We start from the raw sequence: 56,201 nt of genomic DNA on the forward strand, positions 1-56,201 counted from the left end.
CGCCAGCCCAAGTGGTCTTCAGAAGAGGATGGTGATGCAAGAAGCGGCCCCACCCCCAGGCAAGGGTGGTGCCGCTGTCCAGGGCCTCACTTCACGACGATATTGATGATCCGCCCCGGCACGTAGATCTCCTTCACCGTCGCCCTGCCCTCCACGAAGCGGGCCACGTCGGGGTTGGCGCGGGCGGCGGCCAGGGCCTCTTCCTGGGTGGCGGTCTTGGAGATCTCGACCTGGCCGCGCACCTTGCCGCTGACCTGCACGCCGATGGTGACGGTGTCGCGGGTGGCGGCAGCCTCGTCCACCTCGGGCCAGGACTGGACGTGGACGCTGCCCGTCCCACCGCGCTCGGTCCAGATTTCCTCGGCGATGTGGGGCACGACCGGGGCCAGCATCCGGTTAAAGATGTCCAGCGCCTCCTCCCAGGCGGGGGTCCCGAAGACGGGCGAGCGCTTGGCCTTGACCAGCGTGTTCGTCAGCTCCATCAACGAGGCGACGATGGTGTTGAAGCTCAGGCGGTCGAAGTCGCCCGTCACCTTCTTCAGGGTGGAGTGGACAGCGTAACGCAGGTCGGCCTCGCTGACGTTCTCCTCCGGGCCAACGGCCTTCTCGTCGAAGTACAGCGCCCAGACGCGGCTCAGCCACTTGGCGGGGCCGTTGATGCCTTGCGGGTCCCAGGGGCCGCCCAGCTCCCACGGCGCGATGAACATCAGGTACGTGCGGACCGTGTCCACGCCGTATTCGCGGACCAGATCGTCGGGGTCGACGACGTTGCCGCGTGACTTGCTCATCTTCTCGCCGTCCTCGCCCAGGATCATCCCCTGGTTGCGCAGCCACCTGAACGGCTCACTTTGCGTGGTCAGGCCCATGTCGCGCATGACCTTGGTCCAGAAGCGCGAGTACAGCAGGTGCAGGATGGCGTGCTCGATGCCGCCCGTGTACAGGTCGACGGGCAGCAGGTGGGCCTTCGCGGGGTCGAAGGGGTGCGCGTCGTCACGCGGGGACAGGTAGCGGTACATGTACCAGCTCGAATCCACGAAGGTGTCCATAGTGTCCGTGTCGCGCTCGGCGGGGCCGCCGCACACCGGGCAGGTGGTGGCCGTCCACTCGCGGTCCAGCTTCAGCGGGCTCTGGCCGGTCGGGGTGAACTCGACATTTTCCGGCAGGCGGACGGGCAGTTCCTCCGCCGGAACCGGCTGCGCCCCGTGCTCGGCGCAGTAGACGATGGGAATGGGCGTGCCCCAGTACCGCTGGCGCGACACCAGCCAGTCCCGCAGGCGGTAGGTCGTGCGGGCCTGCGCGACGCCCCGCGCCTCCAGCCGCTCGGTAATCTGGCCGATGCTGGCCTTGCCTCCCGGCAGCCCGTCGAACTCGCCGGAGTTCACGATCAGGCCCTCGCCCACGTAGGCTGCTTCCGGATGCTCGCCCATGCCCTCCTCGCCTTCCGGACGGATCACCTCGCGGATGGGCAGCCCGAACTTCCGCGCGAAGGCGAAGTCGCGCTCGTCGTGGGCGGGCACGGCCATGATCGAGCCCGTGCCGTAGGTCACCAGCACGTAGTCCGCGACCCAGATGGGCAGCGGTTCGCCGCTCACGGGGTGGGTGGCGTAGCTGCCGGTGAACACCCCGGTCTTCTCGCCCTCCTGCTGGCGCTCCACGTCGGTCTTGCGGCCCGCCGCCTCGACGTAGGCCCGCACGGCGCCTGCCTGCTCGGGGGTGGTCAGGGCCTCGACCTTGCTGTGCTCGGGAGCCAGCACCAGGAAGGTCGCGCCCATCAGGGTGTCGGGGCGCGTGGTAAAGACGGTCTCCGGCCCGGCGGGGGTGGGAAAGGTGACCTCCGCGCCCACCGACTTGCCGATCCAGTTGGTCTGCATCAGCCGGACGCGCTCGGGCATGTCGGTGTCCGAGAAGTCCAGCAGTTCCTCGGCGTAGTCGGTGATCTTCAGGTACCACTGGCTCAGGTTGCGCCGCTCGACCGGGGTGCCGCAGCGCTCGCACGAGCCGTTCACGACCTGCTCGTTCGCCAGCACGGTCTGGTCCTTGGGGCACCAGTTCACCAGCCCGCCCTTCTTGTAGGCCAGGCCGCGCCGGAAGAACTCGGTGAAAAACCACTGATTCCAGCGGTAGTACTCGGGGTCGCAGGTGGCAAAGGAGCGGCTCCAGTCGATCATGGTGCCCATGCGCCGGAACTGCCCGGTCATGTGCTCGATGTTCGAATACGTCCACTGCGCGGGGTCGCGCCCGTGCTTGATCGCCGCGTTCTCGGCAGGCAGGCCGAAGGCGTCGAAGCCCATCGGAAACAGCACGTTGTAGCCGCGCATCCGCATCCAGCGGGCGCGGGCGTCGGGCGCGACGTTGGCGTACCAGTGCCCGATGTGCAGGTTCCCGGAGGGGTAGGGGAACATGGTCAGCGCGTAGTGCTTGGTCTTGGCCGGGTCCTCGTGGAAGGTGTACAGGCCGTCTGTCTCCCACCGCTCCTGCCACTTGGGTTCGGTGGCGTGGGGGTTGTAGCGCTCGGCGCGGGGTTCCTGAATGGCGGGCTTCTGGGTGGGTTCGGTGGTCATGGGCAGGCTCCTTGGGCGGCGGTAGGCCAAAAAATCGCCCCGGCTGACGCAGCCGGGGACACACGCGCAAGCTTCTGGGCTAGGCGAGGCGTCCCCGGGTGGTAAGCGCAGAGCGGATCATGACAGACAGTGTAGGGCAGTTGAGGGTCAGGGGAAAGGGCCGGTGGGCCGGGGCCGCGCGGGGAACACCCGGCCAGGAGAGCGGCGTGGCCTACGCCGAACCCTGAAAGGGCCGCCCACCCCTGGTAGCGGCCCCCTTTCCCGGCTCAGTCTCAGTGCGTCAGTACTGCCGCCCGAAGATCACCCGCTTGTCATACGCGCCCGGCTGTCCGCAGCGCACGCAGGGACCGCTTTCCTGCTCCGCGAAGAACTCGGCGTCGTCCAGGGGCACGTTGCGGGCGGTGGCCTTGGTGTCCTCCTTGATCGCCTTCTCGCACTCGGGCTGCCCGCAGTGGTGCGCCCGGACCCAGTGCCCGTCCTCAATGGCCTGCCGGAAGGTGTCGTAGTCGTCCGCCTTCACCGTGTGCGAGAGCATGAAGTCGGTCGCGCGGGTCAGCAGCCAGTCGTGGACCCCGTCCAGGCGGGCGACCATGCCCGAGACCGCTTCGGCGCGGGCCAGCGTCTCCTTCTCCTCGCTGTTGCGGTTCTTGACGACGACCATGCCCGATTCCAGGTCGCGCGGCCCCAGCTCGATCCGCACGGGCACGCCCTTGAGTTCCCAGTCGTTGTACTTGAAGCCGTTGGTCACGCCGTCGCGCCGGTCCACCTTGACCCGCAGGCCCTGGGCGCGGAGTTCGGCGGCCAACTTCTCGCCTTCCTCGACCATCGCGTCGAAATTTTCCTTGCGGCCCACCGGGATCACGACGACCTGAATGGGCGCGATGCGGGGCGGCATGATCAGCCCGAAGTCGTCCCCGTGCGTCATGATGATCGCCCCGATGATCCGGCTGGAGATCGCCCACGACGTGGTGTGCGCGTACTCCTCCTTTTGCTCGCGGGTCTGGAACTTCACGTCGAAAGCTCTACTGAAGTTCTGCCCCAGGTAGTGCGAGGTGCCCGATTGCAGCGCCTTGCCGTCGCGCATCATCCCCTCGATGGAGTAGGTGGCGACCGCTCCGGCAAATCTCTCGGAGGCCGTCTTCTCACCGCGCACGACGGGAAGTGCGAGCATGTCGCGGCAGAACTCGTGGTAGAGGTCGAGCTGCTGGCGGACCTCGGCGCGCGCTTCCGCCTCGTCGGCGTGGGCGGTGTGGCCCTCGTGCCAGAAGAACTCGGAGGTGCGGAGGAAGGCCTTGGTCCGCAGCTCGGCGCGGAACACGCTGCCCCACTGGTAGTGCAGGAAGGGGAGGTCGCGGTACGAGTTCAGCCACCCCGCCCACATGTGCCCGATGATCGTCTCCGACGTGGGGCGCATGACGTAGGGTTCGGCCAGTTCCTCGGTGCCGATCTTGCTCACCGTGAACAGCTCGGGCGCGAAGCCCTCGACGTGGTCGGCTTCCTTGGTGATAAAGCCCATCGGAATCAGGGTGGGGAAGATCAGCGACTCGTGCCCGGTCGCCTTGAAGCGGTCGTCGAGCCAACGCTGAATGTTCTCCCACAGCGCTGTGCCGTAGGGCCGCACGACCATCGCGCCCGCGACGGGGGAGTTGTCGGCCAGGTCGGCCTTCTTGACGACCTCGTTGTACCAGTCGTTGAAATCCGCGCTCTGGGGCGTCACGCCGTATTGCTGCGCCTTCTTGTCCTGCTTGCCACCGTCTTTCGTCATCGCCCGACAGCATAGTCGGCCGGGGCACGCGCTGCCGGGGGCTGGCCTGTCCGGCGGCCAGCTCAGGGCTGAATCAGCACGAGGTCGTCGAACAGGGCGACGGTGGCCCCCTGGTCCAGGGCCTCGGGCTGGGTCGCCATCACGCCGACCTGCCCCGGCCCGGTGAGGCGGCGGTCATGGACCTCCACGACCTTCTGGTCCCCGACCAGCAGCGCGAGGCGGTCGCCCACGCACTCCACGCGCAGCCGCAGGGGGCGTCCGACCTGCACCGGGACGGTCCCGGCCGGGGCCTGCGCGACGGGAACTCCGGCCCGGTCGTCGGTGAAGGGGGTGATCTGTGCCGCGCCGTCGGCCGCGACCGTGAAGGCGTAGAAGCTGGAGGTCCCCTCCGGCCCGATCACCTGGCGGCAGGTCAGGCCGCCCGCGCCGCCCGCTGGCCCCGGCCCCAGGGTGAGGGTGACCTCAGCCCGGACGTCGGCGGGGGCGGGGCGCAGCAGGTCGTCGGTGACCGACCACACGGCCCGCTGGCCCAGCGGGGTGATTCGGTACTGCCCGTCCACGTAGTGGTAGCGCAGCCGTTCGTCCACGTAGTGGTACAGCGCCCGCTCGTCCACCGGCCAGCCGCTCGCCGGGTCCGAGAAGCTCTCGCGCTGCAGCACGTCCCCCGTTCGGGGCGGGGCCGCGGCCAGGAGTGGACCGCTCACGGTCTGGGCGGCGGTCACGCGCACGTCGTCAAAGCGGGCGGTGAAGGCCTGCGGGTCCCCCTGGGTCAGCGCCACGCTGCCCAGCAGCCCCTCGGGGGGCAGGGAGAGGCCGCGCAGCTCGGCCACCTTGTTTCCGTCCACAAAGGCCGCGAGGCGGTCCCCCACGCACTCCAGGGCCAACCGCAGGGGTCCGGCGGGGCGGCTGCCCAACTGGCCCCGGCTCAGGAGCTGGGCGGCTCCGTCTCCGAACCGGACCACCCCATGCTGCCCATCGCCGCGCAGCAAGAAGGCGTGGCCCTGAAGCCTGCGGGTGTCGGGTGCCCGGCAGATCAGGCCCGCCATGGCGTGGCTGGCCCCCTGCCGGGCGAGGGTGGCCTCCATCCGGGCATTGCCGAAGGGGCCGGGCGCATACGAGACCAGATCGAGGTGGGGGCCGGAGAGGTCCAGGGTCAGGGTGCCCCCCGTCACGGTCACCTGGGCGCCGGGCGGGTGGGGCAGGGTCCAGGCCACCGCCGGGCTGGAAAAGGATTCGAGCAGCAGCGGCTCCGGGTTCCCGGAAACCCCCAGCACCAGCAGGGCGAGGAGCAGCGGCCACCCCAGGCCACGCCGCCGGAGTGCGGCCGACCTCGCGGGGCGGGCATCCCGGCGCGGCCCTGTGGAGCGGCCAGCCCCTGGGCGGGGGGCGTCGGCGGCGTGGTGGATCACCGGGGGAGTCATGGCTCACCTCCAGCGGGCGCTGGGCACGGCGGCAGTCTTGGCCCCGGCTCTTGGCCCCGGCACCCGTGGCCTGATGGTGCGCCCTCCCTGTTACCCCAGGGTTACCGCGCCCGGCAGGGTGAGGTGGCGCTGGACCGTCCTCACGGCTCCCCGGCGGCCCGCCCGCAGGTCTTCCCAGGCGGCCAGCGCGTCCGGTACCAGGGGAGAGGGCCACCTGCCCAGCGGACACCACGCCAGAGCGCTCAGTTCTTCGGGCGCGGCCAGGGTGGGTTCGCCCGCCACCACCCGCCCCGCGAACACATACGCCTGGATGTCCGGCCAGCCTCCGCCCTGAAGGAGATAGACGCCCACGACCCCCTCCAGCGCGACCTCGGCGCCCACCTCCTCCCGCGCTTCCCGCACGGCGGCCCCCAGGGGTGTCTCGCCGGGGTCCACCACGCCGCCGGGCAGGCCCCAGAACTGGCCCCCATACGCCTGCCGGACCAGCAGCACCTCGCCCCGTTCGTTGGTGAGGACGACGGCGGCGCACTGTCGTGGCGGGGAGGGGTTCACGGAAGCGAGCATACCGGGGCCGCCGAATGACGGTTCGCCCAACGTTCGGTGCCCTGGCCTGCACCGTCCTGTCATGTGCCGCACGCGGGGGGCGGCCTACGCTGACCCCATGACCCAGAACGACGCCGGAGAGATCACCCGCCGCATCGAGCAGGACCTGCGCGAGCGTCTGGAGCGCGGAGCCGAGCACCTTCAGGTCAAGGACGTGAACGGCGAGCACGTCGGCACCGTGGACCATGTGGAGGGCGACCAGCTCAAGCTGACCCGCAAAGGCAGTCCCGACGGGCAGCACCACTACGTGCCCCTCTCGCAAGTGGAGAGCATGGACGACGTGGCGGTGTATCTGAACGTGGAACGCACCGCTGTGCAGTAACCGGGGATGACCGGGGGCAATGGGGGAGCCTCCGCTGCCCTTTGTTCAGCGCCGCTGGAATCGGTTCCACCCTGACCCTATCCTGGGGGCGTGTCTGCCTCCGGTTTTCCCCCTCTGCCCCCCGCCGCCTTCCCCGACGAGCGCGACGCCGACACGTTCGCGCTGCGGCTGGAACGGTACGGGGACGATCTGCTGGCGAGCCTGCGGGTGGTGTACGGCGACGACCTGGGTGACCTCCCGGCGCGGCTGCTGGAGGTGCTGGTGCGCGGTTTCCAGGACCGCCCCGCCGACCTGCGACGGCTGGACGAGGCCCGGCTGCTGCGCCCCGACTGGCTGCAAGGGCCGGAGATGGTGGGCTACGTGGCCTACGCGGACCGCTTCGCCGGAACGCTGGCGGGGGTGGGCGAGCGGCTGGACTATCTGGAGGGCCTGGGGGTCCGCTACTTCCACCTGATGCCCCTCCTCAAGCCCCGCGAGGGCGAGAACGACGGCGGCTACGCGGTGGCCGACTACCGGGCGGTGCGGCCCGACCTGGGGACGATGGACGACCTCGCCGAGCTGGCGCGGGGGCTGCGGGGCCGGGGCATCAGCCTGGTGCTGGACCTCGTGCTCAACCATGTCGCCCGCGAGCACGAGTGGGCTGGGCGGGCGCGGGCGGGCGAGGAAAAGTACCGCGTCTACTTCCACATCCACCCCGACCGCACCCTGCCCGACCTCTACGAGCGCACGCTGCCGGAGGTCTTTCCCGACTTCGCGCCGGGCAACTTCACCTGGGACGACGAGGCGGGCGGCTGGGTCTGGACCACCTTCAACGCGTATCAGTGGGACCTGAACTGGGGCAATCCGGACGTGTGGCTGGAGTTCGTGGACCTGATCCTCTACCTCGCCAACCGGGGGGTCGAGGTCTTCCGGCTGGACGCCATCGCCTTCCTGTGGAAGCGGCTGGGGACGGCCTGTCAGAACGAGCCGGAGGTGCACCACCTGACGCGGGCGCTGCGGGCGGCGGCCCGGATCGTGGCCCCGGCGGTCGCGTTCAAGGCCGAGGCCATCGTCGCCCCCGCCGAGTTGATGGGCTACCTGGGGCGCGGCGCACACCACGGGCGCGTCTCGGACATGGCCTACCACAACAGCCTGATGGTGCAACTGTGGTCCAGCCTGGCGAGCCGCGACACCCGCCTCTTCGCCGAGGCGCTGCGGGCTTTCCCGCCCAAGCCCACGAGCACGACCTGGGGCGTCTATGTCCGCTGCCACGACGACATCGGCTGGGCGATCGCCGACGAGGATGCCGCCCGCGCGGGGTTGAGTGGCCCGGCACACCGCCACTTCCTCTCGGACTTCTACAGCGGCGAGTTCGTGGGGTCCTTCGCGCGGGGGCTGGTCTTTCAGCACAACCCGCAGACGGGCGACCGCCGCATCAGCGGGTCAGCGGCCAGCCTCGCCGGGCTGGAGGCGGCGCTGGACGCCGGGGACGCGGGCCGGGTGGACGACGCGGTGCGCCGCCTGCTGATGCTGCACGCGGTCATCCTGGGCTTTGGCGGGGTGCCGCTGCTGTACATGGGGGACGAACTCGCGCTCTTGAACGACTCCGGCTATGCCGACGTGCCCGAACACGCCGCCGACAACCGCTGGGTGCACCGCCCGCGCATGGACTGGGAGCTGGCGGGGCGCGTGGGGAGCGAGCCGGACACCCCGGCGGGCCGGGTGAATGCGGGGCTGCGGCACCTGATCGCCACCCGGCGGAGCCTGCCCCACCTGCACGCCAGCGTGGAAAGCTGGCCGATGCCCAGCCCCGACGGGCGGGTGCTGCTGCTGCGGCGCGACCATCCCCTCGGCGTGATGGTGCAGGCTTACAACTTCAGCGAGGCGGAGGTCGTGCTGCCCGCGTGGGAGCTGCGCGAGGTGCTGGGCGCGGAGGCGGTGGATGCGCTGACCGGGAGCCGCTTGCACCTGGAGCACCCCACGCTGCGGCTGGAAGGGTACCGGGCGCTGTGGCTGACGCAGGCTTGATAGGGTTGGGGACACCATGAAAACGCGGATGAAGGTTCCTCGCAGCGGCGTCGAGGCGGCCCTGAACGCCTCCCGCCGGGCGACTGAGCGTCTCGCACACCTCGCCCGTGACCCGGACGTTCGTCGGGAAGCCCAGGCGACGGCCGAAGCTCTGGGACGGCTGGTGGGAGCCATCCGCCGCGCAGGGTCCGGCAACGCGGGGCCGGGGTCGGCGGGTTGAAGGCGTTGGCCTGTCCTCGCAGGCCTCTCCGAAAACCTGTCGCTGAGAGCGGACTTCCGGCAGCGCTGACCCTCCGCGCCTTTGGCATTCGAGCGGGGCGTCAGGGTACGACAATGGAGCTTGTGTTGCTTGGCACGGCCTTGCTGGGGGGCCTGCTCTGGACCTTGGGAGCACGGTCGAGGCGAGCGAGCACCCGTATCGCCGGGCAATTTTTCTCGTTAATTTCCTTGGTGGGACTGGTCGCGCTTTACGGGATGGCCTCTTACTACGGCTCCATGTACAGGTAGCCGGTGGGGCTGGACGGTCCGGAGGCCAGGTGCGGGGTCGTCCAGCCCGAGCTAAGCCGATTGGCCTGCGGGCAGCAGATCGGCGAGGCGGAGGACGGGCCGTCGCGTAGGCTGCCCGCAGCCTTGCTGCACCCCGGAGGTTTCCATGACCGACCCACCCCCGCCGATCACGCCGGACCGTCCGCCCGCCTCCCGGTCACTGTGAGCCGTCCCTGATTCAGCGCCGACGCCTGCCCGGTGACTCGCCGACCGAGGTCACCCCTTGAACACGTACACGATTGAAACGCCCACGCTGGACACCCTGACCGACTTTTTCGCGCTGCACCCCGACCCGCTGGACGTGGCACAACGTCTTCCCATCCTGCGCGACAACCTCGCGGCGGGCCGGGTCCGGCTGGAGAACCTGCTGATCCTGCGCTCCGAGCGGGGCATAGAGGGAACGGCGCTGATCTCGGCGGCCCCGCAGGTGCCCATCTTTCCCCGCTTCCGCCCGGACGTGACCCCAGCGGCCATGACTGCCCTGGCCTGCGCCCTGCGCGACCGCGCCGAGCCGGAACGGAAGCTGCTGCTTCAGGACGACCTCGCGCCGCTGCAACACGCGGACGCCGTGCTGGTCGCGGGCTGGGTCAGGGACGCCCCCGTCCATGTGATGTACGAGACCGACCTCCAGGCCCGTTCCTATCCCCTCGTGCCCGATGCCGTCGAGGGCGGAGACGATCTGCGCCAGCGTCCTGACATCGCCGCACTGCTGGAGACCCTCGGCCACTCGGATTGGGAATGGGCCGAGGGCTGGACACTGGTCGCCCTCCCCGGCACGGATGGGCAGCCGGTCGCCCTGGGAGCCTTCGGCCCCAGCGGTCGCCCCGGCTGGGCCAACCTGAATATGATCGGCGTCCACCCCAGCGCACGCAGCCAGGGCCTTGGCACCCGTCTGCACGCGCACCTGCTCGCCCGCGCCGCCGAGTCGTTGGCCATGCATGGGGGCGGCACCGAGCAGGGCAACCACGCCATGCGCCGCATCTTCGAGAACAACGGCAGCCGCCACGTCGCCACCCAGATGTATTTCCGGCCCGGCTGACCCCTTGCCCCCGCCCCCGCCGCCCGCGTATAGTTTCCACTTGGTCAAGTGGGGCAGGGCGACCAACGGTTTCCGGACAGGAAGCGGCCCGCACCCCAGACAGAAGCCCCGCCCAGGCGGGCGCGACTGGACTAAGGAGAGCACATGCCCAAGATGAAGACCAAAAAGAGCGTGACCCGCCGGGTAAAGGTCACGGCCACCGGCAAGGTCATGGCGTTCAAGAGTGGCAAGCGCCATCAGAACACCGGCAAGAGCGGCGACGAGATTCGCGGCAAGGGCAAGGGCTTCGTGCTCGCCAAGAGCGAGTGGGCCCGCATGAAGCTGGGCCTCGTCGTTGGGAGGAAGTGAGTTAGATGCCACGCGCCAAGACTGGAACGATTCGCCGCCGCCGCCACAAGAAGGTGCTCAAGCGGGCCAAGGGCTTCTGGGGCAGCCGCTCCAAGCAGTACCGCAACGCCTTCCAGACGCTGCTCAACGCCGCGACCTACGAGTACCGCGACCGCCGCAACAAGAAGCGTGACTTCCGCCGCCTGTGGATTCAGCGCATCAACGCGGGCGCTAGGTTGCACGGCATGAACTACTCGACCTTCATCAACGGCCTGAAGCGGGCCGGGGTGGACCTCAACCGCAAGGTTCTGGCCGACATCGCCGCCCGCGAACCCGAAGCCTTCCGCGCCCTCGTGGACGCGGCCAAGGGTGCCCGGAACCAGTAACCCCCAGGGTTGATGAGAGAGCCGCCTCCCGCGTGGGGGCGGTTTTTTGTGGCCCTCCGAACAGCCTCCCACTCTTTGTTACCCTGTACCCCATGAGCGTGATCCTGGGCATCGATATCGGCGGCAGCGGCATCAAGGGTGCACCCGTGGACACGCAGACGGGGCAGCTCACGGCCGAGCGGCATCGCATTCCTACCCCCGAGGGCGCCCGCCCCGACGACGTGAAGGGGGTGGTGGCCGAACTCGTGCGGCACTTCGGGCACGAGGGGCCGGTGGGGGTCACCTTTCCCGGCATCGTGCAGCACGGCCAGACCCTGAGTGCGGCCAACGTGGACGACGCCTGGATCGGACTGGACGCCGACGCCCTGTTCACCGAGGCCACCGGGCGCGACGTGTACCTCGTCAACGATGCGGACGCCGCCGGAATCGCCGAAGCGCAGTTCGGGGCCGCGCGGGACGTGCCCGGCGTGGTGCTCGTGCTGACCTTCGGCACCGGGATCGGCAGTGCGCTGATGCAGAACGGAGTGCTGGTGCCCAACACCGAGTTGGGGCACCTGTGGCTCAAGGGGGACAAACACGCTGAAACTTGGGCCTCCGACCGTGCCCGCGAACGCGACGACCTGAACTGGAAGGGCTGGGCCAAGCGCGTGAGCACCTACCTCGGGCACCTCGAACGCCTCTTCTCGCCGGAGCTGTTCGTGATCGGGGGCGGGGTCGCCAAGAAGCCCGACAAGTGGCAGCCCCACGTCCAGACCACCCGCACGAAGGTGGTGCCCGCCGGTTTGCAGAACGACTCCGGCATCGTTGGCGCGGCGATGATGGCCGCCGCCCGTGGGCACGAGCAGCACTGACTGGAACTTCCCGGACCTCCCGCCCGTACTGTGACCTGTATGGGATTTCTGAAACGGATGATGGCGGCGGTCGGCGTCGGCGGGGCACGGGTAGATGCGCGGGTGCAGAACCCGGCGGTGCGGGTGGGCGAGAGTGTCTCCGGCGTGATCCTGGTCGAGGGAGGCAGCATCGAGCAGAAGATCGAGCGCCTGAACCTCGGCCTGGCGACCCGCTACAAGAGCGACGACACCTATGTCACGCATACCCTCTTTACCCAGCCGGTGGTGCCGGGCTTTACCCTCCAGCCCGGCGAGCGGCGGGAGTTCCCCTTTCAGCTGCCGGTCCCGGCGGGCACCCCCCTGACCCTGCGCGGCACGGCGGTGTGGCTGGTCACCGACGCGGACATCGCGGGAGCCGCCGACCCCGGTGACACCGACCAGCTTCAGATTCTTCCCAGCCGCGAGATGGAGGCCGTGATCGGCGCGGCCGAGCGCCTGGGCTTCTCGCTGGCGGGGAGCGAGGTCGAGTACCACCACGGGCGGATCGTGCAGGAGCTGAGCTTCCGGCCTCCCTACGGGCAGTACCGCATTCAGGAGCTGGAGATGATGATGCTTCCGGGCGCGGGCGGCGGGCTGGACGTGATCCTGGAGGTGGACCGCCGCGCGACCGGCCTCGCCAGCCTGTTCACCTCCGAGTTCGAGCAGCGGGGCCGCTGGCACGTGCCCGCCTCGCTGCTCGCCGGGGGGCCGGACGCGGTGGCCCGCGAGCTGGGGGCGCGGGTACAGGCGCTGGCGTAAGCGGGGAAGGGCGCGGCAGAATGCGCCCCATGTCTGCCGCCGACCCCCACCTCCCCGAGCTGCTCACCGCCGACGTGCTGTACACGGGCGTCGGGGGTGGGCACGCGCCGGGCGGAGTGGTGGTGTCCGGGGGCGTCATCGCGGCGACCGGGGACCCGGCCACCCTGCGGGCCAACTTCCCGCACGCCCGCGAGCGCCGGGCCGGGGCCGTGATCGCGCCGCCGCCGGTCAACGCGCACACCCACCTCGACATGAGCGCCTATGACTTTCAGGCGCTGCCGTATTTCCGCTGGCTGCCGGAGGTCGTGATCGCGCAGCGGCACAAGCGCGGGGTGGCGGGGGCGCTCGCGGGGGCCGCCGAACTCGCCCGGCAGGGCACGGGCGCTGTGGGCGACATCGTGTGGGCGCCCGACGTGATGGACGCGCTCCTCCCACGCGAGGACCTGACGGGCGTGCTGTACTTCGAGGTGCTGGGCACCTTTCCCGAGCGGGCCGACCTGATCTTCGCGGAGGTGCGCGAGCGGGTGGAGCGTTGGCGGCGAATGGAGCGGCCCGGCGGCCTGCGGGTGGGCCTCACGCCGCACACGCCCTTCACGGTGAGCCACCGCCTGATGCGTTTGGCGACCGAGTACGCGGCGGGGGAGGGCCTGCCCCTCCAGATTCACGTCGCGGAGCATCCCGCCGAGCCCGAACTCTTCCGCACCGGGGGTGGGCCGCTGTGGGAGCACCGCCTCCCGGCCCTCTATCCGGGCACCTTCGCGGAGGTGATCGGGCGGGAGCCGGAACTGGACCTCACCCCGGTGCGCTACCTCGACGAACTCGGCGTGTTGCGGGCGCGGCCCACCCTGATCCACATGGTGAATGTGACTCCGGAGGACATCGTGCGGGTGGCCGCCGCCGGATGCGCGGTCGTGAGCTGTCCCCGGTCCAACGCGCACCTGGGCTGCGGCACCCTGCCCTGGGGCGCCTTCGCGGCGGCGGGGGTAGAGGTGGCGCTGGGCACCGACTCGGTCGCCAGTGGCGGCAGCCTCGACGTGCGCGACGAGGTGGCCTTTGCCCGCACCCGGTATCCCACCCTGGACCCCCGCGTGATCGTCCGGGCCGCCGTCAAGGGGGGGCACCGGGTCACCGGCACGCGCCCTCCGCTGCTGCGGCGCGGGGACGCCTGGGACGAGCGCTTCGTGTGGTGACGTGCTATGCTTCTGCGGTTGCCCGTCACGCACAACGACGTGACGGAGGAGGTTCAACATGAAGAAAGACATTCACCCCAAGGCCGTCCCCACCAAGATCATCTACCAGGGCAAGGTCGTCATGGAAACCCTCAGCACCCGTCCCGAGATTCACGTGGACGTGTGGAGCGGCGTTCACCCCTTCTGGACCGGCGAGGAGCGCTTCGTCGACACCGAGGGCCGCGTGGACAAGTTCAACAAGCGCTTCGGCGACAGCTACCGCACCAACCGCAAGAAGTAGTCATCGCCGCCCCGCGCGGGGCCGAGCGGAGCGACTTGCAAAGCTGCGAAGCAGAGCAGCGAATGAACCCCCAGGCCGCCCTGGGGGTTTTGCTGTTGGCTGAGCTGCCCCGCCCGACGGGGTGGGGCGTTGTTCGTGACTGGGCTCAGCGCGTCAGGGTGAAGGGAAAGGTGGACTCGCCCACCACCCAGCGGTATTCCCCTGGGGGCAAGGCGGCAAGATCGGAGTGCGGACTGGCCGGAAGCGTTATCGTCTGACCAGGTTGGAGGAGCATCACCTCCAGAACATCGGCGCATACGGCTCCCTGCGCAGGTGGCACAGGGCTGCCGTCGGGACGCGTGACGTGGACGATGACCGCCCCACACTTCGGGTGAAAGATGACCGGGGTCCCCGTCGGATTGGTCACACGGACGGAGATATCCGGTCGGCGTCCCAGCTTTAAGGGTGTTGCCCGGATGGCCCCCAGACTGAACACACGCGGCTGCACGTCAAAGACAACCTTCGGGGGTTGCTCGTAGGCCGACTGCACCCGCTCACTCACTCCGGCAGCCTTCGCGGCTCTCTGCACAGTCGGGGGCGGGGCGTACACGACCACGCGGTTACGGCTGGTGTTGATCCGCACCGTCAGGTTCGGGGAGTGCTTCTTCAAGACCTGCGCCGCCTGAACGAGCTGCACGCCGCTGAACCGGGCAGGGTGGTACCCCCGGCTCACCCCCACGCCAGGCTGAAACCGCGTCTTCCAGAACCTGTCTCCGCGCAGGAAGCCCCGCGCTTTCTCCTCCTGATTCACGTCTGTGAGCGCCGGAACGAGATACTTTCCACCGTCTACCCACACGTAGGCCAGCCCCGCGAATCCTGGGACGGCCCGCGTAGCCCGCTCCAGTTCCGGCCACTGCGTGGGCGTCAGCTCGTCCGTCTGCGCGGACTGCGCTCCGGCACTCCCGACCAGCAGAGCGGAGGCGGCCAGGAGAAGAGCCGTGTGGCGGGTCATGGCTCACGTTATCGCCGCAACATGACCCACGCATGACCCTCTGTCCTTCCTGCCCGCTTCGGGGTGGCATACTTCCCCCCGTGCTGAAGTCCCCCTACCACGGCGGCCACCTCGAAGTCATCGTCGGACCGATGTTCAGCGGCAAGAGCGAGGAACTGATCCGGCGGGTGACGCGGGCGGTGATCGCCCGGCAGCGGGTGGCGGTGTTCAAGCCCGCGCTGGACAGCCGCTACCACGCGGCGCACGTCGCCAGCCACGCGGGCCGCAGCCTGGAGGCGGTCGCGGTGCCCGGCGCGGCGGCGATCCGCGCCCACCTGCTGGGCGAGGGCGAGCTGCTCTCCGACCCCGCGCTGACCCTGCCCGACGTGGTGGGCATCGACGAGGCGCAGTTTTTCGGGCCGGAACTCGGGCCGCTGGTGCTGGACCTCGCGGGCCGCGGGGTGCGGGTGATTCTGGCGGGGCTGGACCTCGACTTCCGGGCCGAGCCCTTCGGCTGTATGCCTGACCTGCTCGCGCGTGCCGAGAGCGTGGAGAAGCTCACCGCCATCTGCACGGTGTGCGGCGCTCCCGCGACCCGTTCGCAGCGCCTGATTGCCGGAGAGCCTGCCCGTTACGACGACCCGGTGGTGCTCGTGGGCGCCCAGGAAGCCTACGAGGCCCGCTGCCGGGTTCATCACACCGTGCGGCCGACGGGTACGCCTCCAGCCGCCCGGAGTGAGGGGGGAGTGCGGGGAGGCTGAGAATTTCCCCTCTTGGGCCAAGTTTGGCTAAAGTTCAGTCAGCCAACTGAAGGCACAGGGGCCACGGCAACCCGCACAATGGGGAAACAGGACAAGTTGCCCGTCCGCCCCCATCGTCGGCCTCTGGAGGGCATACATGACCCAACCCGGTTCCCACCCCGCCGACCCGCTGGCCTGGGACTACACGGCGAGGACGCAGCGGCGGATGTTCGGGCAACTGGCCTGGGTGGGCACGCTGGCCTGTCTGGGTACGCTGGCCTTTCAGTGGCCCACCCCCACCCCCCGTGACCTGATCGCGCTGCCGCTGCTCGCGGCGCTGCTGCTGGGCTTGCTGTTTGGGGTGCGGCGCGGGTGGCTGAGGCTGATTCCGGCCGCGCGGGCGGCGCTGCTGGGGCTCACGCTCTATTTTCTGGTGGGGCTGTGGCCCTGGCCGGGCAGCGGGGGCGGGCACCTCTCGCTGCTGAGCGAAAGCACCTACTGGTTCCCGGTGCTGTACGCCGGGGCCTTTTTGCTGTTCGCCCCGCGTGAAGCGCTGCGGTGGTCGGCGGTGACGTACCTGCTGGCCCTGGCGGTGTGCCTCTACCGCCTCTTCTGGGGACCGGAGGCCCGCAGCGTGGACCTCGCGGCGTCGATCATGCAGTTTCAGATTGTCGGCCTGATCATGATCCTGATGCAGGCGACTTTCGGGGCGCAGCGCGGACAACTGCTCGCAGCGCGGCAGGCGGCGCGGCAAGACCCCCTGACCGGCCTGGCCAACCGCCGGGCGGGGGAGGAACGGCTGGCCGAACTCGCGCACGCCGGGCGGCCCTTCACACTGGTGGTGTTCGACCTCGACCACTTCAAGGCCGTGAACGACACCCACGGGCACGCCGTAGGAGACTGGGTCTTGCAGATGACGGCCCGGCTCTCGCGCGAACTGCTGCCCCCCGGCGGTGTGGCGACCCGCTGGGGCGGCGAGGAATTCCTGCTGATCCTGCCGCCGCTGGAGCCGGGAGCGCTGCGGACCCTGCTCGACGCCCTGCGGGCACGGCTGGCCCGCGAGCACGTGGGAGGGGTCAGGGGGGTCACGGCGTCCTTCGGCGTGGCGGTCTCCGCGCCGGGTGAACCGCCGGAGCGGGTGGTGTCCCGTGCCGACGCCGCCATGTACGCGGCCAAAGCCCGTGGGCGCGACGGCGTGCAGCACGCGGAGCGCTCCGCCGTGGGCGGGTCCACGGCGGGTCAGGACCCTTGACTCCCGCCCCCGTTCCGCTACGCCGAGCCGCGCACGACCAGCCGGGGTTCGAAACGCCGGGCGCGGGCCGGTCCACGGTAGCCGCCCAGCCGCCCCAGCAGCAGCCCGGCGGCCTCGAAGCCCATCGCCTCGACGGGCTGGTGCAGGGTCGTAAGGTCCCGGCCCGCCGCCCATGGCTGGTCGTCGAAGCCGATCACCCGCACGTCCTCGCCGATTTTCAGGCCCCGCGCGTGCGCCTCGTCGAGCAGGGCGCCCGCCAGCAGGTCGGCGGAAGCAAAGACTGTGCAGGGGAGCGCCGCCGCGTCGAGCAGGGTGGCGGCCACCGTCCGGGCCGCGAGAGGATCGAAGCTGGCGGTGAACTCGCCGCACAGGGGCCGCCCCGCCGCCGTGAGGGCCTCCAGAAATCCGCTGCGGCGGTCCTCGAAGACGCGGGTGGTGAAGAGCTGGTCGAGTTCGGTCTCGACCCAGACGGCGTACAAGTCGCCCGGCAGGCCCGCCGCGTACTCCCCGGCGAGGCGACCGCCCGTCACGTTGTCCATGTAGGCGCAGTCCACCCCCTCGGCGTAGGCGTCGACCAGCACCGTGGGCTGCCCGGTGCGGACCCGCCGCTCGGCCAAGAGCGAGGTGAGGTTGTAGGTCGCCATCACCAGCCCGTCGGCCTGGTACGCCAGCGTGTGCGACCCCAGATAGCGTTCCAGCCGCGAACGGTCGAGCAGCGGAAAGATCGCCACGTCGTAGCGGGCGGCCTGAAAAGCACTCTCCAGCCCGTCGAGCAGCCGCACATAGAACTCGGTGGTCACGACGGGCAGCAGCACGCTGATGGTGTAGCTCTTGCCGCCCGCGATGCGGCGGGCGTGCGGGTTGGGCGTGTAGTCGAGGTCGGCAATGGCCCGCAGCACGCCCTCGCGGGTGGCGCCGCGCACCGACGGGTGGTTGTTCAGCACGCGCGACACGGTGCCGACCCCCACCCCGGCCCGGCGGGCCACATCCTGAATCGTGGGTTTGCGCGTCACGTCAAGGCCCACCATAGCGCAGCGTGCCGCCGCTGCCCCGCCCGCCCAGTCCCATGAACCGGAGCCAGGGGACGGGGACAAAGGGCCGACTCCCCCCACCCTAGACTGCGGCCATTGCTGGCCCCCCGCTTCCTCCCGCGCCCTTTTTCGGAGGCCCCCCACCCCCATGTCCAGACCCACCCCCCTGCTCCTCTCCCTGGCGCTCGCCGCCGTCGTGATTCCCGCCGCCGCGATTCGCAGTCAGGCGGGGCAGCCCTCGTCTCCGGTGGCCCACTCCACCCATGTGGCGCCGACTTCTTCCTCTCCCTCAACCGGGCGGCTGCCCCTGACCGTGCAGGGGGCCAGCGTGATCGCCGTGCCACCCGGCGCGACCGAGACGAGCGCGGGCATGACCCTGCGGAACCCCGGCAAGACCCCGGTGGTGCTCACATCGGCCCGCAGCTCTGCCGCCGGACACGTCATGCTGATGACCACCCGGCGCGACGCGCAGGGGCGGGTCGGCATGAGCGCCGTGAAGAGTCTGACCGTTCCGGCGGGCGGGCAACTCGCCTTGAAGCCGGGCGGTGACCACCTGATGCTGATGGACCTGAAGCGGCCGCTCAAGCCCGGCGAGCGTGTTCCGCTGGTGCTCGTCGCGCGGGACGGCCGCACCCTGACCGTCTCCGCCACCGTCCGCCTGCCCTGACCCCCTGAGGACCCTGCCCATGACTGACTCCACCCCACTGCCCGCTGCCCCCCGCCCGCGTCCCTGGTACCTCTCGGCGCTGCTGGCGGCCTTGGCGGTGGCGCTGGTGCTGGGGGGCGCGTGGGTGTACGCCCGCGTGCAGAGTCCCTTTCCCTACTACGGCACGGCCTACACGCCTCCGGTGGCGGCGGCGTCCTTCCGGGGCACCGACCAGAACGGGCAGCCCTGGACCTTCACGCCCGGTGGGTCGGGCCGGGCGACCGCCCTCTTCTTCGGCTTCACCCACTGCCCCAACATCTGCCCGCTGACCCTGGCGTACCTGGAACGGGCGCGGCAGGCGCTCCCCGCCGACCAGCGTGACGGGGTGGACGTGATCCTCGTGAGCGTGGACCCGCAGCGCGACACGCCGGGGCGCCTGAAGGCCTACGTGGAATACTTCGGGGAGGCGACCGGGGTGCGCGTCTCCGAGCCTGCGTTGGCGGAAGTCGCCCGCGCCTATGGGGTGGGCTACCAGAAGGCCGACGTGAAGGGGCCGGACGACTACCAGATCAACCACACCACGGCCACCTACCTGATCGACGCGGGCGGCAAGCTGCGCGTGCTGTGGGACTACACCCAGCTCACCGACGTGGAGCGGGTCACGCGCGACCTCACCCACGTTCTGGAGAACCCGCTGCCATGACCTTCCCTCTGATGACCCTGGCCCCCGCCGACCTCAACCCCGGCCTGGCCGACCTGCTCGCCCTGCGCTTTGACCCCCTGGTGTGGCTGCCTGTGCTGGCGGTGACGGCGCTGTATTTCTGGCGCTATACCCTTGCTCGCCGCACCCCGGAGGGCCGCGCCAACTGGCCGGCGTGGAAGCCGGTGCTCTTCGGCCTCGGCGTGGTGCTGCTGATCCTCTCCACCCAGTCGGCGGCGACGAACCTGACGCTCAACAGCATGGCCCTCTACATGGCCCGGCTGATGGTGCTGGCCGAGGTGGTGCCGCCGCTGCTGGTGCTGGGGCTGCCGCGCGGCATCCAGATTGACCCGCGCCGTCCCTTCGGGCGATTCCTGAGCGTGCTGCTGGACCCCTGGGTGGCGCTGGCGGTGTGGAGTGCGGTCATCATCTTCTGGAACGTCCCGGCGGGCTTCAACGCCTCAGTGGTGACGAACACGGCCGCCGCGCTGCTGCCTGCCCTGTACCTGCTGAGCAGCCTGATGGTCTGGAGCGTGGTGCTGCGGCCCCTGCCCACCGTGCAGCCCGCGCACATCGGCTCGCGCGGGTGGTTCGGGCTGCTCGCCGCCCTGCCCATGATGGCGGTCGCCAGCGTGTGGCTGTACTCGCGGCAGGTGCTGTACACGCCCTACGTGGGGGCGCTGTGTCTGTGGGACCTCAGTCCCCTGCAAAACCAGCAGATCAGCGGGTGGATCATGATGGTGGCTGGATTGCCCGCGATGGCCCTGGCGCTGGTGCAGCTGATGATGTGGCTGATCAAGCTGGCGGACGGCGAGCAGGGGGGAACGCCGCCTGCGGTGGGGGATTGATCGACCAGCCAGAACGAGGAAAGCCCCAGCCTGAGCCGGGGCTTCTTGCTTGGATTGGTCGCTCTCTACCTCCGCGCGGCCCGTTGCCGATCCACGAACGTCAGGAACTCGGCCTGCGAGAGCGTATTCACCACGCCCGCCGGAGTCAGTCCCGCCTTCCGTGCCATCGCCACCCCGTAGCGGGTGTCGCCCAGGCCGCCGGGCACGTGGGCGTCGGTGTTGATCGCAAAGGTCAGCCGCTCGCGCCACCGCAGCACGTCCCGCCAGTCGAGGTCGAGGCGGTAGGGGTTGGCGTTGATCTCCACGACCGTGCTGTTCGCCGCGCACGCCTCCAGCACGGCGTCCAGATCCAGCGCGTAGCCGGGTCGCCGCAGCCGCAGCCGTCCGGTGGGGTGACCCAGGATGGTCACCAGGGGGTGCGAGGCCGCCCGCACCAGCCGCTCGGTCTGCCGGGCGGGGTCCAGGGTGAAGTGGCTGTGGACGCTCGCCACCACGTAGTCCAGGGTCAGCAGGTCCTCGTCGGGGTAGTCCAGCGAGCCGTCGGCCAGGATGTCCACCTCCGCTCCCGCGAGGATGGGCAGGCCCGCGCCCTGCAGGGCACGAATCTCCGCGACGTAGGCCCGCAGCCGCTCCAGGCTCAGGCCGTTCGCGTAGCTCGCCGCCCGCGAGTGGTCCCCGGTGCCCAGGTAAGCGTGTCCCAGCGCCTGCGCCGCCGTCACCATCTCCGGCAGGGTCGCCGCCCCGTCCGACCAGACCGAGTGGGTGTGCAGCATCCCTTTGATGTCCGCCACCGTGACGAGGTCTTCGGGCGGGGGCAACGTCTCCCACACCGCGTCGTGCTCCGGCTCGCGGTACTCGGCGGGGCGCAGGGGGAGGCCCAGTTCGCGGGTCACGTCGGCCTCGGTGGGGGTGGGGAGGAGGGTGTCCCCATGCTTCAGCCCCCGTCCGCTGAGGTCCAAGCCTTTCGCTCTGGCCTCGGTCCGCAATGACTCCCGGTAGGCCGTGCTCCCGCCCAGCATCAGGTCCAGCGCCCCACGTACCTCAGCGGAGGCGTACCCCACCTCCACCGGGACGCCATCCACCCGGCCTGCGAGCAGCGGCTTTCCCTCCAGCGGGGCGAGGTCCTCCACGGCATGTTCCAGCCGTGCCCGCACATCGTCGGCTGTGCCTGTGACAGTCACCCGCGCCGTCCGCACCGTCTCCAGTCCCCGGCGCACGTCCCCGGCGGGGCGGGGGTCCAGGCCGTCCAGCCGGGCGAGCAGGCTCTCCACCACCGCTTGCCCGGTGGAGAGGTGCTGGCGGTCTTGTGCCCCCAGCGCGAACTCCACCGCCTCCAGAATGGTTCCGGCACTCTTGGCCCCAAAGCCCTTCAAGGCCGCGACCCGGCCATCGCGGGCGGCCTCGCGCAGCCCCTCCAGCGAATCGATTCCGGCGTCCCACAGCGCCCGGATTTTCTTCGGCCCCAGCCCCCGTACCCGAAATAAGCCCAGTACCCCGGCGGGCACCTGGCTCGCGGCGTCCTCCAGCGGCCCGAAGCTCCCGCCCTCGGCGTAGGCGAGCAACTCGGCGGCGATGCCCTTGCCCACCTTGGGCACCCCCGCGAAGCCGGAAGCCAGCAGGGTGGGCACATCGGTGTCCAGCGCCTCCAGGCTGCGGGCCGCGCTTCGGTACGCCTGCGCCCGGAATGGTTCCTCGCCCAGCACGTCCAGCAGGTCGGCGGTGCTTTTCAGGGCCGACACCAGCGCCTTGCGGGTGACCTCAGCCACGGGCTTGCCTCCCCTGAAAGGTGATGACGCGTCCGCCCACCTCCGCAATCTGCGCCCGCGCGTCCCCGAAGTGGGAGCCTACCTCGCCCGGCGCGTGGGCATCCGACCCCAGCACGAACCCAATGCCCCGCGCGGCGGCCTCGCGGGTCAACTCCGGCGACGGGTAGGCCTCCGCGACCGGCTTGCGCCACCCCGCCGTGTTGAAATCCAGGGCCAACCCCAGCCCCGCCACCACGTCCAGCACGCGCAGCAGCGCCGAGTCGTCGGGGGCGCGGTGCCCGAACTTCTTGGGCAGGTCGAGGTGCCCAAGCGCGTCGAAGAGGCCCGTCCGCGCTGCCCCCTCTACCAACGCGGCGTAGTGGCGGTAGAGCTGCCCCAGATCGCGGTCCTCGTACTCGGCCACGAACTCGGGGTTGTCGAAGCCCCACGCGCCGAGGTAATGCACGCTGCCGATCACGTAGTCCCAGTCGTGCGCGGCCAGAACCCGCTCCACGAAGCGTTCGGTGCCGGGGTGGAAGTCGGCCTCCAGCCCCAGCCGCACGTCCAGCCGCCCGGCAAATTCGGCCTGTACCTCCCGCACGGTGTCCACGTACTCGGCCAGTTGATCGGGCCGCATCCGCCACGGCGCGTCGTACCACGCGGGCATCGGCATGTGGTCGGTGAAACACAGCCCAGCGAGGCCCGCGTCCAGCGCCGCCTGCGCGTACTCGCGCGGGTGCCCGGTCGCGTGCCCGCACAGCGGCGTGTGCATGTGCGAGTCGTAGAGGCCAGAGGGAAGGCTCATGGGGGACAGGGTACGCGGTGCGCGGCGGCCTTACCGCACCGGACGCACCGCCAGCCGCGCCCCGACCCGGCCCCCCAGCACATGCAGCACCAGTCCCGCCAGGACCAGCCCGGCTCCCAGCAGCTTGAGCGCGGGGAAGGCTTCGCGGTAGAAGACGGCGCTCGCCAGCATCCCGAACACGGGCACCAGCAGCGAGAGGGGCGCGATTCGGGCCGCCCCGTGCCGCTGAATCAGCCAGCTCCAGACCCCGAAGCCCAGCACGGTATTGCCCAGCCCCATAAACAGGACGGCGGCCCAGAACGTGGCCCCCGAATCCGTCAGCGTGCCCACCACGTTGCCCCAGCCCTCGGTCAGCACGGCCAGCCCCGCGAGCGGCAGCGGCGCCACGAGGCTGCTCCAGATCACCAGCGCGAACACGTTGGCTCCGCCCGACGCCCGCACCAGCAGGTTGCTGACCGCCCACCCCAGCGCCGCCACCAGCGTGAGCCCCAGCCCGATCAGCGTCACGTCCCCGCCCGAGGCTGTCCCGATCACCGCCATTCCCCCGAAAGCCAGCGCCATGCCCAGCATCTGCGGCGGCGTGATCCGCTCCCCCAGAAAGCGGGCAGCGAGGAGTGCCGTGAAAAAGGCCTGCGTTTGCATCAGCAGCGACGCCACTCCCGCGCTCATGCCGAGCTGCACGGCGAGGTAGAGCAGCCCGAACTGCACCACGCCCACCGCGAGGCCGTAGCCCCACAGAATCCGCGCTGGAACCTGCGGGCGTCCCACGAACAGCACCGCCGGAAACGCGGCCACCGCGAAGCGCAGCGCGGCGACCAGCAGCGGCGGGGCGTCCGAGACCGACCACTTGATCACCACGAAATTCACCCCCCAGATGAAGGTGATCAGCAGGGCCAGGAGCAGGCTGCGGGCGGGCAGGGGAGAGGGAGCGGGGGGCATCGGCTCCGGAGTGTACGGCGCGGAAGAACCCCTCAGTCCGCTTCGCGGCCAGCTCCCCTCAAAGGGAGCCCCGAAGCGCACGAAACTGGGGAGAACGCTACCCACGAAAGCCTCCCTTTCAAGTGGACTTGCAAGGCTGCGCAGCAGAGGTGCCCCGGAGAGGCGGACCCGCAGAGCTGCGGAGCAGAGGGGTCAACCGGGACCGGCAGCCCCACGACCGAACCGACTCCGCACCGCCCTGATCTGCATCTTCTTGCATCAAAGCGTATACTTACTCGCCATGACGTTGGACGCTCCCGCCCGCCTGACCCCCGACACGTTGCCCGCCCCGGTGATGGCCGGGCGCGACTTTCTGAGCAACCTCGACATGACGCCGGGGGAGCTGCGGACGGTGCTGGACACCGCCCACTCCATGCGCCGGGGCGAGTGGCGGGGCGTGAAGCCGCTCGCGGGCCTCAGCCTTGCGCTGATCTTCGAGAAGGCATCCCTGCGCACCCGCACCACCTTCGACGTGGGCATGTACCAGCTCGGCGGGCACGCGATCACCCTCAGCAATCAGGAGATCGGCCTGGGCACCCGCGAGCGCGTGAGCGATGTGGCCCGCAACCTCGAACGGTGGGTGGACGGGGTGATGGGCCGGGTGTACCTCCAGCAGACGCTTCAGGAACTCGCCGACCACGCCGCCATTCCGGTCATCAACGGCCTCAGCGACATGCTGCACCCCGCGCAACTGCTGGCCGACTACCAGACCATCGAGCAGGAGTTCGGCACCGACCTGCGTGGGCGCCGGGTCGTGTATATCGGCGACGGCAACAACCTCGCCAACAGCCACATCCACCTCGGCATCCTGACCGGCACGGACGTCACCATCGTGACTCCAGTGGGCTACGAGCCGAACGCGGGCGTGCTGATGGACGCGGTGAAGGCGGGCGTGCAGGTCACCCTGACGAACGACCTCGCTGCTATCGAGGGCGCCGACGTGTTGTACACCGACGTATGGATCAGCATGGGTCAGGAGGCCGAGGCCGATATCCGCCGCCGCGCCTTCCGGGGTTATCAGGTCACGCCCGCCATGCTGGAGACGATCGCCCCGCACGGCATCTTCCTACACTGCCTTCCTGCCCACTACGGCGAGGAGACGGTGCCCGAAGCGACCGAACACCCCAAAAGCCGCGTCTTCGACCAGGCCGAAAACCGCCTGCACGCGCAAAAGGCGCTGCTGTATCACGTCATGGGCGAGATGAAGCCCCGCTGGTGAGAGAATCGGGCGCATGAACGACGTGGAATGGCTCGACCTCGTGAACGAACATAACGAGGTGATCGGGAGCGTGACCCGCGACGAGGCGTGGGCGCGGCGCCTCCCCGTGCGGGGCGTCAACGCCTTTCTCGTCAACCCGCGCGGCGAGCTGTGGATTCCGCGCCGCACCCTCACCAAGCGGAACTTCCCCGGCTGCCTCGACATGAGTGTGGGTGGCCACGTCGAGCGCGGCGAGAGTTACGAGGCGGCCTTTCGCCGCGAAACCCAGGAGGAGCTGAATCTCGACGTGGACACGCTGCCCTGGCGGGAGATCGGCGCCTTTACCCCGCAGGACGCGGGCCTGAACATCTTCATGCGGGTCTACGAACTCCGTACCGATACGGCCCCCGCCTATAACCCCCACGACTTCGATGGGGCCGAGTGGCTGACGCCCGATGCCCTGCTCGCCCGCATCGCCGCAGGTGACCCGGCCAAGAGTGACCTCGCGCCGCTGGTGCGGCTTTGTTATGGAGACCGACTGACATGACCCCCCGCATCTTTATCGACGGCGAGGCCGGAACCACCGGCCTGCAAATCCGCGCCCGGCTGGAGGGCCGCACAGACCTCGACCTCCTGAGCATCAACCCTGCCCGCCGCAAGGATCCCGAAGCCCGGCGCGAGCTGCTGAACAGCGCCGATGTCGCCATCCTGTGCCTACACGACGACGTGGCGCGGGAGGCCGTGGCGATGATCGAGAACCCGGCGACCCGCGTGTTGGACGCCAGCAGCGCCCACCGTACCGCCGAGGGGTGGGCCTACGGCTTCCCCGAACTGACCAAGGAGAGCCGGGGCGAGATTCGCGCCGCCCGCTTCGTCAGCAACCCCGGCTGCTACGCGACAGGGGCGATCGCCCTCCTGCGTCCGCTGACCGACGCGGGCCTGTTGCCGCCCGACTTCCCCCTCAGCGTGCAGGGCTTCTCCGGGTACTCGGGCGGGGGCCGGGCGCTGGTGGACGCACACGAGGGACGCGGAGAGCATCCGATGGCCGGGCCGTTTAAGAGCTACGCGCTCTCGCTGACCCACAAGCACCAGCCCGAGATGGCGCGGCACGGTGGGCTGACCCAGATGCCCCTCTTCACCCCCCACGTCGGCGGCTGGCGGCAGGGGATGCTGGTCCAGATTCCGCTGCACCTGGAACCGCTGGGCGTGACGGCGGCGCGGCTGCACAAGGCGCTGGCCGACCACTATGCCGGGGAGCGTTTCGTCCAGGTCATGCCCTTTGAGCACGGTCAGCCCGCCGACGCCATCCTTGACCCCCAGACGCTCAACGGCACGAACGAGCTGGAACTGTTCGTCTACGCCAGCCCCGGCGGAGAGCACGCCCTGCTCGTCTCGCGGCTGGACAACCTGGGCAAGGGCGCCAGCGGCGCGGCGGTGCAGAACCTCGACGTGATGCTGGGGCTGGAGGGGGCAGGACATACCTATGGGGTGCCGGAGGGAGTCTGAGAGTCAGTCCTCCGCCAGATGCGACACGACCCGAATCTCCCCGTAGCTTCCCTCCTGCTCTGCGCTGAAGGCCCCCTCCTTCACGCCCTCCAGCAGCGCGGCGAAGTAGGTCGTGCGCTCGCCCCAGTCCTGGGCCGGAATGCCCCGGAAGGTGAAGGTCCGCAGCCGCACCCCGAACGCCCGCAGCGCCCCCAGCGCGTCGGCCAGTGTGAGGCGCTCGCGCGAGAGCAGCGGCACCTCGACCTGCCGCACCGCGTTCTGCGCGGCCTTCACCAGCCGGGCGAGGCTGCGGGCGGGCTGCACGGGGCGCTCGCGTCGGGGAAGGTTCAGTGGCACCGGCCGCGCCGGAATCAGCCCCTCGCGCTCGCGGCGGCGGGCGGCCAGAAACCCCACCAGCGCGTCGAGTTCGGCCAGCGCCTCCACCCCTTCCACGAGGTCGTCCAGCGGGTCCGTGTCCCACTCGCCCTCGGGGGAGGGGTCCGGGTCGGGGGCGGGCAGCAAGAGCCGCGCCTTGAGCGCGATCACGCCTGCCAGTGCGGGGAGCGCCTCCGGGTGCCCCTCCACCCCCTGCGCCCTTGCCCAGCCCAGCACCTCGCGGGTGAGGTGCAAGAGGCCCACCTCGCCCGGCTCAACCCGGCCCGTTCGCAAGGCAGAGGCCAGCTCCGCGAGGCTGCCCTCGAACGTCGGGAGCCTCACCACGAAGCTGGCGGGAGGGGGAAGCGCGAGGGTGGTCATGCCGTTAGCGCGCCAGACTCAACGGGACTTCAGGAAGCCGACCTTCTCGCGCACTTCCTCCATGACGGGCTGGGCGATGGCACGGGCTTCTTTCGCCCCCTGCTCCAGCGCGTCGCGCACGAGGTCAGGGTCCGCGCGCAGGTCGGCGGCCCGTGCTTGCAGCGGCTCCAGTTCGCGCCGCATCCCCTCCATCAGCATCTTCTTGCAGTCCACGCAGCCGATTCCGGCGGTGCGGCAGCCCGCGTAGACGGTCTCGATGGTGGGCAGATCGGAAAAGAGCTTGTGGTAGTCCCCGATCAGGCACTTGTCGGGGTCGCCGGGGTCGGTGCGCCGAACGCGGGCGGGGTCGGTGGGAGCCACCCGCACCTTCTGCCAGATGGAGTCCAGCGGTTCGAGAATCCCCAGGGTGCTCGTCTCGCCCTTGCTTTTGCCCATCTTGCCGTGGCCGTCCACGCCGGGAATCCGCAGGGCGTCTTTGGCGTACACGGCCTTCGGCTCGGGAAACGTCTCGCCGTAGGCATGGTTGAACTTGCGGGCGATCTCACGGGTCAGCTCGATGTGTTGGGTCTGGTCCTCGCCGACGGGCACGGTGTCGGCCTTGTACAGCAGGATGTCGGCGGCCATCAGCACCGGGTACATCAGCAGGCCCGCCGGAACACTTTCGAGTTGCTCGGACTTGTCCTTGTACTGGGTCATGCGCTCCAGCTCGCCCACCGGGGTCAAGGCCGTGAACACCCAGCTCAGCTCGTGGTGCTCGGGCACCTGCGACTGCACGAAAAAGGTGACCTTGGAGGGGTCCAGTCCGGCCGCAAAGTTGGCGACCGCCATCTCGAAGGTGCGTTTCGAGAGCTGGGCGGGGTCGTAGGCGGCGGGGTTGGTGATGGCGTGCAGGTCCACCACGCAGTAGATGGAGTTCTTGCCGTACTCCTCGCCCAGCCGCACATAGTTCTTCATGGCCCCGAAGTAGTTGCCGATGTGGGGGTCCCCGGTCGGCTGGATTCCTGAAAACACGCGCGGCATATCGGGGGGATTCTAGCGGGCAGGAACCGGGAGCCGCCTGCGCTGTCTGGCGGACCATGGGGCAGGGGCGGCCCCCTGCTCGGAGAGCCGCCCCTGCCGGATGTGCCTGGGGTGGGTTACTCGGTGGCCGGTTCGCCACCCTCGGCGGGAGCGCCAGTCTGGGCCTCGCCCTCGGCGGGCGTTTCCGTCTCTGCGGCCGTGTCCCCGGCCCCGTCGGCGGGAGCCCCCGCATCTTCCGCAGCGGCGCCCTCGCCCTGGGCCGCGCCCTCCCCCTCGCCCCCGGTCTGTCCGGCGGGAGCGGGGGGCGGGGCAGCGGCGGCCACGCGCTTTTCCTGCGCGTCCAGCACGGCCTGAAGGTTGTTCTTGGGCTTGAGCTTGGCGACCTCGCCCGTCAGGAACTTCTGCCCGGCCTCCGAGCGTTTGGTCGCCAGCACCTGCTCGCGAATCTGGTCACGGACCTCCGCCAGCGACTGCACGACGGCGGGCTGGAAGCCGGTCACGTAAGCGACGACGTAGCGGTCGCCCACCTTGACCACATCGCTGACGCGGCCTTCCCCGGCGGCCTTCAGGTTCTCGACACCGAAGACGGCAGCCTCGACCTCCTCGCCCAGGGTGCCGCTTCCGGCGCTGACCTCGCCGCGCTCGGAGACGGTGCCGCCCGCGCGGGCCGCCGCCTGAACGGGGTCGCCGCCCGCGAAGCTCTGGCGGAAGGCGGTGGCCTTGGCCTGGTCGGGGAAGCTGACTTCCGCGACGGCAGCGCTCGCCGGGGTCTCGAACTGCGAGCGGTTCTGGGTGTAGTACGCCCGGACCTCGGCGTCGGTCACTTCCACGTCGCGCCCGCCGTAGGCCACCAGTCCGGCGGCCTGCTCCTGGCGGGTGCCCGTTAGGGGCAGCTTGAGGCTCTGCGCGACCTGCGGGGCGGCGTACGCCTGAATCAGTTGCTCGGTGATCTGCGGCTTGAGCAGGCTGTTGACGAGCTGCCCGGCCTGTTCGGCGGGCACCTGCCCCAGCAGCGCGGCGAACTGCTCGTTCTGCACGACCTGCTCCACGACCGCCGAGTAGGGGATCGTCTGCCCGGCGACGCTGGCGACCGTGGGGTTCTCGGTCTTCCAGTTGGGGTCGCTGACCTCGACCTTGATGTCCTTCTCGATGCCGCTGAACCATTCCTCGACGGCACGGTTCTTCTTCTGCTCGGCAACGGTCTTCTGGGCGTCGGCCTTGGCCTGCTCGAAGGGCTTGACGGCGGGCGCGAGGTAGTCCTCGACCTGCACGATATAGAACTTGCCGCCGCTCTCCACCACGTCGGTCACGCCGCCGTCCGTCAGGGCGAACGCCGCCGCGCCCACCTCGCTGGGCAGCGCGACCTGCGCGACCGGGCGGGGCTTGCCGTTCTCGAGGGGACCCAGGGCGCCGCCCCGGTCCCCAAACTCGGTGCTGTTGGCACTCGCCAACTCGGCGAAGTCGGCCCCGCCGCGAATCTGGCGCAGCAGGTCCTCGGCCTTGGCCTTGTCGTTCACCACGATCTGACGGCCCACGATGCGGGCGTCGGTCTGGTAACTCTCCGGGTTCAGGTCGTAGTGCAGCCGCACCTCGGCGTCCGAAGGAGCGGGGGCCGCCGCCTTGATCTCCTCGACCTTGCGGTTCACGGCGAGCTGGTCGCGCATCTGTGCCCGGAACTGCGAGTCGGTCAGCCCGGCCTGTTGCAGGGCGTCGGTCCAGGCCTTGTTGTCGGTCAGGCCGTTGGATTCGCGGATCTTGTCCACCTCGGCGTTCACGTCCGCGCGGCTCACGTCGATGTCCTCTGCGGCCTGCCGCAGCGCGACCTGCCGGGCCTGCTGCGCGACCACGTAGGTCTTGAAGTCGTCGGCCAGCACCCCGCTCTGGGCACTCGACAGCACCGGGTTGCTCTGGCGCAGCGCTTCGAGTTCCTGCACGGTCACGGTCTCGCCGTTGACGGTCATGGCCGGTGTTCCCTTGTCCCCGCCGCCGAACAGCGAGCCCACGTTGGGCGTGAACTGGTAGGCCATCCCGACCACCAACAGCAGTGCGAGGGCGCCCAGCAGGACGTTGAGGGCTTTTTTGTTCTTCACTTGATCTCCTTGTGCGTAGGTGCTAGGTTACCTGGGCTATGCACTCGTAGCTCAGGTGGATAGAGCGTTGGCCTCCGGAGCCAAAGGCCACAGGTTCGAGTCCTGTCGAGTGCGCCACAACTGCCCAGTGCCCTGCGGGCACCCAGACGCCACCCTGCGGGGTGGTGTTTTCGTTGTAGCCCGGCCCGGTGAATCCGGCGGGAGAAGGCGGAGGTCCGGAAACGCACGCGGGCGAGTCTAGCATGTTTGACTAAGGTCGCATGAAGCCAAAAACGTCGGTGTGGGCGCAGTTTTCCTGCTTCCTCTCATGCGCGGTGTACCCTGGGGACATGGACCTGCTTTCCCTGCTCACTCGCCTGCCCGGCTCCTACGCCGGACCTACCCAGCCCGAACCCGGCCCGCACGGCCTGATCGGGGTGGGGGAGGGCGCACTCGCCGCACACCTCGCGGCCACGCTGATTCCCGGCACCCTGACGCGCACGGGGACGCAGTTTGTCGTGTCCAGCGCCGATACCGCTGACGCCGCCCGCGACTACGCCGACCTCGCGGAGGTGGCGGGGGCCGGGGTGCGCCGGGTCAGCACCGGGGGCGTCCCCGATGACGTGGATGTGCTGGTGCCGGGCGGCCTGCCCGCGACCTACCACGCGGCCCAGTACCTCGCCCACGCTTCCGGCCACGCGCGGGAGGCCGCCGAGGCGGAGTCCCTGCTCGCCACGCTGCGCGACCAGTGCGCCCCGGAGGTCACGGAGGGCAACCCCGCCCGCGACCTCGCGTGGTCGCTGTGGGGCCGCACGCCCCTGCTGCTTGCCGCCCCCGACGCCGAGGCGCTGCCGCACGCCTGGCAGTCGCTGCTCGCGCGGGCGGGCAAGACGCTCGCCGTGCCCGTGCTGGGCGATCCGCTGGCGGTGGCAACCGGGGCCTTCGAGGCCCAGCACGAGAAGGGCGACGCCAAGGTGGCCCTGATTCTGGGGGACCCCGACCCGACCTTGCATGTGGTGCGCGAGGTGCTGGAGTCGCGCATCGACGAGGTGCTGCACGTGCCCTTTCCCCAGGGTGAAGGCGGCGCGGCGCCCAGCGGGTACGCGGGCAGCCTCGCCCTGTGGTACTTCGGGGCCTGGGTCGCGGCCTACCTCGCCGAGCGCTACGGCGTCCAGCCCGCCGACCCCCCCGTCCTGGCCCGCGCCCAGTCGGCCCTGGCGGGGGAGGAAGACCCCGCCGCCCTGGGCCTGGGCCGCCCGGAGGACGTGCGCCGCACCCGCGTGGACGACGAGGACTTCGCGGACGGTTTCAACGATGAGGACGATCTGGACGAGGAGTAAGAGCGGTGGATTGGTAGGGGGACGGGGTGCTGGAGGAGGCCCCGTCCCCTGCTCAGTCGTCCGCTGCCGCGAGTTCCGCCGGAGCAGGGGCTGCCGACGACGGCCCGGCCAGGCCCAGCAGGTGATGCACGGCGGCACTCCATCCCCCGTCATCCAGCACCCGGTACAGGTGCGCCCACTGCCAGCGGCGGTAGGCGTCGGCGGCTTCAGCCACGCGCGTCTCGTCCGTGGCCGGCTGAAGGTGGCGTGGGGTGAGGCTGCCTTCCAACTCGCCCAGCGTTTTGGGTCCCAGCGCGAAGGCGACCCGGCCCCCGGTCAGCCAGGCCCGCAGGCTGGCCTCGTCGGGGAGGGCGTAGAGGATCAGCTCGCCGCCGGGGTGCCCCTCCCCGGCCCGCACCAGCGTCAGCCCCGGCACCTGCCCGGCCAGATACGCCGCGACCGGGCCGTCGGCGTAGGCACTCGATCCGGTCCGCAGGTGGTTCATCGCCTCGCGGGGGTCCAGCCGGGGAACCGGGGCGGGAGCGGATTCGCCGTCGAGTCCCAGCAGGCCGGGGGGCCGCAGCGCCTGCCCCTGCCACTCCAGCCGCGTCTGCCCGCGCCACTCGTCCTGCACGAGGTGCGTGGCGAGGTCGTGGTCGCCGTCGGCCGCCCGCGTCTCGCCGTGCTTGATGCCCCGCAAGCCTCCCGCCTGAAACTGCAGGCTGGTGCCGCGCCCGCCCACCAGCCGCGTGCGCGAGAGGGGCGAGCGCACGTGCCAGAGCGGCGGCGTGTGCCCGGTCCCGAACGGTTCGAGGGCCGCCGCCTGCTGCGCGAGGTCCCCGGTCGCGGCCAGCGGAGGTAAGGGCGCGTCCAGCCGCCACGCCGGAACGGGCCGGGGAAACTGGCGCACGTAGCCATGCAGTCGGTCCCGCAGCGCTCCGAAGTTCCCCTCGTCCAGTGAGAAGCCCGCCGCGCCGGGGTGGCCCCCGAAGCGCTTGAGCAGGTCCTGGCTGTGCCGCAGGCCCTCCACCGCGCTGATGCCCGGCGTGGACCGCACCGACCCCTTGCCCTGCGCGACGATATACACCGGGCGGTAGAAGGCTTCCACCAGTTTGCTCGCCACGATGCCCATCACGCCCGCGTGCCAGTCCGGGTGCGTGAGCACCAGCGCAGGGTCGGCAGGGTCGGCGAGCGCGAGAGCCTCGGCGTACATCCGGTCCTGCAACACCCGGCGCTCGCCGTTGCGCGATTCCAGGTAGGTCGCCAGCGTCTGCGCCTGGTGCTCGCTCTCGGTGGTCAGCAGCTCCAGCGCGAGGTCCGCTTCCCCCAGCCGCCCCGCCGCGTTCAGCAGCGGCGCGAGCAGAAAGGCTACGTCCCGGGCGGTGGGCCGCTCGACCTTCTTGGCCTGAAGCATGGCCCGCAGGCCGGGAATGGTCGAGTGTGCCAGTTCCTCCAACCCGCGCCGCACCAGCGCCCGATTTTCCCCCACCAGTGGAGCCACGTCGGCCACCGTCCCCAGGGCGGCGAGCGCGGTGAGGGGCGTGGGGGCGGGCAGGTCCAGCTCCTCATGCACCGCCCACAGCAGGTGGTAGGCCACGCCCGCCCCGGTGAGGTTGTGAACCTCCGGGTCGTAGTCCGCCGTCTCGTGCGGGTGGACGACCAGGGTGGCGGGGTAGTCCTCGCCGGGCGCGTGGTGGTCGGTCACGATGACCTCCACACCCAGCGCCAGCAGCGCCCGCACCTCCTCCAGATTGGTGACCCCGCAGTCCACCGTGACCAGCAGGTCACAGGCGGCGGCGTGGTCCTCCACCCGGTCTGGATGGATGCCGTAGCCCTCGTTGAGGCGATGGGGAATAAAGCCGTGAGCCTCGGCCCCCAGCGCCCGCAGGCCGTGCACCAGGATGGCGGTGGCTGTCACCCCGTCGGCGTCGTAATCGCCATGGATGCGGAGGCGCTTCTTGGCCCGTACTGCCGCCACCAGCCGCCGCGCCGCCTCCCGCAACGCCGGGTTGGGGGTCAGCCGCAGGGCCGGGTCCAGCCGGGCCGGGGTCAGGCCGCGCCCATGCAGCACCTGGGCGAGGGGAGCCGACACGCCCCAGGTCCGCATGGTGTCCAGCAGGGCTTCCCGGCTCGCGGGCGGGGCCAGCAGCCAGCGGGCCTCCGGGGGGGTAGGGGCTGGGCGGCTCATGCGTCCTCCGGGGCGGGGGTGACTGGGGGCACGGTGCCCAGCCGGGCTTGCAGGGCTGCCGTCAGGCGGTGTTCCAGCTGCGCCCGTTCCCGGCGACTCCGGCGCTGCCGCCACGCCGAGCGCCACAGCGGGGGCAGCAGCAACAGGGCCGTGTACGCCCCGCCCAGGACCGCAAACAGTACCACCGCGCCTCCCAGCGACAGCAGTGCTTCCCCCTGGCCCAGCGGCAGCGGCAGCCGCACTGGCACCGGATTTTCCAGCGCGACCAGCAGCAGATACCCTCCCAGCGCGAGCAGCAGCAGCACCTGAATCAACTGCACGAGTCGCATACCACCAAAGTCTACCGCGCGGCCCGGCCGCACACAGGGACGAAAAGAGGTCCCCCGCAGGGGACCCCGTTCAGCCGTGGCTGGACTTCGTGATTGGGCTTAGAAGTAGAACTTCAGACCGGCGCGGACGGCGGGCACGAAGCCGCGCTGGTCGGTCGCGGTGTTCGTGTTCTGCACCGAGCCGGCGCCCTTGCTGCTCAGGTAGTAGCGGCCGTTGCCTTCCACGAAGGCGGCGATGGAGTTGGTCACCTGGAAGTCCACGCCCACGAGTGCGTTGACGTAGGTGTCCGTGACGTTGGTGTTCGCGGTGGCCGTGGTGCGCCCGGTGCTGCTGGTCAGGCCCAGACCCACGCCCGCGTAGGGCTGGATGTTGGTGCCGGTGTTCAGGCCAATGGTCGCGTTCACGTCCGCCGAGAGGGCGTTGCGGCCGGGCTTGTAGTCCGCCGAGACGCGGGCGCCGAAGGGGCCGACGAGCGAGGTGGTGCCCACCATACCGCCGAAGCTGGCGCAGTAGTTGACCGCACGGCCGTCACTGTTGGGGATGTAGCAGGGGTTGTTGGCGCCCGCGCTGCTCGCACCCACGTACACGCCCGCGTACAGGTCGCCGCGCGTGACGCCGTTGGTGGTGCCGGTGGGCGTCTCGCCGATCACGACGGTGGTGGGGGGGGTCACAATGGTCGTGGTGCCGCCCGTGGTGGTGCCGGTCTGGGTCGCGCGGGCTTCCAGGGCCGCGATGCGGGCTTCGAGGGCCGCGGTGTCCGCCGCCGCTCCGGCGGGACCAGCGGGGCCGGCCGGACCCTGGGGACCAGCGGGGATGTTGCGAATCGCCGTTTCCAGCGCGTCGATGCGGGCGGTCAGGGCCGCCGTGTCGGCGCCAGCAGTCCCAGCCGTACCCAGCGCGTTGATGCGCTCTTCCAGGGCCGCGATGCGGGCCTGCTGCTCGGCGTTGAGACGCTCGAGGTCGGTCACACGGGTGCTGATGGCCGCCAGCTCGGTGGCGACCTCCTGCATCCCGGCGGTGATGGTGGCGAGGTCACTCTGGCTGAGGGTGCTGTTGCTCAGCGAGCCGGACTGCAGCAGGCGGAAGAAGATCAGCGCCGCTTCATAGCGGGTGATGTTCTGGTTGCCGCGGAAGGTGCCGTCGGGGTAGCCCTGAATCAGGCCGCGCTGCACGAGCAGGTCCACGGCGTCCTTGGCCCAGTGCCCGGCGGGCACGTCGGTAAAGGTCACGACCTGGGTCGGGGTGGTGGTCGTCGTGGTGGTGGTCGTGTTGGTCTGGGCGCTGGCGGCACCCAGCGCCAGGGCCAGGGTCGAAGCAATGGTCAGGGACTTGCGCATAGTTCTCCTTTGAACATACGGGAAGCGGTTGATCCGCTCCGTGGCACGGCCTCACCGTAGGAAGACGCCGTGAGGACGCCATGAACTGTAACCCCTCCTGCCATCCATCACATGACGGTTTCTTCTCAGAAACCTCAAGTGCGGCGCATCTCTAAATGGCGGGTGAGAGGTCCGGCTCCTTCAATGAGGAATCTGATCCGCTTCTCAGGCAGAGAAGGCCACTGCCAAGTGACGCCCGACACGCGCCTGGTCCGGGAGTCGCTCACCGTTCGGCGGGCTTTCTATACTGCCGTCCATGAGTCAGATTCACCTGCGGGCACAGCCGGGCGACGTCGCGGATTACGTGTTGCTCCCCGGCGATCCGGGTCGGGCGCGGCGCATCGCCGAGACCTACCTAGAAGATGTCCGGCTGTACACTGAACACCGCCAACTGCTGGGCTTTACCGGCACCTATCAGGGAGTGCGCGTGAGCGTCCAGACGACCGGGATGGGCTGCCCCAGCGCTGCCATCGTCGCGGAGGAACTCGCGCGGCTGGGGGCCAAAACGCTGATTCGGGTCGGCACCCTGGGCGGCGCGACCCCCCGCGTGCAGCCCGCCGACCTCGTGGTCGCCACCGCCGCCGTGCCCAACGACGGCACCACCCGGCAGATACTGGGCGGCGCCCCCTACGCCCCCGCCGCCAGCTTCGAGGTCGTGGAGGCGGCGGTCGCCTCGGCCCGTGCGCTGGGGGTGCCGCACCACGCGGGGCTGATCATGACGGAAGACGCCTTCTACGCCAGCACGCCCAAGCATGCCCGGCTGTGGGCGTCGCGCGGGGTGCTGGGCTTCGAGATGGAGGCGAGCGCGGTCTTTCTGGTCGCGGCCCAGCACGGCCTGCGGGCGGGGTGCCTGACTGCGTGCAGCAACGACATTGGGGACCCGCAACTCGTGCCCGACGAGGTGCTGGCGCAAGGCGTCGACCGGATGGTGCGGGTGGCGCTGGACGCCGTCGTGCGGCTGGCCGGGGCCGAAGCCCACTGACCCCGGCGGCCGGGCGTGGCAGGATGAACCCATGACGATGCTCGACGAGATTGAGTTCAACCATATCCAGCTCGACCAGCACGGTCCGCTCGCGGTGCTGACCGTCAACCGCCCGAAGGCGCTCAATGCCCTGAACGCCGACACGTTGGCCGAGATCAGCGCGGCCCTCGACGCGGTCGTGGACGTGCCCGAGATCGGCGCCCTGATCGTGACCGGGGGCGGCGACCGGGCGTTCGTGGCGGGGGCCGACATCAGCGAGCTGGCCGAACTGGAGGACGTGTACCAGGGCCGCGAACTCGCCCTCGCCGGGCAGGACGTGATGCAGACGGTGGCGAATCTGCCCATTCCCACCATCGCCGCCGTGAACGGCTTCGCGCTGGGCGGCGGGCTGGAACTCGCGCTGGCCTGCGACGTGCGGGTGGCCTCGCCGGGGGCCAAGCTGGGGCTGCCCGAAGTCTCGCTGGGCCTGATTCCCGGCTTCGGGGGCACCCAGCGCCTCGCCCGGCTGATCGGGCCGGGTCCGGCGCTCGACCTGATGCTCACCGGGCGGCAGATGGCGGCAGACGAGGCCCTGCGCCTGGGGCTGGTGAACTACGTCGCCGACGACCCCCTCCAGAAGGCCCGCGAGGTCGCCGAGCAGATGGTGCGGCACGCGCCCATCGCTCTCTCGCTGGTCAAGGAGGCGGTGCGCCGGGGGCTGGACACCTCGCTGGAGGCGGGGCTGGAGATCGAGGCGGACCTGTTCGGGATGCTGGTGGCGACCAAGGACTTCCGCGAGGGCACCTCGGCCTTCCTCGCCAAGCGCAAGCCGGAGTTCCAGGGTGAGTGAGGCGGACCTGCTGCCGGACGCGCAGCAGCATGACGAGCGCCCTGGGAGCGACTCCAAGTTCACCCTCAGCGTGGCCGGGGGTCACCTTCAGGACGTGGAGGGCCGCCACAGCGAGGGGGATGGAACGCCGGACGCCCCACCTCCGCCGCCCGCCGACGTTCCGGCCGACGGGCGCGTCGTCGAGTTCACCACCCCCCGCGCCAAGCTGATCGCGGAGGCGCACGGGGCGATTCACGCCGACCTTCAGAGCTACCCCCGAGCGCTGGCCGCTTATGAGGCCCTGCGCGGCGACCCCGAGGCGCTGGCCCACTGGGACATGGCGAATTACATCACCATGCGCAAGCTGGGCTACAACGACCACGGGCGGGTCCATTCCTTTATCACGGGCGCGGCCAGCATGGCGATCACCGAGCTGCTGCTGGAGGCCGGAGTGCGGCCCGACCTGATGGAGTCGGGGGTGGGCGACGCCGACGACGTGTTTCTGGCGGTGATTCTGGGCACCATGCTCCACGACATCGGCAACCAGATTCACCGGGTGGGGCACGAGGCGCACGGGGTCGCGCTGGCGCTGCCGATCCTCGACCGCATCCTGGGGCCGATCTACCCCGACCCCTTCAAGCGGACGAAGGTGCGTTCCTTCATCCTGGGGTCCGTCAATTGCCACGACCTCAACCCGGTGCCGCTCACGCTGGAAGGCGGCATCACGGCGGTTGCGGACGGCACCGACATCACCAAGGGGCGCGGGCGCAAGGCCTTCGCGCTGGGCAGCGTGGACATTCATTCCATCAGCGCCCTGGCGGTGGACCAGGTCGTGATTGAGCGTGGGCGCGAAAAGCCGGTCCTCATCAACGTGACCATGAACAACTCCGGCGGCATCTTTCAGGTCGAGGAGGTGCTGGCGCCCAAGGTGATTCGCACGCCCATGAGCCGGTACGTGGAACTGCGGGCCTGCACCCGCGAGGAGGGCGACGAGCAGATTCTGCGCCGGGTGCGGCTGGAGGGCGACCACTTCGTGATGGACCTGGAGGGGGGCGAGCGGGTGGTCACGCCCGTGGTGGACCGCCGGGGGCAGGTCGCGCAGGCCGTGGCCGAGGTGCTGGACGCGGGCACGCGGGGACCTTAACCGTTCCTCACCCCCACACCTCCGGCCCGGCCCCTGCCGCTACACTGACCGGGTGACGAGGGGTTACGCCATCGCTGTTTCTGCCGCCGCCTTGCTGGGCGGCGCGCTCGCTATGGGCCTCGCCGCCGGGGACGCGGGCCGCCTCGCGCCGGGGCTGGTCGTGGGGACCGTGCCTGTCGGTGGCTTGACCCCCGCCCAGGCCCGCGCCCGGCTGACCGATCAGCTTCCGGCCGTGCCCCAGGTCACGGTGCAGGCCGGACAGAAGAGCTGGACCGTTCCCGCCACCCGCCTGGGCTGGAGCGTGGACCCGGCGGCGAGTGTGGCGGCAGCGGTGCGGGCCTCTCAGAACCGCGACCTGTGGCAGAAGGTGCGCGGGATGGTGGGGCAGGCCTCCACCCAGACGCTGCCCCTGGTGACGCGGGTGGACGAGGCGAAGGCGCGAGCGGCCCTGGAAGCCCTGACCCGCGACCTCGCCACCAGCCCGAAAAACGCGGCGATCTTCTTCGACAAGACGGCCCACCGCTACGCCCTGAAGCCCGACCAGCCGGGACGCCGTCCCAACGCGGCGGCGGCAGCCCGCGCCTTCGCCGCCGATCCCACCCAGACGCGCCTCTCGCTCCCCGTCACCGAGTGGCCCGCCGAGCACACCGCCGCCGAATTGCGCCCCCACGTGGAGCGCGGCAACCGTCTGATGCGACCCCTGACTGTGAAATTGCAGGGCACCGACCGCACCGGGGCGCTGACGGCCTTGCAGGTCGCGGACCTCTACTGGGTGCGCGAGAATGGCATCGAACCCGACGAGAAGACCATTCGCGCCGCCTTCGACCGCCTGACGGACGCGGTGGACCGCCCCGCGCAGAACGCCCGTTTCCGGCTGGAGGGCGGCAAGCTGATGAAGGTGAAGGAGGAAGCGGGCCGCGTCACCGACCGGCAGGCCGCGCTCGCTGCCTTCCGAAAGGCTGTGCTCGACCCGGCTCAGGCGTCGGTGGTGTTCGCGGCCAAGGCCAGCCGCCCCAGCCTGAAGCTGGCCGAGCTGCCCATTCCCGATCAGCTCGAACTGATCGCCTCGGGGACCAGCACCTACCACGGCAGCAGCGCCGAGCGCCGGACCAATGTGGCGGTGGCCGCCGCGAACATCCACGGGTACGTGGTCCCGAAGGGGGGCGAGTTCAGCTTCCTGTCGGCGCTGGGCAGCATCACGCCGGACAACGGCTTTGTCGGCGGCCTGATCATCAGCGGGGGCCGCACGGTGGAGGGCCTGGGCGGGGGCGTGTGCCAGGTATCCACCACGGCGTTCCGGGCGCTGTATCAGGCGGGATTGCCTGTCGTGGAGCGCCACCAGCACTCCTACCGGGTGGGCTACTACGAGCCGGAGGTGGGCTTCGAGGCCGCCGTGTACGACCCCGGCCTCGACCTGCGGCTGAAGAACGACACGGGCGGCCCCCTCTTCATCAAGACGGTCAACGACGACGTGAAGAGCCGTCTGGAGGTGCAGGTGTGGGGCATCAAGCCCCAGCGTACGGTCACGGTCCGCCCCGCTGTCATTCACCGCTACACGCCGCACCCGCCCGCGCAGTACGTGGTCAACCGCACCCTCGCTCCCGGCGCCGTGCGGCAGGTGGACTGGGCCAAGGACGGCTACGACCTCTCCATCACCCGGACGATCAAGGATGGGAAGGGGACGCGCACCGACCAGACCAAGACGAGCTACAAGCCGTGGCGGGCGGTGTACGAGGTGGGGCCGAGGTAGGGGAGGCCCCTACAGCCTCTCCCAGAACGCCCGCAGGTCGGGGGGCAGCGGCGCCTCTGCCGCGAACTGCGTGCCGCCCCAGGGAAAGGCGATGCGGGCCGCGTGCAGCGCCTGCCGGGGCAGCAGCAGCCGCGCGGTCAGCTCCGGCGTCTGGCCCTGCTCCATGAAATCAAGGAACGCCTGCGGGTCGCGCCCGTAGATCTTGTCGCCCACCATCGGCAGCCCGAGGTGCGAGAGGTGGGCACGAATCTGATGTAGCCGCCCCGAGCGGGGGTACGCCTCCAGCAGCGTGAAGCCCCCGCGCCGTTCCAGCACCCGGAAATCGGTAATGGCGGGCTTGCCGTCCGGCACGACCGCCTGCCGGATGACGATGCGGTTCGCGCCCCCCAGCCCGAGGTCGCCCAGCGGGGCGTCCAGCGTGGTCCGCTCCCACCCCGGCGAGCCGTGGACGATGGCCTGGTACGTCTTGCCGACCAGATGTTCCTTGAACAGGGTAAAAAAGCGCCGCGCCGCGTCCGCGTCCCGCGAGAGCAGTTGGGTGCCGCTCGTCTCGCGGTCGAGGCGGTGCGGGGGCGCGAGGTCCGGCTCGCCCGTCTCGGTCCGCATGAAGCCCAGCACGTCGGGCACATCCACCCGCGCCCGCACCGGATGGGTCAGCCACAGCGCGGGCTTATGGATGACGTAGAAGTCGGGGTGCTCGACCAGCACACGCGGCTTCTCGGTGGGGGGGAACAGGGGAGCGCGGACCGCCGGATGGGTCACGGTCAGACCTCCCACACCGAGCGGTAGGGCCGTCCGCGCAGCCGCTGTGACAGGTCCACCGCCCGCTCCACCGTGCGGGTCAGCCGCTCCGCGAGCCACTCGCCGGGCACGCCGTCCTCTGCCCAGTCGGCCCCAGTCGCGTACACGAAGTGCGGATTGACCACGCAGCGAAAATCGGTCATCAGCCCGAACGCGAAGGCCCCGTGGCTGAGGTACCCGTGCGCGAGGCCGCCCGACACCAGAAAGGTCACGGGTTGGTCAAACCATGCCCCGTGCAGGCCCCGGTCGGGGTCCGTGCTGCCGGTCAGCTCGACGAGGGCCTTGGCGCCCGACCCCAGCCCCCAGTTGTAGACGGGCACGGCCAGGAAAATCCCGTCCGCCTCCCGAATGGCGTGGTGGTAGACCTCGGCGTGGGGGTGCGCGTAGCACTCGGCGTTGTCGAAGGGCGGCAGGGGCGACTCGCGCAGGTCGAGCAGGGTGACCTCGTGGCCCCCTGTCCGGAGCTGCTCCGCCGTCAGGCCCGCCAGCCAGCGGCTGCGGCTGAGGGGATCGAGGCTGGTGGAGAGGACCGCGAACTTCACGCCGGGCAGGCTAGCAGAGGGGCGGGGACATTCCGGAGGGGGCCGGGCGTAGGCTGAGGGCGACGGGGCGAGGCCAGCCGGGCCGCGCCCCTGCGAGGAGGGGTGCCAATGCGCTTACAGGACAAGGTGGTCGTGGTGACCGGGGCCGCCTCGGGCATGGGGCTGGCGATGGCGCAGCTGTTCACGCGGGAGGGCGCGAAGGTCGTGGCTGCCGACTGGAACGGCGAACGGCTGGGGGCGGCCGTGGAGGGCATTCGCGCCTCGGGCGGCGAGATCACGCCCTCTCAGGGCGACATCTCCGACCAGACCAGCGCCGAAGGATTGATCGACCTCGCGGTGTCCACCTATGGGCGGATTGACGTGCTGGTGAACAACGCCGGGGTCATGGACTACATGGCGGGCGTGGGCGAACTCACGGACGAGGTCTGGACGCGGGTGCTGGGCATCAACCTCAACGGCCCGATGTACACCAGCCGCCGCGCCGTGCGGCAGATGCTGGAGCAGGGGGGCGGCTCGATCGTGAACGTCGCGTCCACGGCCGCGCTCAGCGGGGGCGCGGCGGGGGCGGCCTACACCACCTCCAAGCATGGGCTGATCGGCCTGACCCGCTCGACAGCGTGGATGTACGCCCAGCGCGGTATCCGCTGCAACGCCATCTGCCCCGGCGCGACCAAGACCAACATCGCGGAAACGATGCCGCAAGACCGCCTCGATCCCACAGGAGCCGCCCGTGCGGGGGCCTTCGCCGCGCTGATTCCGGCCTACCTCGACAGCCTGGACATCGCGCAACTCGCCCTGTTCCTGGCGTCGGACGAGGCGCGGTACATCAACGGGGCGATCATTCCGGCGGATGGGGGATGGATGGCGCTCTAGAACCTGGGTTCCGGTGACGGTGCCGCATCCTCGTCCCGGAATCCGGGAGTTGCCCGGTACGCTGCGGGGCGGAGGTTCCCCCAATGGTGTCCCGCCTTCGCGCCGTGCCCATTCACGTCCGCCTGTCGTGGCTGTTGCCGCTCGCCTTTGTGCTGGCCGCGCTCGCACTTGCCGTCACGTCGCCGGGCGAGCCACGCGCCCACTTCGCGCACCTCGCCCTGGTGGACGCCACGCTCAGCACCGCGCTGATCGTCCTGCTGGTCACGCCCGCCGCCCAGCGGGGCTGGCGCAGCCTCCTTGGGGTGGGGCTACGGGGCGTGGCCCTCACCGCGCTCGTCTTTCCGGAGGTCCGGGCGTACCTGTGGCTGGACCTGCTCGGCCTCTGGGTGGGGGCGGTGATGCTGAGGCAGGGCTTCCGGACGCCCCTGCCGGAAGGCTACGCCGAACTCGACGATCTGGAACGCCTCTATGCCTTCTGGGGCCGTCTGAGCCGAAGCCCCAGGCTCGCCCGCCTTCCCCTGTACGACGTGCTGCTGTTCCGGCACCTGTTCGTGCGCCCGCGTCTGCCGGAAGGCCAGCACTTCGGCACCCGGCGCGGGGCGACGACCGGGGCCACCTTGACCCTGCTGGTCTTTGGGAGCGCGGTAGAGGGGTTACTCGCGCACGTCCTGCTGGAGCGGTGGAATCCCACGGCCGCGTGGGTCTGGACTGGACTGAACGTGGCGGGCTTGCTGTGGCTGCTCGCGTATGGGCGTGCGCTGGCGACCCGGCCTGTCACGGTGGGACGGCGACGCCTCTACCTTCGCTCCGGCCTGCACTGGACGGGAAGCACGGCGTTGGCAAATCTGGAGGAGGCCGCGCCCTACGGTGCCGGAGAGGATGCGGACGCGCTCTGCATCGCCATCGACGTGCGGCCGAACGTGACCCTCCGCTTCACGAAACCCGTGCGGCTCTACGGCGTTTACCTCACCGAGCGCGAGGTGCGGCAAGTAACCCTGCATCTGGACGACCCAGCCGCGTTCCTGAGGGCGCTGAACCGTTAGGCCAGCCCCAGCCCCGCCCGAACCTGCTCCTCGTTCGCGTCGGCCCCGACCAGCACGCGCTCGACCTGCCCACCGGGACCCGTCACCAGCAGGGTGGGAAAGACCCGCACCCCGTAGGCCCGGCGCATCGATCCCTCCCGGTCGAGCAGCAGCGAGCCGCCGTAGACCTGTTCGGGCACCTCGCCCCGCCGGGCGTCCACCACCCGCAGGTCGAGGCCGCCCGCCGCCGCCAGCCGACCGATAAAGAGGTCGATGCCGTCGCACGGGGCGCACCCCTCGCTCTTGAAGTACAGCAGCGAGCGCCGGGTCAGCCCCAGCGCGGGCGGCGGCGGGACCGTCTGCCCGGCCTTCGCGGTGGACCGGGTCAGCAGGTGACCGAGGGCGCGGCCGAGGAAGGGGGGAAGCCGCAGCCGAATCTGCCGGGGGGGAGTGGACATGGTGCCGGGGAGTACGGGCCGGGCGGGGCCGGAGTTCCCCAACCCTTCCTAAGCCACAAGGCCCACGTTCGGGCCGGGCGAGCGTTGTTATGCTCCTCCCCGACATGCCGTTCGACTCCCGCGCCCTGACTGCCCTCGACTTTCCGCGTATCCGTGACGCTCTCGCACAGCGCAGCGCCACGTCGCTGGGGGTGGAGCGGGCGCGGGCCATGATGCCCTCGGACGACGCCGGGCGGATCGCCCGCGAACTCGATGAGGTGGAGGACGCCCTCTTCGGCGTGAGCCTCAGCCTGGGCGGGATTCAGGACATCCGCGAGCTGCACGCGCGGGCGGGGGAGGGGCGGGTGCTGGCGGGGCAGGAACTCCTGAACGCCGCCTACTCACTCGACGGCGCGATGACCGTCAAACGGGCGATCAATACGAACTCGCGCGGTCCACTGCGCGACGTGGCGCTGGGGCTGGGAGAACACTCCGAACTCGTGCGCCGGTTCCTGTCCTCCCTCGACCGCGACGGTGGCGTGCGCGACGACGCCTCGCCCCGACTGCGCGACCTGCGCAGCCGCATTGAGCCGCTCCGCAACCGCATCCGCGAGCGCGTGACCGCCACGCTGGAGAAATGGGCGGAGGTCTTGCAGGAGCACATCGTCACCATCCGCCGCGACCGCTACGTGCTGCCGGTGCAGGCGAGCCGGGTGGGGCAGGTGCAGGGGATCATCGTGGACGCCTCGGCGTCGGGGCAGACTTACTTCGTCGAACCCGCGACCATCACCCCGCTGAACAACGAACTCGCCCGATTGATTCTCGACGAGGAGGCCGAGGTCCGCCGCATCCTCACCGAGCTGTCGGGCCTGCTAGCAGGTGACGCCGATATCCCGATGACCCTCGCCACGGTGGGCGAACTCGACCTGATCGCGGCCAAGGCGCGGCTGGCCCGCGACTGGCACCTCAACCGCCCCGAGCAGGTGGGGGACCATACCTACGACCTGCGGGAAGCGCGGCACCCCCTGATCGAGAACCCGGTGCCCAACGACATCAGCCTGGGCGACACCAAGATGCTGCTGATCACCGGGCCGAACATGGGCGGCAAGACGGCGACCCTCAAGACGCTGGGTCTGGCCGTCCTGATGCACCAGTGCGGGCTGTACGTGGCGGCGGCCTCGGCGCGGCTGCCCGTGGTGCGTGACGTGCTCGTCGACATCGGGGACGAGCAGAGCATCGAGGCCAGCCTGTCCACCTTCGCCTCGCACCTCAAGCACCTGCGATTCGTGCTGCGGCACGCGGCCCCCGACACGCTGGTCCTGATCGACGAGCTGGGGTCCGGCACCGACCCCGCCGAGGGCGCGGCGCTCGCGCAGTCCCTGATCGAGACGCTGCTCGCCCAGGACGCGCGGGGCATCATCACCTCGCACCTCTCGCCCCTGAAGCTCTTCGCGCTGGAGACGCCGGGCCTGAAAAACGCCTCGATGGGCTTCGACCTCGACGCGCTGGCGCCCACCTACCAGCTTCAGGTGGGCCAGCCGGGGCGCTCGTACGCGCTCGCCATCGCGCGGCGGATGGGCCTGCCGGACGACGTGCTGGCGCGGGCCGAGGCCCTGCTGGGACCGGACGCGGGGCTGATGGAGCGGATGCTGGAGGGCCTGGAACGCGAACGGACGGACCTCGCGGACGAGCTGGAGCGGGCCACGAACGCCCGTCGAGAGGCCGAGGCCGAACTCGGCCGTGCCCGCCAGGAACGCGAGACGCTGGAGGCCCGGCGGGGTGAAATGCTCGCGGAAGCTTCCCAGAAGGCCGAGACGCTCTATGCCGACGCCATCGAGCGCGTCCGCAGCCTGCGTGCCCGCGCCCAGGAGGACAGCGCCCGCCCCCGCGTGATGCAGGAGCTGCGCGAACTGCGCACGGCGGCGCAAAAGGCCCGCCCGGCCCCGCCCGCCCCCCGCGAGGACCGGGGCGACCCCATCCGGGTGGGCAGCCGGGTGGACGTGCCCGCGTATGGAGCGACCGGCCAGGTGCTGGAGATGCGCGGCGACGACCTCGTGGTGCAGCTCGGCGTGATGAAGGTGGGGGTCAAGCGCCGCGACGTGCGGCTCAAGCAGGAACCTCAGGTCAAGGCCCCGCGCCCCACCTTCGCCGGAACTGCCCCCAGCCGCTTCGAGAACGAGCTGCAACTGCGCGGCCTGGGGGTCGAGGAAGCCGTGGAGGAGTTGCGGACCGCCATCAGCGAGGCCCACGCCCTGAAGGAAAGCCCGCTGCGGGTCGTTCACGGCAAGGGGCAGGGGGTGCTGCGCCGCCTGCTGCGCGACTACCTCAAGACCGACAAGCGGGTCGAGTCCTTCCATGACGCGGAGGCCAACCAGGGCGGGCACGGGGTCACGGTCGTGAACATCAAGCGCTGAGGGGCGGGAGCAGTCAGACTTCCGCCAGCCGGAACCGGGCAAAATAGCGGGGTGAAGTCGCTCCGCTCCCGCCTCGCTGCCCTCTGCCTCCTCGCCGCCGGAACGGCCGGTGCCCAGTCGGCCTCCTTGATGGGCTTCCAGATTCCGCCGGACTACCTCTCGCGCTTCGCCAGCACCGAACTCGTGATCTCGACGGAAGCCGGGTACGGGGTGCGGGCCTTTCCGCTGCTCTTCTCGCAGGACATCCGCATCTCGGTGGTCAAGGCACCGACCTACTGGGACTACAACGTCAGCACCCGCGTGGACGACACCACGCTCGCGGCGGGCGTCTTCTACAACGTGCCCCGGCTGGAGGTCACGCACGATCCCTCGAAGGGGCTGCAATACGGTGGGTTGGTTCAGGGCAAGGGCAACCTCTCGAAGTTCTCGGCCGGATACGCACACCTGCTGTGGGAGAACCGGGCGCGGCTGCTGGGCAACGTGGGCGTGGCCTTCGTGGGCGGGGACGGGGTGCCCTACACCCAGACGGAGGCGACGGCGGGGTACGGCCGCAGCTTCGGCAAGCTCAACACCTATGTGGGCGGCGCGGCGCGGCTCTTCGCCTTCCCGGTGCAGCAGGACGCGCAGGGGAGTATGGACGCCGTGGTCGTCCTGAACACCACGCCGCTGCCGGGCCTGACCCTGGACGCCACCCACTTCGAGCGCTTCGTGAGCGGCGAGGTCGCTGTGCCCGCCTTCGGGCTGGGCCGCTACAACGAGACGAACGCGGGGGTGACCTACCGCCTGCCGGGCGACTCTGCCCTTGGTGGGGGGGCCTTCGGCGTCGGCGCCGTCCGCACCCGCCTCTCGCACGCCTGGCAGAGCGACGTGACCACCCTGCGGGGTGACCTGCTGCTGCGCCTGAGCGTGCTGCCCAGCCTGGTCGGTCCCTCGGTGGGCTACCAGTGGACGCCGGACGGGCAGGGACGCTGGCTCGTCAGCCTGGTGACGCTGCCCAAGTGACCCAGTGACCCCCGCCGCGCGGGGCACGTGCTACGCTCCCCCACCGATGAGCGCCGTGCCCGCCCCGACCCGCCTGACCGCCTCCCTGCTCGCGCCGGGGGCGGTCGCCTTTCTGACCCTGGGCGTGCTTCAAGCGATGTACGGCGCCGCCTTCCCCCTCTTTCAGGAGCGCTACGGGGTCGGGGCGGGCGTGGTGGGCTGGGTGGCGAGTGCCCACTTCCTGGGGTCGGCGGCGGCCCCGCCACTGGTTGGGCTGGCGCTGGGGCGCGTGAGCGTGCGGGCGGTGACGGTGGCCGGGGCACTGATCCTGGCGCTGGGCGTGCTGGGGGTGGCAGTGGCCCCCACCTGGTCCCTGGTCGTCGCGGCGGCGCTGCTCGGCGGGCTGGGGCTGGGTGCGGTGAGTGCCGCGATCAACGCGGCCTACGCGAGCATCGGCACCCGCGCCGCCAACCTTGTGAACGCGGTGTTCGGGGTGGGGAGCATCCTCGCGCCGCTGCTGGTGCTGGGGCTGGGCGGCGTTTCGCTGGCGTGGCCCTTCGTGGTGGTCGCGGGGCTGAGCCTGCTCACCGTCCTGGCGACCCGCCTCTGGGGGGTGCCGGGGCTGCGGCCCCCGGTCGCCGGGACCCAGGCCGCCCGGCCGGGGCCGCTGCTGATCCTCTTCGCGCTGGTGCTGGGGCTGTACGTGGGGATGGAGGTGGGCTTCGGGGCGTGGCTGGCCCGGCACCTGGGCAGCGTGGGGTTCGCGGCCCCCGCCCTGATTCTCAGTGGATACTGGGGTGGGTTGACGCTGGGGCGGGTGCTGACCGGGCTGGTCGGGGGACGGATCGCCCCGGCGCGGCTGGTCCTGGCCTCCGCCGCCCTGGCGACCCTCGCGGCGCTGGCAGCGACCGTTCCGGCCCTGGCGCCCGCCGCCTACGTGCTCGCGGGCCTGAGCCTGGGGCCGGTGTTCGGCACCACCCTGGCGTGGACGGCCTCGCGCCTGCCCGCGCGGCAGGTGCCCTACCTGCTGGTGGCGGGGTCGGCGGGCGGGGTGCTGGCCCCGGCGGGCCTGGGGGCGCTCGTCGCCGCCTTCGGTGCGGAGGCTGTGCCCCTCGCGCTGGCCGCGCTGGGGCTGGGGCTGACCGGGCTGGTGGCCTTCACGGCGCGGGTCTCGGAGCGGTCCCTGCCCGCCTCCGCCTGAGGCGTGCCCCCGGCGTCCTGCGTTGCCGCCCCGGCGGGCGTGTGGCACAATGCCGGGCGATTCTCAGAAACCCCGTCCCCGACACCCCCCACCCAGCGGAGGTCTTCCCAGTGGTTCAGGCACCCCGGCAGGTCAAACTCACCCGCGAAGGTTACGAGCGCCTCCAGCGCACCCTCGCTCAGGAACAGGCCCGGCTCAACGAGGCCACGCGCATCCTGCAAGAGCAGATGGAAACCAGCGCCGACACCGAGGACACCGGCCTCGAGGACGCCAAGCGCGAGAAGATGGGCATCGAGGCCCGCATCGAGGAACTCGAGGAGACGCTCGCCCGCGCCTCCATCATCGAGGACCACGAGAACGACGGCCGGGTCGAGCTTGGCGCGGTCGTGACCCTCGCCAACGAGACCACCAAAAAGGACATGCGCGTGCAGGTCGTCAGCGCCCCCGAGGCCGCCGTGCTGGGGGGCAGCCTGCCCCGCATCTCGGAAGACAGCCCGGTCGGTAAGGAGCTGATGGGCCGCAAGAAGGGCGAGGCCTTTGTGGTCAACCTCGAAAACGGCAAGCAGGTCAAGTACCGGGTGCAGAACATCGAATACTGAGGGCGGGGGAAACCCCAACGGCCGGAGGCTGGGGCAGGTCCCCGGCCTTTTTGCGGCCCCGCCCTGCGCCCAGCGGCCCTTCTGCTACTCTCGCCCCCATGTCGGACCCCGCCCCCACCCCGGACCCCCGTCAGGGCCTGCACGAACAGACCGTCAGCCGCCTGAACAACCTCCAGGCCCTGCGCGAGGCGGGCTTCGAGGCCCACCCTTACAGCTACCCCCGCACCCACCACACCCGCGACGTGCTGGCCGCGCACCCGCAAGGGGGGCTGGAAGCCGGACAGGAGTGGCCGGAGGAGACGTACGCGCTGGCGGGCCGCGTGACCCTGCTGCGGCACATGGGTAAGGCGGCCTTCGCGGACCTGCAAGACGAATTCGGCCGCCTGCAACTGCACTTCTCCAAGGCCGACACCGAGACCTTCGAGGGCGTCAAGAAGCTCGACCTCGGGGACATCATCGGCGTCACGGGCTTTCCCTTCGTCACGAAGACCGGGCAGCTCACCCTGCGCGTCACGTCGTGGCAGCCCCTCGTCAAGAGCCTGCACCCCCTGCCCAGCAAGTTCCACGGCCTGCAAGACGAGGAACTGCGGGCGCGGCGCCGCTACCTCGACCTGATGGTGACCGAGGGAGCGCGGGAGAAGTTTCAGGCCCGCAGCCGCATCATCCGTTACCTCCGCAACGAGCTGGACACGCGGGGCTTCATGGAGGTGGAGGGGCCGACCCTGCAGGTCACGGCGGGCGGCGCGGAGGCCCGGCCCTTCATGACGCACCACAACGCGCTCTCGCACGACTTCAAGCTGCGGATCAGCCTGGAGCTGTACCTCAAGCGGCTGCTCGTCGGCGGCTTCGAGAAGGTGTACGAGATCGGGCGCGTCTACCGCAACGAGGGCATCGACCGCACCCACAACCCCGAGTTCACCATGCTGGAGCTGTACTGGGCCTACGTGGACTACTCGGCCATCGCCGGGCTGGTCGAGGACCTGCTCAGCGGGCTGGCGCAGGAGCTGCACGGGGACTACCGCTTCGAGTATGGGGGCAAGACGCTCGACTTCACGCCGCCCTTCGCGCGGGTGGACTACGTGGGGGCGCTGCGCGAGCACGTGCCGGAGCTGGACTTCGATCCGCTGGACCTTGACCGCCTGCGCGAGTTCAGCGACGCCCGCTTTCCGCAGTGGAAGGCCGTGCCCGCCTACAAGCTGCTCGACAAGCTGTTCGGGGAGTTCGTGGAACCGCTCCTGACCAACCCGACCTTCGTGATGGACCACCCGGCGGTGATCAGCCCGCTTGCCAAGGGGCACCGCACCCGCCCCGGCCTGACCGAACGCTTCGAGGTCTTCTGCTCGGGCTTCGAGCTGGCGAACGCCTTTTCCGAGCTGAACGACGCCTTCGACCAGCGTGCCCGCTTCGAGGCCCAGTCCGCCCGGCGCGACGCCGGAGACGACGAGGCCCACGCCCAGGACGAAGATTTCCTGCTGGCGCTGGAGTACGGCATGCCTCCCGCCGGGGGCCTGGGCATCGGCATCGACCGCCTCGCCATGCTGCTGACCGGCGCGGACTCCATCCGCGACGTGCTGCTGTTTCCGCTGCTGCGCCCGGAGGGGAGCGGGGCGCCCAAGGCAGGCGCCGAGAACCTGCCCTCACCGGGCTGAGCGACTGGGCTCCACCCGGTCAGGGAACTGTGGCCGCCTGGCCCAGTTCCCTTTGGGCTGTTCAGGAGGTCCCGATCCCAAGTTAATTGGTTCATTTGACAAACAAAATTGGAAGCGCGCACCATGAACGCCTCAGACAGTCTGTCCGGGGCACCTGCGCGTGGGTGCCGCCCCTTGTCGCTTGCCGGGAGGTGCCATGGCGTCACCGATTCATCCCCCGCTTCCCCTCGATCTGGCGGCCATCCGGGCGCGGCACACGCTGCTGCTGCTGGGCAGGCTGTGGGAGGGGGACCGGGCGCGGGTGGACCTCGCGCGGGAGCTGGGGCTGTCGCGCAGCGCGATCAGCTCCATCGTGGCCGAACTGATGGCGGCCAGGCTGGTCGAGGAAGCCGGGCAGCGCGGGGGCGGGCAGGTGGGCCGCCGCGCCACCCTCCTCACCCTGCGGGCGCAGGCGGCGGGCTTGCTCGCGGTGGACCTGGGGGCCAGTCACCTGCGGGTGGAGGTGTTGGACCTGCGCTGCGGGCCGCTGGCGAGCCGCGAGGTCGTCCACGACGTGCTGGCGGGACCGCAGGCGACTTACGCGCGGCTGGCGGACCTCGCCGCCGAGGTGCTGCGCGAGGCTGGGGTGCCGCGCGAGCGGGTGGCCGGGGTGGGGGCGGGTGTGCCGGGGCCGGTGGACCACGCGACCGGCCGGGTGATCAGCCCTCCCAACATGCCCGGCTGGGACGGCGAGAACGTCCGCGCCGGGCTGGAGCGGGCGCTGGGGTTGCCTGCCTGGGTGGACAACGACGCCAACCTAGGGGCGCTGGCCGAGACGCGCTTCGGGCAGCATCGGGGCGCCCGCGACCTGATTTACGTCAAGGTGGCGACCGGCATCGGGGCCGGGGTGCTGCTGGGCGGGCGGCTGCACCGGGGGGTGCGCGGCGGTGCGGGCGAGATCGGCCACATCAGCATCAACGAGCAGGGGCCGGTGGGCCGCAGCGGGAATCCCGGCAGCCTGGAAAGCTACGCGGCGGCGCGGGTGCTGCTGGAAACCGCCGAGGCCCTCCGGGCGGCGGGGGCCGCGACCACCCTGCCCCAACCTCTCACCCTGGCGGCCCTGATCGCGGGGGCGAACAGCGACCCCCTCGCCCGCGAGGTCTGGACCGGGGCCGGGCACCACCTCGGGGTGGCAATCAGCACGGCGCTGAACCTCTTCAACCCGGCGGCGGTCGTGCTGGGCGGGCGGCTCTCGCAGGCGGGCGACGTGCTGCTGCAGGCCGTACGGGAAAGTGCGCTGCGCCGCACCATGTCGGTCAACGCCGATCCCACCTGCATCGACCTGGGCACCCTGGGGGACCGCACGGGGGTGCTGGGAGCCGGGGCGATGCTGCTTGACCAGCTTCTCACCCCGGCAGGGTTGCGCCACCTCTACCGGGTCGCCGCGTGGGGCCGGGGGCCGCCCGCCACCGCCTTGCGGCCGCCCACGCCCTTCGCCCTTTCTGCCCCTGGAGGTTTCCCATGACCGTGTCCCTTGCCAAGAAGACCGCGCTGCTCGCCGCTGCCCTTGCCGTCACGTCCAGCGCCTCTGCCGCCGGAAAGCTGGAAATCTTCTCGTGGTGGTCGGGCGACGAAGGCCCCGCGCTCGACGCCCTGATCAAGCTCTACCGCCAGAAGTACCCCTCGGTGACGGTGGACAACGCGACCGTCTCGGGCGGCGCGGGCACCAACGCCAAGGCCGTGCTCAAGACCCGCATGCTGGGCGGCACGCCCCCCGACTCCTTCCAGGTTCACGCCGGGCAGGAACTGATCGGCACCTGGGTCGTCGCCAACCGCATGGAGGACCTCAGCGGCCTGTTCCGCACCGAGGGCTGGAGCAAGGTCTACCCTAAGGACCTCGTGACGCTGCTCTCGGCCAGGGGCGGCATCTGGAGCGTGCCCGTCAACGTTCACCGCTCGAACGTGATGTGGTACAACCCCGCCAAGCTCAAGACCTGGGGGGTGACCCCGCCCAAGACCTGGAACGAGTTCCTGACGACCTGCGCGGCCCTCAAGCGCAAGGGCGTGGCCGCGCCCCTGGTGATGGGCGAGAACTGGACCCAGCAGCACCTCTGGGAGAGCGTGATGATCGGCACCCTCGGGGCTCAGGGCTGGCAGGACCTGTGGTCGGGCAAGACGAAATTCACCGACCCCAAGGTCGTGCAGGGCTTCACCACCTTCGGGCGGGTGCTGGACTGCGCCAACAAGGACGCCAGCGGCCTGAGCTGGCAGCAGGCTTCCGACCGGATCGTGGACGGCACGAGCGCCTTTAACGTCATGGGCGACTGGGCCGCCGGGTACTTCACTACGACCAAGAAGCTGCGGGCCGGAACGGGCTTCGGCTGGGCGGCCAGCCCCGGCACCTCGGGCACCTTCGTGATGCTGGCCGACTCCTTCGGGCTGCCCAAGGGGGCCAAGAACCGCGCCGAGGCGCTGAACTGGCTGCGGGTGCTGGGCTCCAAGGCCGGGCAGGACGCCTTCAACCCGCTCAAGGGGTCCATCGCCGCCCGCACCGACAGCGACCTGAGCAAGTACAACACCTACTCCAGAAGTGCGGCTGCCGACTGGCGCAAGGACCGCATCGTGGGCAGCCTGGTGCACGGGGCCGTCGCGCCCGAGAGCTTTATGAGCGCCTTCGGGGCCGTGATCGACCAGTTCGTCGCCAGCCGCAACGCGCAGGCCGCCGCCAACGCCGCCGGGCAGCTCGCCACCCGCTCGGGCATCGGGCGCTGAGCACGTAGGGCATGGGGCAGGTCCGGGCCGCCCGTGCCCGGCCTGCCCCACCATCAGGAGGTGACCATCCCTTGAAAGGCCTCTCCCGTGACCGGTTGTGGTCGGTCCTCGTGCTGCTGCCCAGCGTGCTGCTGCTGGCGGTGTTCGTGTACGGCTTTATCGGGCGCACCGTCGCCGTGAGCCTGACCGACTGGGGCAACGACCCCGCGCAGGCGCTGGCCCTGAACCCGGTGATTCGCCCGGTGGGGCTGGCGAACTACCAGGAACTCTTCACCGGCTTCCTGCAGGTCCGCTTCCGGCAGGAACTCGTCAACACGTTGTTTTTCACGGTGTTTTTCATCGCAGGGACGCTGGGGCTGGGGCTCGCGCTCGCGCTGCTGCTCGACCGCAACCCACGCGGCGAGGGGCTGTGGCGCACCATCTTCCTCTTTCCCATGAGCCTGAGCTTTATCGTGACGGGCACCATCTGGCGCTGGATGCTTCAGCCGCAGGGGGGCCTCAACCAGTTCCCGGCCGTGTTGGGGCTGCCGCCGGGCCGCTTCGAGTGGCTGAGCAGCACGGCGTCGATCTGGGGGCTGGACTGGAACCGGGTCCCGCTGCTCACGGCGGCCGTGGTGGCGCTCGCGCTGGGCGTGGTCGCGTGGCGGGCCGCCCGCGCGGGGAACCGCACGCGGACGCTGGTGGCGGGGGCCTGTGCCCTCGTGCTGCTGGGCTGGGCCGTCTTCGTGGGGCCGAACGTGCAGCTCCTGCCCGCGCCGGAAATCCACGGCTTCAACCTTGCCCTGATCGGCATCATCCTCGCCGCCGTGTGGCAGATGAGCGGCTACACAATGGCCCTCTACCTCGCCGGGCTGCGCGGGATTCCCGAGGAACTGCGCGAGGCGGCGCGGGTGGACGGCGCGAACGAGGTGGGCCTCTACCGCCACGTCGTCTTTCCGCTGCTCTCGCCCATCACGCTCAGCGCGATGATCATCCTGGGACACATCAGCCTCAAGATCTTCGACCTCGTGTACGCGATGACCGGGCCGGACAACACCTACACCTCAGTGCCCGCGCTGAACATGTACCTCACGTCCTTCCGGCAAAACCAGTTTGCGCTAGGGGCGGCCATCGGGACCATCCTCCTGATTCTGGTGGCGTTCGTGATCGTGCCGTACCTGAGCAGTGCCTTTCGCCGCGAGGAGGGACACGCATGACGACCACCGCGCCCCCCGTGACGACGGCGCCGCCCGCCGCCGTGCCGCACCGGCCCCGCATCAGCCGCGCGGCGTTGTATCTGCTGCTGGTCCTGGCGACCCTCTTTTTCCTGCTGCCGGTCTATCTGCTGCTCGCGACCGCCTTCAAGACGCCCGAGGCGATCTCGCTGGCGACCACCTGGCAGTGGCCGCGTGACCTGAACTGGGCCAGTTTCCGCGAGGCGTGGGCCAAGGTGGGCGGCAACGTGGGCAACAGCCTGCTGCTCGCGGTGAGCGCGACCGCGCTGTCGGCGGTGCTGGGATCGCTGAACGGCTACGCCCTGTCCAAGTGGACCTTCCGGGGAGCCAACACCCTCTTCGCGCTGATGCTGTTCGGGATGTTCATTCCCTATCAGGCGATCCTGATTCCCCTCTTCCAGTTCATCAAGGGGCTGGGGCTGTACGGCAGCCTGGGGGGGCTGATCCTGGCGCACGTGGTCTACGGCCTGCCCATCACCACGCTGATCTTCCGCAACTACTACGCCGAGGTGCCCGACGCGCTCGTGGAGGCCGCGACCATCGACGGAGCGGGGTTCTGGGGCATCTACCGCCGGATCATCCTGCCGCTGAGCGTGCCCGCCTTCGTGGTCGTGGTGATCTGGGAATTCACCCAGATCTGGAACGAGTTCCTGTTCGCGGCGACCCTCACGAACACCTCCTCGCAGCCCGTGACCTACGCGCTCTCGCAACTCGCGGGCGGGCAGGCGGTGAGCTGGAACCTACCGATGGCGGGGGCGATTCTCGCCGCGCTGCCCACCCTGCTGGTGTACGTGCTGCTGGGGCGCTACTTCGTGCGCGGGCTGCTGGCGGGGAGCGTGAAGGGGTAGGGGAGGAGCGGGGCACTGTCCCCCCGGCCCCTCTCCTCTGGGGAGGGGTTTTGCGCTATGTCCTCCCCACCTGCGACAAATCCGGCAGCAGGCCCCGGCGGCAGCCTCTAAACTGCCCGGCAGGTCATGACCAGCGTTCTTCCCGTCGTATTCGTCGTGTCACCCGAGGCCCGTCAGGCGGCTGACCTCGCCGCCGCCCTGCCGGGGGCGGAGGTCCTGCACATTCCGGGAGCCGACGCCCTGCTGCGCGAGGCCCACCTGCGCCCGCCCGCCGCCGCGCTGCTCTACGACCGCACGCCGGGCATTCCGCTGGCCGAGGTGCTGCCCCTGCTGCGCCAGCGTGCCGAACTCGCCGGAACCCACTGGCTGGCGGTGGGGCACTCGGGCCTGGGCGCCCTGCTCGCGGCGGGGGCCGACGCCCTGGTCAGCGACGCCACACCCCCCGCCGGGCTGGCGCTGCAGGTCCGTGCCCTGCTCGCCCGCGCCGCCGCCCACGCCGAGGCCCAGACCCGCATCGCCCGCCTTCAGGGCCGTCTCGACGACTGGGAACACGAGGAACGGGTGCGCGACCAGCTCGTGCATATGCTCGTGCATGACCTCAAGAACCCCATCTCGGCGGTGCTGGGGCTGCTGGAGGTCGTGGAGGACGATGAC

General features: G+C 70.5%; 53 protein-coding genes and 1 tRNA gene (1 of these 54 cut by a window edge). 36 read left to right on the forward strand and 18 right to left on the reverse strand.

Annotated features, from left to right (window positions below):
- Positions 1-86 precede the first annotated feature (86 nt).
- The 4 genes from leuS to C3K08_RS04070 all read right to left on the reverse strand — a co-directional run bounded on the left by leuS (position 87) and on the right by C3K08_RS04070 (position 6,299).
- Positions 87-2,561 (reverse strand): leucine--tRNA ligase, encoded by a 2,475-nt coding sequence (gene leuS / locus C3K08_RS04055; RefSeq protein WP_104990141.1) that lies wholly within the window; start codon positions 2,559-2,561, stop codon positions 87-89.
- A gap of 280 nt (positions 2,562-2,841) precedes the next feature.
- Positions 2,842-4,326 (reverse strand): proline--tRNA ligase, encoded by a 1,485-nt coding sequence (gene proS, locus C3K08_RS04060; protein WP_104990142.1) that lies wholly within the window; start codon positions 4,324-4,326, stop codon positions 2,842-2,844.
- A 62-nt stretch (positions 4,327-4,388) separates the two neighbouring features.
- The gene (locus tag C3K08_RS04065; protein WP_104990143.1) at positions 4,389-5,747 is read right to left on the reverse strand and encodes a hypothetical protein; all 1,359 of its coding nucleotides are present in this window, start codon (positions 5,745-5,747) and stop codon (positions 4,389-4,391) included.
- A 90-nt stretch (positions 5,748-5,837) separates the two neighbouring features.
- Positions 5,838-6,299 carry an NUDIX hydrolase gene (locus tag C3K08_RS04070; RefSeq protein WP_234009156.1) on the reverse strand — a complete coding sequence of 154 codons (462 nt, stop codon included), beginning with the start codon at positions 6,297-6,299 and terminating at the stop codon, positions 5,838-5,840.
- A gap of 109 nt (positions 6,300-6,408) precedes the next feature.
- Between C3K08_RS04070 and C3K08_RS04075 the strand changes: the two genes are divergently transcribed.
- From C3K08_RS04075 to rpmE, 10 genes are all read left to right on the forward strand, one after another.
- Positions 6,409-6,672 (forward strand): DUF2171 domain-containing protein, encoded by a 264-nt coding sequence (locus C3K08_RS04075; protein ID WP_104990145.1) that lies wholly within the window; start codon positions 6,409-6,411, stop codon positions 6,670-6,672.
- A 90-nt stretch (positions 6,673-6,762) separates the two neighbouring features.
- Positions 6,763-8,679, forward strand: coding sequence for an alpha-amylase family protein (locus tag C3K08_RS04080; RefSeq protein WP_104990146.1), 1,917 nt, complete (start codon positions 6,763-6,765; stop codon positions 8,677-8,679).
- Positions 8,680-8,707: 28 nt separating this feature from the next.
- Positions 8,708-8,899 carry a hypothetical protein gene (locus C3K08_RS04085; RefSeq protein WP_104990147.1) on the forward strand — a complete coding sequence of 64 codons (192 nt, stop codon included), beginning with the start codon at positions 8,708-8,710 and terminating at the stop codon, positions 8,897-8,899.
- Between the two features lie 549 nt (positions 8,900-9,448).
- The gene (locus tag C3K08_RS04090; protein ID WP_104990148.1) at positions 9,449-10,264 is read left to right on the forward strand and encodes a GNAT family N-acetyltransferase; all 816 of its coding nucleotides are present in this window, start codon (positions 9,449-9,451) and stop codon (positions 10,262-10,264) included.
- 144 nt (positions 10,265-10,408) lie between these two features.
- Positions 10,409-10,612, forward strand: a complete 204-nt coding sequence (gene rpmI, locus C3K08_RS04095; RefSeq protein WP_104990149.1) for a 50S ribosomal protein L35 — start codon at positions 10,409-10,411, stop codon at positions 10,610-10,612.
- 5 nt (positions 10,613-10,617) lie between these two features.
- Positions 10,618-10,977 carry a 50S ribosomal protein L20 gene (gene rplT / locus C3K08_RS04100; RefSeq protein WP_104990150.1) on the forward strand — a complete coding sequence of 120 codons (360 nt, stop codon included), beginning with the start codon at positions 10,618-10,620 and terminating at the stop codon, positions 10,975-10,977.
- A 92-nt stretch (positions 10,978-11,069) separates the two neighbouring features.
- Positions 11,070-11,828 (forward strand): polyphosphate--glucose phosphotransferase, encoded by a 759-nt coding sequence (gene ppgK, locus C3K08_RS04105; RefSeq protein WP_104990151.1) that lies wholly within the window; start codon positions 11,070-11,072, stop codon positions 11,826-11,828.
- Between the two features lie 39 nt (positions 11,829-11,867).
- The gene (locus C3K08_RS04110; protein ID WP_104990152.1) at positions 11,868-12,605 is read left to right on the forward strand and encodes a sporulation protein; all 738 of its coding nucleotides are present in this window, start codon (positions 11,868-11,870) and stop codon (positions 12,603-12,605) included.
- Between the two features lie 20 nt (positions 12,606-12,625).
- Complete coding sequence (locus C3K08_RS04115) at positions 12,626-13,795, forward strand: amidohydrolase family protein (RefSeq protein ID WP_104990153.1); 1,170 nt, start codon at positions 12,626-12,628, stop codon at positions 13,793-13,795.
- A gap of 58 nt (positions 13,796-13,853) precedes the next feature.
- Positions 13,854-14,075: a 50S ribosomal protein L31 gene (gene rpmE, locus C3K08_RS04120; protein WP_104990154.1), complete on the forward strand. Its 222-nt coding sequence runs from the start codon at positions 13,854-13,856 to the stop codon at positions 14,073-14,075.
- A gap of 145 nt (positions 14,076-14,220) precedes the next feature.
- Here rpmE and C3K08_RS04125 read toward each other — a convergent pair whose 3' ends face one another.
- Complete coding sequence (locus C3K08_RS04125) at positions 14,221-15,066, reverse strand: hypothetical protein (protein ID WP_104990155.1); 846 nt, start codon at positions 15,064-15,066, stop codon at positions 14,221-14,223.
- An 80-nt stretch (positions 15,067-15,146) separates the two neighbouring features.
- Here C3K08_RS04125 and C3K08_RS04130 point away from each other — a divergent pair, with 80 nt between their 5' ends.
- Positions 15,147-15,806, forward strand: coding sequence for a thymidine kinase (locus C3K08_RS04130; protein WP_104990156.1), 660 nt, complete (start codon positions 15,147-15,149; stop codon positions 15,804-15,806).
- A gap of 136 nt (positions 15,807-15,942) precedes the next feature.
- Positions 15,943-17,037, forward strand: coding sequence for a GGDEF domain-containing protein (locus C3K08_RS04135; protein ID WP_104990157.1), 1,095 nt, complete (start codon positions 15,943-15,945; stop codon positions 17,035-17,037).
- A 17-nt stretch (positions 17,038-17,054) separates the two neighbouring features.
- Here C3K08_RS04135 and C3K08_RS04140 read toward each other — a convergent pair whose 3' ends face one another.
- Positions 17,055-18,065, reverse strand: coding sequence for a LacI family DNA-binding transcriptional regulator (locus C3K08_RS04140; protein WP_104990158.1), 1,011 nt, complete (start codon positions 18,063-18,065; stop codon positions 17,055-17,057).
- A 151-nt stretch (positions 18,066-18,216) separates the two neighbouring features.
- Here C3K08_RS04140 and C3K08_RS04145 point away from each other — a divergent pair, with 151 nt between their 5' ends.
- From C3K08_RS04145 to C3K08_RS04155, 3 genes are read left to right on the forward strand one after another with little or no spacing between them, the layout of a single operon-like run.
- Complete coding sequence (locus C3K08_RS04145; protein WP_104990159.1) at positions 18,217-18,735, forward strand: copper chaperone PCu(A)C; 519 nt, start codon at positions 18,217-18,219, stop codon at positions 18,733-18,735.
- Positions 18,736-18,754: 19 nt separating this feature from the next.
- Positions 18,755-19,417, forward strand: a complete 663-nt coding sequence (locus tag C3K08_RS04150; RefSeq protein WP_104990160.1) for an SCO family protein — start codon at positions 18,755-18,757, stop codon at positions 19,415-19,417.
- Positions 19,414-20,262 (forward strand): cytochrome c oxidase assembly protein, encoded by an 849-nt coding sequence (locus C3K08_RS04155; protein ID WP_234009157.1) that lies wholly within the window; start codon positions 19,414-19,416, stop codon positions 20,260-20,262. Before C3K08_RS04150 ends, C3K08_RS04155 begins: the two co-directional genes overlap by 4 nt.
- 65 nt (positions 20,263-20,327) lie before the next feature.
- Here C3K08_RS04155 and C3K08_RS04160 read toward each other — a convergent pair whose 3' ends face one another.
- From C3K08_RS04160 to C3K08_RS04170, 3 genes are read right to left on the reverse strand one after another with little or no spacing between them, the layout of a single operon-like run.
- Positions 20,328-22,028, reverse strand: coding sequence for a DNA polymerase/3'-5' exonuclease PolX (locus tag C3K08_RS04160; RefSeq protein ID WP_104990161.1), 1,701 nt, complete (start codon positions 22,026-22,028; stop codon positions 20,328-20,330).
- Positions 22,021-22,812, reverse strand: coding sequence for a histidinol-phosphatase HisJ family protein (locus C3K08_RS04165; protein ID WP_104990162.1), 792 nt, complete (start codon positions 22,810-22,812; stop codon positions 22,021-22,023). The genes C3K08_RS04160 and C3K08_RS04165 overlap by 8 nt, the downstream gene beginning before the upstream one ends.
- Before the next feature lie 30 nt (positions 22,813-22,842).
- Positions 22,843-23,751 (reverse strand): EamA family transporter, encoded by a 909-nt coding sequence (locus C3K08_RS04170; protein ID WP_104990163.1) that lies wholly within the window; start codon positions 23,749-23,751, stop codon positions 22,843-22,845.
- 280 nt (positions 23,752-24,031) lie between these two features.
- Between C3K08_RS04170 and argF the strand changes: the two genes are divergently transcribed.
- From argF to argC, 3 genes are read left to right on the forward strand one after another with little or no spacing between them, the layout of a single operon-like run.
- A complete protein-coding gene (gene argF / locus C3K08_RS04175) occupies positions 24,032-25,009 on the forward strand; it encodes an ornithine carbamoyltransferase (RefSeq protein ID WP_234009158.1) in 978 nt (325 codons plus the stop codon).
- Between the two features lie 13 nt (positions 25,010-25,022).
- The gene (locus tag C3K08_RS04180; RefSeq protein WP_104990164.1) at positions 25,023-25,535 is read left to right on the forward strand and encodes an NUDIX domain-containing protein; all 513 of its coding nucleotides are present in this window, start codon (positions 25,023-25,025) and stop codon (positions 25,533-25,535) included.
- The gene (gene argC / locus C3K08_RS04185; protein ID WP_104990165.1) at positions 25,532-26,494 is read left to right on the forward strand and encodes an N-acetyl-gamma-glutamyl-phosphate reductase; all 963 of its coding nucleotides are present in this window, start codon (positions 25,532-25,534) and stop codon (positions 26,492-26,494) included. The genes C3K08_RS04180 and argC overlap by 4 nt, the downstream gene beginning before the upstream one ends.
- Before the next feature lie 3 nt (positions 26,495-26,497).
- Here argC and C3K08_RS04190 read toward each other — a convergent pair whose 3' ends face one another.
- The 3 genes from C3K08_RS04190 to C3K08_RS04200 form a co-directional block, all read right to left on the reverse strand.
- Positions 26,498-27,229 (reverse strand): ScpA family protein, encoded by a 732-nt coding sequence (locus C3K08_RS04190; protein WP_104990166.1) that lies wholly within the window; start codon positions 27,227-27,229, stop codon positions 26,498-26,500.
- A gap of 18 nt (positions 27,230-27,247) precedes the next feature.
- Complete coding sequence (gene trpS / locus C3K08_RS04195) at positions 27,248-28,249, reverse strand: tryptophan--tRNA ligase (protein WP_104990167.1); 1,002 nt, start codon at positions 28,247-28,249, stop codon at positions 27,248-27,250.
- 116 nt (positions 28,250-28,365) lie between these two features.
- On the reverse strand, positions 28,366-30,339 hold the full coding sequence (locus tag C3K08_RS04200; RefSeq protein WP_104990168.1) for a peptidylprolyl isomerase: 1,974 nt from the start codon (positions 30,337-30,339) through the stop codon (positions 28,366-28,368).
- A 40-nt stretch (positions 30,340-30,379) separates the two neighbouring features.
- Here C3K08_RS04200 and C3K08_RS04205 point away from each other — a divergent pair.
- Positions 30,380-30,456 (forward strand) — tRNA-Arg (locus C3K08_RS04205).
- A gap of 212 nt (positions 30,457-30,668) precedes the next feature.
- Positions 30,669-31,658, forward strand: coding sequence for an SIS domain-containing protein (locus C3K08_RS04210; RefSeq protein ID WP_104990169.1), 990 nt, complete (start codon positions 30,669-30,671; stop codon positions 31,656-31,658).
- Positions 31,659-31,710: 52 nt separating this feature from the next.
- Here the strand turns inward: C3K08_RS04210 and C3K08_RS04215 are convergent, their stop codons facing one another.
- The 3 genes from C3K08_RS04215 to C3K08_RS04225 all read right to left on the reverse strand — a co-directional run bounded on the left by C3K08_RS04215 (position 31,711) and on the right by C3K08_RS04225 (position 35,492).
- A complete protein-coding gene (locus tag C3K08_RS04215; RefSeq protein ID WP_104990170.1) occupies positions 31,711-33,825 on the reverse strand; it encodes a DHH family phosphoesterase in 2,115 nt (704 codons plus the stop codon).
- Positions 33,822-34,154, reverse strand: coding sequence for a lipopolysaccharide assembly protein LapA domain-containing protein (locus tag C3K08_RS04220; protein WP_104990171.1), 333 nt, complete (start codon positions 34,152-34,154; stop codon positions 33,822-33,824). The genes C3K08_RS04215 and C3K08_RS04220 overlap by 4 nt, the downstream gene beginning before the upstream one ends.
- 99 nt (positions 34,155-34,253) lie before the next feature.
- Complete coding sequence (locus C3K08_RS04225; protein WP_104990172.1) at positions 34,254-35,492, reverse strand: S-layer homology domain-containing protein; 1,239 nt, start codon at positions 35,490-35,492, stop codon at positions 34,254-34,256.
- 295 nt (positions 35,493-35,787) lie between these two features.
- Between C3K08_RS04225 and C3K08_RS04230 the strand changes: the two genes are divergently transcribed.
- From C3K08_RS04230 to C3K08_RS04245, 4 genes are read left to right on the forward strand one after another with little or no spacing between them, the layout of a single operon-like run.
- On the forward strand, positions 35,788-36,513 hold the full coding sequence (locus C3K08_RS04230; RefSeq protein ID WP_104990173.1) for a purine-nucleoside phosphorylase: 726 nt from the start codon (positions 35,788-35,790) through the stop codon (positions 36,511-36,513).
- A 31-nt stretch (positions 36,514-36,544) separates the two neighbouring features.
- Positions 36,545-37,342, forward strand: coding sequence for an enoyl-CoA hydratase-related protein (locus C3K08_RS04235; protein ID WP_104990174.1), 798 nt, complete (start codon positions 36,545-36,547; stop codon positions 37,340-37,342).
- Complete coding sequence (locus C3K08_RS04240) at positions 37,335-38,465, forward strand: phosphohydrolase (protein ID WP_369848464.1); 1,131 nt, start codon at positions 37,335-37,337, stop codon at positions 38,463-38,465. Before C3K08_RS04235 ends, C3K08_RS04240 begins: the two co-directional genes overlap by 8 nt.
- A gap of 52 nt (positions 38,466-38,517) precedes the next feature.
- The gene (locus C3K08_RS04245; protein WP_369848465.1) at positions 38,518-40,215 is read left to right on the forward strand and encodes a VanW family protein; all 1,698 of its coding nucleotides are present in this window, start codon (positions 38,518-38,520) and stop codon (positions 40,213-40,215) included.
- 9 nt (positions 40,216-40,224) lie between these two features.
- Here C3K08_RS04245 and C3K08_RS04250 read toward each other — a convergent pair whose 3' ends face one another.
- Both C3K08_RS04250 and C3K08_RS04255 read right to left on the reverse strand, forming a co-directional pair.
- Positions 40,225-40,977, reverse strand: a complete 753-nt coding sequence (locus tag C3K08_RS04250) for an RluA family pseudouridine synthase (protein ID WP_234009159.1) — start codon at positions 40,975-40,977, stop codon at positions 40,225-40,227.
- Between the two features lie 2 nt (positions 40,978-40,979).
- The gene (locus C3K08_RS04255) at positions 40,980-41,558 is read right to left on the reverse strand and encodes an NADPH-dependent FMN reductase (protein WP_199776988.1); all 579 of its coding nucleotides are present in this window, start codon (positions 41,556-41,558) and stop codon (positions 40,980-40,982) included.
- Positions 41,559-41,666: 108 nt separating this feature from the next.
- On the opposite strand from C3K08_RS04255, the gene C3K08_RS04260 reads away from it, so the two are divergent.
- On the forward strand, positions 41,667-42,431 hold the full coding sequence (locus C3K08_RS04260) for an SDR family oxidoreductase (protein WP_104990177.1): 765 nt from the start codon (positions 41,667-41,669) through the stop codon (positions 42,429-42,431).
- Between the two features lie 83 nt (positions 42,432-42,514).
- Complete coding sequence (locus C3K08_RS04265; RefSeq protein ID WP_199776989.1) at positions 42,515-43,474, forward strand: hypothetical protein; 960 nt, start codon at positions 42,515-42,517, stop codon at positions 43,472-43,474.
- Here C3K08_RS04265 and C3K08_RS04270 read toward each other — a convergent pair.
- Positions 43,471-43,911, reverse strand: coding sequence for a thioredoxin family protein (locus tag C3K08_RS04270; RefSeq protein WP_104990178.1), 441 nt, complete (start codon positions 43,909-43,911; stop codon positions 43,471-43,473). The two genes, C3K08_RS04265 and C3K08_RS04270, sit on opposite strands and share 4 nt — an antisense overlap.
- Before the next feature lie 104 nt (positions 43,912-44,015).
- Between C3K08_RS04270 and C3K08_RS04275 the strand changes: the two genes are divergently transcribed.
- The 10 genes from C3K08_RS04275 to C3K08_RS04320 form a co-directional block, all read left to right on the forward strand.
- On the forward strand, positions 44,016-46,304 hold the full coding sequence (locus tag C3K08_RS04275; RefSeq protein ID WP_199776990.1) for an endonuclease MutS2: 2,289 nt from the start codon (positions 44,016-44,018) through the stop codon (positions 46,302-46,304).
- Positions 46,305-46,355: 51 nt separating this feature from the next.
- Entirely contained in the window at positions 46,356-47,306 is a 951-nt protein-coding gene (locus tag C3K08_RS04280) for a hypothetical protein (protein WP_234009160.1), read from the forward strand.
- A 46-nt stretch (positions 47,307-47,352) separates the two neighbouring features.
- Entirely contained in the window at positions 47,353-48,486 is a 1,134-nt protein-coding gene (locus tag C3K08_RS04285; RefSeq protein ID WP_104990180.1) for a sugar MFS transporter, read from the forward strand.
- Positions 48,487-48,596: 110 nt separating this feature from the next.
- Positions 48,597-49,085, forward strand: coding sequence for a GreA/GreB family elongation factor (locus C3K08_RS04290; RefSeq protein ID WP_104990181.1), 489 nt, complete (start codon positions 48,597-48,599; stop codon positions 49,083-49,085).
- A gap of 98 nt (positions 49,086-49,183) precedes the next feature.
- Positions 49,184-50,734: a lysine--tRNA ligase gene (lysS, locus tag C3K08_RS04295; protein ID WP_104990182.1), complete on the forward strand. Its 1,551-nt coding sequence runs from the start codon at positions 49,184-49,186 to the stop codon at positions 50,732-50,734.
- Positions 50,735-50,930: 196 nt separating this feature from the next.
- Positions 50,931-52,238: an ROK family transcriptional regulator gene (locus tag C3K08_RS04300; protein ID WP_104990183.1), complete on the forward strand. Its 1,308-nt coding sequence runs from the start codon at positions 50,931-50,933 to the stop codon at positions 52,236-52,238.
- The gene (locus tag C3K08_RS04305) at positions 52,235-53,485 is read left to right on the forward strand and encodes an ABC transporter substrate-binding protein (RefSeq protein WP_104990184.1); all 1,251 of its coding nucleotides are present in this window, start codon (positions 52,235-52,237) and stop codon (positions 53,483-53,485) included. The genes C3K08_RS04300 and C3K08_RS04305 overlap by 4 nt, the downstream gene beginning before the upstream one ends.
- Positions 53,486-53,556: 71 nt before the next feature.
- On the forward strand, positions 53,557-54,681 hold the full coding sequence (locus tag C3K08_RS04310; protein WP_199776991.1) for a carbohydrate ABC transporter permease: 1,125 nt from the start codon (positions 53,557-53,559) through the stop codon (positions 54,679-54,681).
- Positions 54,678-55,547: a carbohydrate ABC transporter permease gene (locus C3K08_RS04315; protein WP_104990186.1), complete on the forward strand. Its 870-nt coding sequence runs from the start codon at positions 54,678-54,680 to the stop codon at positions 55,545-55,547. Before C3K08_RS04310 ends, C3K08_RS04315 begins: the two co-directional genes overlap by 4 nt.
- A 126-nt stretch (positions 55,548-55,673) precedes the next feature.
- Positions 55,674-56,201 carry the start of a sensor histidine kinase KdpD gene (locus C3K08_RS04320; RefSeq protein WP_104990187.1) on the forward strand. 624 nt of this gene lie beyond the right edge of the window, so only the first 528 of its 1,152 coding nucleotides appear in the window; the start codon lies at positions 55,674-55,676; the stop codon falls past the right edge of the window.

It is taken from the genome of Deinococcus sp. NW-56 (assembly GCF_002953415.1).
Taxonomy (GTDB): Bacteria; Deinococcota; Deinococci; order Deinococcales; family Deinococcaceae; genus Deinococcus.

Coding starts and splice junctions, on each gene's coding strand:
- trpS (WP_104990167.1), bottom strand. CDS start 28,249: ATGCCGCGCGTGTTTTCAGGAATCCAGCCGACCGGGGACCCCCACATC.
- C3K08_RS04085 (WP_104990147.1), top strand. CDS start 8,708: ATGAAGGTTCCTCGCAGCGGCGTCGAGGCGGCCCTGAACGCCTCCCGC.
- C3K08_RS04265 (WP_199776989.1), top strand. CDS start 42,515: ATGGTGTCCCGCCTTCGCGCCGTGCCCATTCACGTCCGCCTGTCGTGG.
- C3K08_RS04065 (WP_104990143.1), bottom strand. CDS start 5,747: ATGACTCCCCCGGTGATCCACCACGCCGCCGACGCCCCCCGCCCAGGG.
- C3K08_RS04155 (WP_234009157.1), top strand. CDS start 19,414: ATGACCTTCCCTCTGATGACCCTGGCCCCCGCCGACCTCAACCCCGGC.
- C3K08_RS04305 (WP_104990184.1), top strand. CDS start 52,235: ATGACCGTGTCCCTTGCCAAGAAGACCGCGCTGCTCGCCGCTGCCCTT.
- C3K08_RS04315 (WP_104990186.1), top strand. CDS start 54,678: ATGACGACCACCGCGCCCCCCGTGACGACGGCGCCGCCCGCCGCCGTG.
- C3K08_RS04170 (WP_104990163.1), bottom strand. CDS start 23,751: ATGCCCCCCGCTCCCTCTCCCCTGCCCGCCCGCAGCCTGCTCCTGGCC.
- C3K08_RS04180 (WP_104990164.1), top strand. CDS start 25,023: ATGAACGACGTGGAATGGCTCGACCTCGTGAACGAACATAACGAGGTG.
- rpmI (WP_104990149.1), top strand. CDS start 10,409: ATGCCCAAGATGAAGACCAAAAAGAGCGTGACCCGCCGGGTAAAGGTC.
- C3K08_RS04215 (WP_104990170.1), bottom strand. CDS start 33,825: ATGAGCCGCCCAGCCCCTACCCCCCCGGAGGCCCGCTGGCTGCTGGCC.
- ppgK (WP_104990151.1), top strand. CDS start 11,070: ATGAGCGTGATCCTGGGCATCGATATCGGCGGCAGCGGCATCAAGGGT.
- C3K08_RS04270 (WP_104990178.1), bottom strand. CDS start 43,911: ATGTCCACTCCCCCCCGGCAGATTCGGCTGCGGCTTCCCCCCTTCCTC.
- C3K08_RS04145 (WP_104990159.1), top strand. CDS start 18,217: ATGTCCAGACCCACCCCCCTGCTCCTCTCCCTGGCGCTCGCCGCCGTC.
- C3K08_RS04110 (WP_104990152.1), top strand. CDS start 11,868: ATGGGATTTCTGAAACGGATGATGGCGGCGGTCGGCGTCGGCGGGGCA.
- argF (WP_234009158.1), top strand. CDS start 24,032: ATGACGTTGGACGCTCCCGCCCGCCTGACCCCCGACACGTTGCCCGCC.
- C3K08_RS04260 (WP_104990177.1), top strand. CDS start 41,667: ATGCGCTTACAGGACAAGGTGGTCGTGGTGACCGGGGCCGCCTCGGGC.
- C3K08_RS04275 (WP_199776990.1), top strand. CDS start 44,016: ATGCCGTTCGACTCCCGCGCCCTGACTGCCCTCGACTTTCCGCGTATC.
- C3K08_RS04230 (WP_104990173.1), top strand. CDS start 35,788: ATGAGTCAGATTCACCTGCGGGCACAGCCGGGCGACGTCGCGGATTAC.
- rplT (WP_104990150.1), top strand. CDS start 10,618: ATGCCACGCGCCAAGACTGGAACGATTCGCCGCCGCCGCCACAAGAAG.
- C3K08_RS04220 (WP_104990171.1), bottom strand. CDS start 34,154: ATGCGACTCGTGCAGTTGATTCAGGTGCTGCTGCTGCTCGCGCTGGGA.
- C3K08_RS04075 (WP_104990145.1), top strand. CDS start 6,409: ATGACCCAGAACGACGCCGGAGAGATCACCCGCCGCATCGAGCAGGAC.
- C3K08_RS04165 (WP_104990162.1), bottom strand. CDS start 22,812: ATGAGCCTTCCCTCTGGCCTCTACGACTCGCACATGCACACGCCGCTG.
- C3K08_RS04285 (WP_104990180.1), top strand. CDS start 47,353: ATGAGCGCCGTGCCCGCCCCGACCCGCCTGACCGCCTCCCTGCTCGCG.
- C3K08_RS04135 (WP_104990157.1), top strand. CDS start 15,943: ATGACCCAACCCGGTTCCCACCCCGCCGACCCGCTGGCCTGGGACTAC.
- C3K08_RS04125 (WP_104990155.1), bottom strand. CDS start 15,066: ATGACCCGCCACACGGCTCTTCTCCTGGCCGCCTCCGCTCTGCTGGTC.
- proS (WP_104990142.1), bottom strand. CDS start 4,326: ATGACGAAAGACGGTGGCAAGCAGGACAAGAAGGCGCAGCAATACGGC.
- argC (WP_104990165.1), top strand. CDS start 25,532: ATGACCCCCCGCATCTTTATCGACGGCGAGGCCGGAACCACCGGCCTG.
- C3K08_RS04140 (WP_104990158.1), bottom strand. CDS start 18,065: ATGGTGGGCCTTGACGTGACGCGCAAACCCACGATTCAGGATGTGGCC.
- C3K08_RS04115 (WP_104990153.1), top strand. CDS start 12,626: ATGCGCCCCATGTCTGCCGCCGACCCCCACCTCCCCGAGCTGCTCACC.
- C3K08_RS04150 (WP_104990160.1), top strand. CDS start 18,755: ATGACTGACTCCACCCCACTGCCCGCTGCCCCCCGCCCGCGTCCCTGG.
- C3K08_RS04210 (WP_104990169.1), top strand. CDS start 30,669: ATGGACCTGCTTTCCCTGCTCACTCGCCTGCCCGGCTCCTACGCCGGA.
- C3K08_RS04190 (WP_104990166.1), bottom strand. CDS start 27,229: ATGACCACCCTCGCGCTTCCCCCTCCCGCCAGCTTCGTGGTGAGGCTC.
- rpmE (WP_104990154.1), top strand. CDS start 13,854: ATGAAGAAAGACATTCACCCCAAGGCCGTCCCCACCAAGATCATCTAC.
- C3K08_RS04300 (WP_104990183.1), top strand. CDS start 50,931: ATGGCGTCACCGATTCATCCCCCGCTTCCCCTCGATCTGGCGGCCATC.
- C3K08_RS04225 (WP_104990172.1), bottom strand. CDS start 35,492: ATGCGCAAGTCCCTGACCATTGCTTCGACCCTGGCCCTGGCGCTGGGT.
- leuS (WP_104990141.1), bottom strand. CDS start 2,561: ATGACCACCGAACCCACCCAGAAGCCCGCCATTCAGGAACCCCGCGCC.
- lysS (WP_104990182.1), top strand. CDS start 49,184: ATGTCGGACCCCGCCCCCACCCCGGACCCCCGTCAGGGCCTGCACGAA.
- C3K08_RS04235 (WP_104990174.1), top strand. CDS start 36,545: ATGACGATGCTCGACGAGATTGAGTTCAACCATATCCAGCTCGACCAG.